The sequence below is a fragment of the Streptomyces sp. NPDC126503 genome (assembly GCF_040302405.1).
In the GTDB taxonomy this organism is placed as follows: Bacteria; Actinomycetota; Actinomycetes; order Streptomycetales; family Streptomycetaceae; genus Streptomyces; species Streptomyces gulbargensis.
Map to the genome: position 1 here is coordinate 1 of NZ_JBEORS010000028.1, position 56,872 is coordinate 56,872.

The 56,872-nt window shown below is 72.6% G+C and carries 51 protein-coding genes and 1 pseudogene (1 of these 52 cut by a window edge); 11 read left to right on the top strand and 41 right to left on the bottom strand.

The genetic code is table 11. From position 1 onward, the window contains the following. Positions 1 to 38: 38 nt before the first annotated feature. Complete coding sequence (locus ABTY40_RS26915) at positions 39 to 1,175, top strand: serine hydrolase domain-containing protein (protein WP_502990689.1); 1,137 nt, start codon at positions 39 to 41, stop codon at positions 1,173 to 1,175. Between the two features lie 62 nt (positions 1,176 to 1,237). Here the strand turns inward: ABTY40_RS26915 and ABTY40_RS26920 are convergent, their stop codons facing one another. Next, a complete protein-coding gene (locus ABTY40_RS26920) occupies positions 1,238 to 2,674 on the bottom strand; it encodes a gamma-aminobutyraldehyde dehydrogenase (RefSeq protein ID WP_352061886.1) in 1,437 nt (478 codons plus the stop codon). A 204-nt stretch (positions 2,675 to 2,878) separates the two neighbouring features. On the opposite strand from ABTY40_RS26920, the gene ABTY40_RS26925 reads away from it, so the two are divergent. The 4 genes from ABTY40_RS26925 (at position 2,879) to ABTY40_RS26940 (ending at position 6,831) form a co-directional block, all read left to right on the top strand. After that, positions 2,879 to 3,370: an Lrp/AsnC family transcriptional regulator gene (locus ABTY40_RS26925; RefSeq protein ID WP_309053624.1), complete on the top strand. Its 492-nt coding sequence runs from the start codon at positions 2,879 to 2,881 to the stop codon at positions 3,368 to 3,370. Further along, entirely contained in the window at positions 3,355 to 4,743 is a 1,389-nt protein-coding gene (locus ABTY40_RS26930) for an aspartate aminotransferase family protein (RefSeq protein WP_345286977.1), read from the top strand. Before ABTY40_RS26925 ends, ABTY40_RS26930 begins: the two co-directional genes overlap by 16 nt. A gap of 220 nt (positions 4,744 to 4,963) precedes the next feature. After that, positions 4,964 to 5,695, top strand: coding sequence for an ABC transporter ATP-binding protein (locus ABTY40_RS26935; RefSeq protein WP_352061887.1), 732 nt, complete (start codon positions 4,964 to 4,966; stop codon positions 5,693 to 5,695). Beyond that, entirely contained in the window at positions 5,677 to 6,831 is a 1,155-nt protein-coding gene (locus ABTY40_RS26940) for a hypothetical protein (RefSeq protein ID WP_352061888.1), read from the top strand. The genes ABTY40_RS26935 and ABTY40_RS26940 overlap by 19 nt, the downstream gene beginning before the upstream one ends. 10 nt (positions 6,832 to 6,841) lie before the next feature. Here ABTY40_RS26940 and ABTY40_RS26945 read toward each other — a convergent pair whose 3' ends face one another. From ABTY40_RS26945 to rpsB, 9 genes are all read right to left on the bottom strand, one after another. Then, positions 6,842 to 7,879, bottom strand: coding sequence for an ABC transporter ATP-binding protein (locus tag ABTY40_RS26945; RefSeq protein WP_352061889.1), 1,038 nt, complete (start codon positions 7,877 to 7,879; stop codon positions 6,842 to 6,844). Then, a complete protein-coding gene (locus ABTY40_RS26950) occupies positions 7,879 to 9,492 on the bottom strand; it encodes an ABC transporter permease (protein ID WP_352061890.1) in 1,614 nt (537 codons plus the stop codon). Before ABTY40_RS26950 ends, ABTY40_RS26945 begins: the two co-directional genes overlap by 1 nt. Positions 9,493 to 9,530: 38 nt before the next feature. Next, positions 9,531 to 10,625 carry a thiamine ABC transporter substrate-binding protein gene (locus ABTY40_RS26955; protein ID WP_352061891.1) on the bottom strand — a complete coding sequence of 365 codons (1,095 nt, stop codon included), beginning with the start codon at positions 10,623 to 10,625 and terminating at the stop codon, positions 9,531 to 9,533. A 221-nt stretch (positions 10,626 to 10,846) separates the two neighbouring features. Then, positions 10,847 to 11,959, bottom strand: a complete 1,113-nt coding sequence (gene rlmN / locus ABTY40_RS26960) for a dual-specificity RNA methyltransferase RlmN (protein WP_309052900.1) — start codon at positions 11,957 to 11,959, stop codon at positions 10,847 to 10,849. A 177-nt stretch (positions 11,960 to 12,136) separates the two neighbouring features. Further along, the gene (locus tag ABTY40_RS26965; protein ID WP_352061892.1) at positions 12,137 to 13,240 is read right to left on the bottom strand and encodes a phosphatidate cytidylyltransferase; all 1,104 of its coding nucleotides are present in this window, start codon (positions 13,238 to 13,240) and stop codon (positions 12,137 to 12,139) included. Further along, entirely contained in the window at positions 13,240 to 13,797 is a 558-nt protein-coding gene (gene frr, locus ABTY40_RS26970) for a ribosome recycling factor (protein WP_055641105.1), read from the bottom strand. The genes ABTY40_RS26965 and frr overlap by 1 nt, the downstream gene beginning before the upstream one ends. A gap of 94 nt (positions 13,798 to 13,891) precedes the next feature. Further along, entirely contained in the window at positions 13,892 to 14,656 is a 765-nt protein-coding gene (gene pyrH, locus ABTY40_RS26975) for a UMP kinase (protein ID WP_345286996.1), read from the bottom strand. 164 nt (positions 14,657 to 14,820) lie between these two features. Continuing rightward, entirely contained in the window at positions 14,821 to 15,657 is an 837-nt protein-coding gene (gene tsf / locus ABTY40_RS26980) for a translation elongation factor Ts (RefSeq protein ID WP_345286998.1), read from the bottom strand. Between the two features lie 111 nt (positions 15,658 to 15,768). Next, positions 15,769 to 16,674, bottom strand: coding sequence for a 30S ribosomal protein S2 (gene rpsB, locus ABTY40_RS26985; protein WP_352061893.1), 906 nt, complete (start codon positions 16,672 to 16,674; stop codon positions 15,769 to 15,771). Positions 16,675 to 16,945: 271 nt separating this feature from the next. On the opposite strand from rpsB, the gene ABTY40_RS26990 reads away from it, so the two are divergent. Then, on the top strand, positions 16,946 to 17,410 hold the full coding sequence (locus tag ABTY40_RS26990) for a peptidoglycan DD-metalloendopeptidase family protein (protein WP_352061894.1): 465 nt from the start codon (positions 16,946 to 16,948) through the stop codon (positions 17,408 to 17,410). A gap of 180 nt (positions 17,411 to 17,590) precedes the next feature. Here the strand turns inward: ABTY40_RS26990 and ABTY40_RS26995 are convergent, their stop codons facing one another. The 17 genes and pseudogenes from ABTY40_RS26995 to ABTY40_RS27075 all read right to left on the bottom strand — a co-directional run bounded on the left by ABTY40_RS26995 (position 17,591) and on the right by ABTY40_RS27075 (position 31,173). Next, entirely contained in the window at positions 17,591 to 18,208 is a 618-nt protein-coding gene (locus ABTY40_RS26995) for a TetR/AcrR family transcriptional regulator (protein WP_352061929.1), read from the bottom strand. 54 nt (positions 18,209 to 18,262) lie between these two features. Next, entirely contained in the window at positions 18,263 to 19,099 is an 837-nt protein-coding gene (whiG, locus tag ABTY40_RS27000) for an RNA polymerase sigma factor WhiG (protein WP_345287491.1), read from the bottom strand. 239 nt (positions 19,100 to 19,338) lie between these two features. Beyond that, positions 19,339 to 20,706 (bottom strand): DNA-processing protein DprA, encoded by a 1,368-nt coding sequence (gene dprA / locus ABTY40_RS27005; protein WP_352061895.1) that lies wholly within the window; start codon positions 20,704 to 20,706, stop codon positions 19,339 to 19,341. Next, on the bottom strand, positions 20,703 to 22,316 hold the full coding sequence (locus tag ABTY40_RS27010; RefSeq protein WP_352061896.1) for a YifB family Mg chelatase-like AAA ATPase: 1,614 nt from the start codon (positions 22,314 to 22,316) through the stop codon (positions 20,703 to 20,705). The genes dprA and ABTY40_RS27010 overlap by 4 nt, the downstream gene beginning before the upstream one ends. 1 nt (position 22,317) lies before the next feature. Next, positions 22,318 to 22,683, bottom strand: coding sequence for a YraN family protein (locus tag ABTY40_RS27015; protein ID WP_345287497.1), 366 nt, complete (start codon positions 22,681 to 22,683; stop codon positions 22,318 to 22,320). 125 nt (positions 22,684 to 22,808) lie between these two features. Further along, the gene (locus tag ABTY40_RS27020; RefSeq protein WP_005311352.1) at positions 22,809 to 23,117 is read right to left on the bottom strand and encodes a DUF2469 domain-containing protein; all 309 of its coding nucleotides are present in this window, start codon (positions 23,115 to 23,117) and stop codon (positions 22,809 to 22,811) included. A 55-nt stretch (positions 23,118 to 23,172) separates the two neighbouring features. After that, complete coding sequence (locus ABTY40_RS27025; RefSeq protein ID WP_352061930.1) at positions 23,173 to 23,706, bottom strand: NUDIX hydrolase; 534 nt, start codon at positions 23,704 to 23,706, stop codon at positions 23,173 to 23,175. 194 nt (positions 23,707 to 23,900) lie between these two features. After that, positions 23,901 to 24,677 (bottom strand): signal peptidase I, encoded by a 777-nt coding sequence (gene lepB / locus ABTY40_RS27030; protein ID WP_352061897.1) that lies wholly within the window; start codon positions 24,675 to 24,677, stop codon positions 23,901 to 23,903. A gap of 50 nt (positions 24,678 to 24,727) precedes the next feature. Next, complete coding sequence (gene lepB, locus ABTY40_RS27035; RefSeq protein WP_352061931.1) at positions 24,728 to 25,648, bottom strand: signal peptidase I; 921 nt, start codon at positions 25,646 to 25,648, stop codon at positions 24,728 to 24,730. Beyond that, positions 25,581 to 26,615, bottom strand: a complete 1,035-nt coding sequence (gene lepB, locus ABTY40_RS27040; RefSeq protein ID WP_352061898.1) for a signal peptidase I — start codon at positions 26,613 to 26,615, stop codon at positions 25,581 to 25,583. The genes lepB (ABTY40_RS27035) and lepB (ABTY40_RS27040) overlap by 68 nt, the downstream gene beginning before the upstream one ends. Before the next feature lie 307 nt (positions 26,616 to 26,922). After that, positions 26,923 to 27,681, bottom strand: a pseudogene (gene lepB / locus ABTY40_RS27045) (signal peptidase I); the annotation flags it as partial. A 69-nt stretch (positions 27,682 to 27,750) separates the two neighbouring features. After that, positions 27,751 to 28,101 (bottom strand): 50S ribosomal protein L19, encoded by a 351-nt coding sequence (gene rplS / locus ABTY40_RS27050; RefSeq protein WP_309051009.1) that lies wholly within the window; start codon positions 28,099 to 28,101, stop codon positions 27,751 to 27,753. A gap of 127 nt (positions 28,102 to 28,228) precedes the next feature. After that, entirely contained in the window at positions 28,229 to 29,050 is an 822-nt protein-coding gene (gene trmD / locus ABTY40_RS27055; protein WP_345287511.1) for a tRNA (guanosine(37)-N1)-methyltransferase TrmD, read from the bottom strand. After that, positions 29,047 to 29,637 (bottom strand): ribosome maturation factor RimM, encoded by a 591-nt coding sequence (gene rimM / locus ABTY40_RS27060; protein WP_352061899.1) that lies wholly within the window; start codon positions 29,635 to 29,637, stop codon positions 29,047 to 29,049. The genes trmD and rimM overlap by 4 nt, the downstream gene beginning before the upstream one ends. Positions 29,638 to 29,737: 100 nt before the next feature. Further along, positions 29,738 to 29,977 (bottom strand): RNA-binding protein, encoded by a 240-nt coding sequence (locus tag ABTY40_RS27065; protein ID WP_005311361.1) that lies wholly within the window; start codon positions 29,975 to 29,977, stop codon positions 29,738 to 29,740. A 2-nt stretch (positions 29,978 to 29,979) separates the two neighbouring features. Next, entirely contained in the window at positions 29,980 to 30,423 is a 444-nt protein-coding gene (gene rpsP, locus ABTY40_RS27070; RefSeq protein WP_309051012.1) for a 30S ribosomal protein S16, read from the bottom strand. A 156-nt stretch (positions 30,424 to 30,579) separates the two neighbouring features. After that, positions 30,580 to 31,173 carry a hypothetical protein gene (locus ABTY40_RS27075; RefSeq protein ID WP_309051013.1) on the bottom strand — a complete coding sequence of 198 codons (594 nt, stop codon included), beginning with the start codon at positions 31,171 to 31,173 and terminating at the stop codon, positions 30,580 to 30,582. A gap of 372 nt (positions 31,174 to 31,545) precedes the next feature. On the opposite strand from ABTY40_RS27075, the gene ABTY40_RS27080 reads away from it, so the two are divergent. Continuing rightward, positions 31,546 to 32,274, top strand: coding sequence for a class I SAM-dependent methyltransferase (locus tag ABTY40_RS27080; protein WP_352061900.1), 729 nt, complete (start codon positions 31,546 to 31,548; stop codon positions 32,272 to 32,274). 108 nt (positions 32,275 to 32,382) lie between these two features. Here ABTY40_RS27080 and ftsH read toward each other — a convergent pair whose 3' ends face one another. From ftsH to nsdA, 6 genes are all read right to left on the bottom strand, one after another. Continuing rightward, positions 32,383 to 34,320: an ATP-dependent zinc metalloprotease FtsH gene (ftsH, locus tag ABTY40_RS27085; RefSeq protein WP_352061901.1), complete on the bottom strand. Its 1,938-nt coding sequence runs from the start codon at positions 34,318 to 34,320 to the stop codon at positions 32,383 to 32,385. A gap of 165 nt (positions 34,321 to 34,485) precedes the next feature. Continuing rightward, complete coding sequence (gene ffh, locus ABTY40_RS27090; protein ID WP_352061902.1) at positions 34,486 to 36,042, bottom strand: signal recognition particle protein; 1,557 nt, start codon at positions 36,040 to 36,042, stop codon at positions 34,486 to 34,488. A 114-nt stretch (positions 36,043 to 36,156) separates the two neighbouring features. Beyond that, positions 36,157 to 38,643 carry a [protein-PII] uridylyltransferase gene (locus ABTY40_RS27095; RefSeq protein WP_352061903.1) on the bottom strand — a complete coding sequence of 829 codons (2,487 nt, stop codon included), beginning with the start codon at positions 38,641 to 38,643 and terminating at the stop codon, positions 36,157 to 36,159. A gap of 142 nt (positions 38,644 to 38,785) precedes the next feature. Next, positions 38,786 to 39,124 (bottom strand): P-II family nitrogen regulator, encoded by a 339-nt coding sequence (locus ABTY40_RS27100; protein ID WP_030117734.1) that lies wholly within the window; start codon positions 39,122 to 39,124, stop codon positions 38,786 to 38,788. Further along, complete coding sequence (locus tag ABTY40_RS27105; protein WP_352061904.1) at positions 39,121 to 40,479, bottom strand: ammonium transporter; 1,359 nt, start codon at positions 40,477 to 40,479, stop codon at positions 39,121 to 39,123. The genes ABTY40_RS27100 and ABTY40_RS27105 overlap by 4 nt, the downstream gene beginning before the upstream one ends. A 466-nt stretch (positions 40,480 to 40,945) precedes the next feature. Beyond that, positions 40,946 to 42,421 carry a transcriptional repressor NsdA gene (gene nsdA, locus ABTY40_RS27110; protein ID WP_352061905.1) on the bottom strand — a complete coding sequence of 492 codons (1,476 nt, stop codon included), beginning with the start codon at positions 42,419 to 42,421 and terminating at the stop codon, positions 40,946 to 40,948. Positions 42,422 to 42,847: 426 nt separating this feature from the next. Here nsdA and ABTY40_RS27115 point away from each other — a divergent pair, with 426 nt between their 5' ends. Next, complete coding sequence (locus ABTY40_RS27115; protein WP_352061906.1) at positions 42,848 to 43,501, top strand: bifunctional DNA primase/polymerase; 654 nt, start codon at positions 42,848 to 42,850, stop codon at positions 43,499 to 43,501. A 150-nt stretch (positions 43,502 to 43,651) separates the two neighbouring features. Here ABTY40_RS27115 and ftsY read toward each other — a convergent pair whose 3' ends face one another. Continuing rightward, entirely contained in the window at positions 43,652 to 44,878 is a 1,227-nt protein-coding gene (ftsY, locus tag ABTY40_RS27120) for a signal recognition particle-docking protein FtsY (RefSeq protein WP_352061932.1), read from the bottom strand. Positions 44,879 to 44,969: 91 nt separating this feature from the next. Here ftsY and ABTY40_RS27125 point away from each other — a divergent pair, with 91 nt between their 5' ends. Continuing rightward, the gene (locus ABTY40_RS27125) at positions 44,970 to 46,436 is read left to right on the top strand and encodes a cytosine permease (RefSeq protein ID WP_352061907.1); all 1,467 of its coding nucleotides are present in this window, start codon (positions 44,970 to 44,972) and stop codon (positions 46,434 to 46,436) included. 119 nt (positions 46,437 to 46,555) lie between these two features. Here the strand turns inward: ABTY40_RS27125 and ABTY40_RS27130 are convergent, their stop codons facing one another. From ABTY40_RS27130 to ABTY40_RS27145, 4 genes are all read right to left on the bottom strand, one after another. Beyond that, positions 46,556 to 47,989, bottom strand: a complete 1,434-nt coding sequence (locus ABTY40_RS27130) for a sugar porter family MFS transporter (protein ID WP_352061908.1) — start codon at positions 47,987 to 47,989, stop codon at positions 46,556 to 46,558. A gap of 188 nt (positions 47,990 to 48,177) precedes the next feature. After that, positions 48,178 to 51,744: a chromosome segregation protein SMC gene (gene smc / locus ABTY40_RS27135; protein ID WP_352061909.1), complete on the bottom strand. Its 3,567-nt coding sequence runs from the start codon at positions 51,742 to 51,744 to the stop codon at positions 48,178 to 48,180. 250 nt (positions 51,745 to 51,994) lie between these two features. Then, positions 51,995 to 52,213: a hypothetical protein gene (locus tag ABTY40_RS27140; RefSeq protein ID WP_309054621.1), complete on the bottom strand. Its 219-nt coding sequence runs from the start codon at positions 52,211 to 52,213 to the stop codon at positions 51,995 to 51,997. A gap of 398 nt (positions 52,214 to 52,611) precedes the next feature. After that, entirely contained in the window at positions 52,612 to 52,893 is a 282-nt protein-coding gene (locus ABTY40_RS27145; RefSeq protein ID WP_309054622.1) for an acylphosphatase, read from the bottom strand. Positions 52,894 to 53,094: 201 nt separating this feature from the next. On the opposite strand from ABTY40_RS27145, the gene ABTY40_RS27150 reads away from it, so the two are divergent. Continuing rightward, on the top strand, positions 53,095 to 54,096 hold the full coding sequence (locus tag ABTY40_RS27150) for a CAP domain-containing protein (protein ID WP_352061910.1): 1,002 nt from the start codon (positions 53,095 to 53,097) through the stop codon (positions 54,094 to 54,096). Between the two features lie 78 nt (positions 54,097 to 54,174). Here ABTY40_RS27150 and ABTY40_RS27155 read toward each other — a convergent pair whose 3' ends face one another. Continuing rightward, positions 54,175 to 54,759 (bottom strand): flavodoxin family protein, encoded by a 585-nt coding sequence (locus tag ABTY40_RS27155; RefSeq protein WP_352061911.1) that lies wholly within the window; start codon positions 54,757 to 54,759, stop codon positions 54,175 to 54,177. 123 nt (positions 54,760 to 54,882) lie between these two features. Here ABTY40_RS27155 and ABTY40_RS27160 point away from each other — a divergent pair, with 123 nt between their 5' ends. Next, positions 54,883 to 55,308 (top strand): winged helix-turn-helix transcriptional regulator, encoded by a 426-nt coding sequence (locus tag ABTY40_RS27160; protein ID WP_352061912.1) that lies wholly within the window; start codon positions 54,883 to 54,885, stop codon positions 55,306 to 55,308. Positions 55,309 to 55,384: 76 nt separating this feature from the next. Here the strand turns inward: ABTY40_RS27160 and mutM are convergent, their stop codons facing one another. Beyond that, positions 55,385 to 56,269, bottom strand: coding sequence for a bifunctional DNA-formamidopyrimidine glycosylase/DNA-(apurinic or apyrimidinic site) lyase (gene mutM / locus ABTY40_RS27165; RefSeq protein ID WP_352061913.1), 885 nt, complete (start codon positions 56,267 to 56,269; stop codon positions 55,385 to 55,387). Between the two features lie 129 nt (positions 56,270 to 56,398). Beyond that, a protein-coding gene (rnc, locus tag ABTY40_RS27170) for a ribonuclease III (RefSeq protein ID WP_345287561.1) crosses the window boundary here: on the bottom strand, positions 56,399 to 56,872 show its 3' portion. Its footprint extends 321 nt past the window's final position; the window shows 474 of its 795 coding nt (coding positions 322-795); its start codon lies beyond the right edge, outside the window — the gene reads right to left on this strand; the stop codon is at positions 56,399 to 56,401.

Sequence of the window (56,872 nt, forward strand, 5' to 3'; positions counted from 1 at the left end):
GGCAGTTGATCCGGCGGTACGGCAGCGGAACGGCGGCGCTGCGGCAGTCAGGCGGCAGCGGGGGCGGCGACGGCGGGGGCGGCGGAAGCGCGAGCCCGGCGAGCCCGGCGAGCCCGGCGAGCCCGGCGAGCCCGGACCTGAGCGCGGTGATCGCGGGCCTGCCGCGCGCCGACGCCACGGCCGCGCTCGTCCGGGTCGGCGGCACCGAGGGCTCCTGGCGGGGCGGCGCGGGCGTGCGCGATCTGGAGTCGATGAGCCCGGCGGTCGCGGACGGGCGGTTCCGGATCGGTTCGGTGACGAAGGTCTTCACCGCGGCGACCGTGCTCCGGCTCGCCGAGGAGGGCCGCGTCGACCTGGACCGGACGGCCCGCTCGTACCTGCCGGAGCTCATCCCCGGCCGCTACGCGACCGTGACGGTACGACAGCTGCTCGACCACACCCACGGCATCCCGGCCGCCGCCCTCCCCCGCAGGACCGTCGAGGAGGCGTACGCGCACCGCTTCGACCGGTACACGGCCGAGGAGCTGGTCCGCTCGGCGACGGCGCGGCCGCGCGAGTTCCGGCCGGGCACCCGGCAGCACTACCTCAACATCGGCTACACGGTCGCCGGCCTGATCGTGGAACGGGTCACCGGCACCTCCTACGAGCGCCAGCTGGAGCGCCTGGTGCTCGGCCCCCTCGGCCTGCGCGACACCTACGCGCCCGGTGCCTCGCCGCTGATCGCGGGGCCGTACAACCACGGCTACCAGACGATGCGGCTCGCCGACGGTACGACGGGGCCGCGCGACGTGTCGGTGTGGGGCCAGACCGACGCGTGGGCGGCGGGCGACCTCGTCTCGACCACCGCCGACCTGGAGCGCTTCACCCGGGCCCTGTTCGCGGGCCGGGTGGTGCGGGGCCCGCTCCTGGAGGAGATGTTCACCCTGCCGAAGGTCCGGGACGCGAAGACGGGCGACCCGGCCGCGTACTCCGTGGGCCTCTCCATGAAGCGGCTGGGCGGGCGGGAGGTGTGGGGCAAGACGGGGGGCCGCTGGGGGTTCAACGCTGCCGTCGCGTCGACCCGCGACGGCGCCCGCACGCTGGTGTACGCCGTGAACTCCACGGACGCCAAGGGCGAGGACATGAACCCGACGGCCCTCGGTCTGATGGTCGCCGCCTACGGCCTGCCCGAGTAACGGGGGACGCCGAACGGGCGGCCGGGACCCTCGGTCCCGGCCGCCCGTTCGGTGCTGTCCGGTCAGCCCAGGGACGTCATCACGTGCTTGATGCGCGTGTAGTCCTCGAAGCCGTACGCGGAGAGGTCCTTGCCGTAGCCGGACTTCTTGTAGCCGCCGTGGGGCATCTCGGCGACGAGCGGGATGTGGGTGTTGATCCACACGCAGCCGAAGTCGAGGGCCTTGGACATGCGCATCGCGCGCTGGTGGTCCTTGGTCCAGACGGAGGAGGCGAGGGCGTACTCGACGCCGTTGGCGAACTCCAGGGCCTGGGCCTCGTCCGTGAAGGACTGGACCGTGATGACCGGGCCGAAGACCTCGTTCTGGACGATCTCGTCGTCCTGCTTGAGGCCGGAGACGACGGTCGGGGCGTAGAAGTAGCCCTTGTCGCCGACGCGGTGGCCGCCGGCCTCGACCTTGGCGTGGGCCGGGAGGCGGTCGATGAAGCCGGAGACCTGCTTGAGCTGGTTCTCGTTGTTCAGCGGGCCGTACAGCACGTCCTCGTCGTCCGGCTGCCCCGTCTTGGTGCCGGCGGCGGCCTTCGCCAGGGCGGAGACGAACTCGTCGTGGATGGACTCGTGGACGAGGACGCGGGTGGCGGCCGTACAGTCCTGGCCGGCGTTGAAGAAGCCGGCCACCGAGATGTCCTCGACGGCCTTCTCGATGTCGGTGTCCTCGAAGACGACGACGGGTGCCTTGCCGCCCAGCTCCAGGTGGACGCGCTTGACGTCCTTGGCCGCCGACTCGGCGACCTGCATGCCGGCGCGGACCGAGCCGGTGATGGAGGCCATCGCCGGGGTCGGGTGCTCGACCATGGCCCGGCCGGTCTCGCGGTCGCCGCAGATCACGTTGAAGACGCCCTTGGGGACGATCTGCCCGATGATCTCGGCCATCAGGACGGTCGACGCGGGGGTCGTGTCCGAGGGCTTGAGGACGACGGTGTTGCCCGCGGCGAGCGCCGGGGCGAACTTCCACACGGCCATCATCATCGGGTAGTTCCACGGCGCGACCTGGGCGCAGACGCCCACGGGCTCGCGGCGGACGATCGAGGTCATGCCCTCCATGTACTCGCCGGCGGACTTGCCCTCGAGCATCCGGGCGGCACCCGCGAAGAAGCGGATCTGGTCCACCATGGGCGGGATCTCCTCGCTCGCGGTGAGAGCGACCGGCTTGCCGGTGTTCTCGACCTCGGCGGCGATGAGGTCCTCGGCCCGCTCCTCGAAGGCGTCGGCGATCTTGAGGAGTACCTTCTGGCGCTCGGCGGGCGTGGTGTCGCGCCAGGCGGGGAAGGCGGCCGCGGCGGCCTCCATGGCGGCGTCGACGTCGGCCTGGCCGGAGAGCGGGGAGGTCGCGTACACCTCACCGGTGGCCGGGTTGATCACGTCGATCGTGCGGCCGTCGGCCGCGTCCCGGAACTCCCCGTTGATGTAGTTGCGCAGCCGGCGCAGCTCGGTGGTCACTTGCCACCCCTCCTGTCACGTTCTGTCGTCGCACGTCCTTGTGCGCGTCCCGATGGGCGAGACACCTCAGGGTAGTCGCTCGGCTGACGCTTTCAACAGGCCCAGGGCCCCTCAACTTCGGAATCAGTGAGATCAAGACCCTCTCGCAACGGATTTCATCACTCCCGGCTTGCAAGACTGACAATCTCGGTGCACAGTGAAGACGTGGCCAGTCGAAGCACAGACCCGAGAACCGGAACCGGTTCGTCCCCGACGATCGATGCCGTCTCCCTGGCGATCATCGAACAGCTCCAGCAGGACGGACGCCGTCCCTACGCCGCCATCGGCAAGGCCGTCGGCCTCTCCGAAGCGGCCGTGCGACAGCGCGTCCAGAAGCTGCTCGACCAGGGCGTCATGCAGATCGTCGCCGTCACCGACCCGCTCACCGTGGGCTTCCGGCGGCAGGCGATGGTCGGCATCAACGTCGAGGGTGACCTGGATCCGGTCGCGGACGCGCTGACGGCCATGGCCGAATGCGAGTACGTGGTGATGACCGCGGGCTCCTTCGACCTGATGGTGGAGATCGTCTGCGAGGACGACGACCACCTCCTGGAAGTGATCAACCGGCGCATCCGCACTCTCCCCGGCGTGCGCTCCACCGAGAGCTTCGTCTACCTCAAGCTCAAGAAGCAGACCTACATGTGGGGAACCCGATAGCCGTGAGCAACTCCCGCAGCGATCTCTCCAAGTCCGCATACGACCACCTGTGGATGCACTTCACCCGCATGTCGTCGTACGAGAACAACCCCGTGCCGACCATCGTCCGCGGTGAAGGCACCTACATCTGGGACGACAAGGGCAGGAAGTACCTCGACGGCCTCGCCGGCCTGTTCGTGGTCCAGGCCGGACACGGCCGCGGCGAGCTTGCCCAGGTGGCCGCCAAGCAGGCCCAGGAGCTCGCCTTCTTCCCGGTGTGGTCCTACGCCCACCCGAAGGCCGTCGAGCTGGCCGAGCGCCTCGCGAACGAGGCCCCCGGCGACCTCAACAAGGTCTTCTTCACCACCGGTGGCGGCGAGGCCGTCGAGACCGCGTGGAAGCTCGCCAAGCAGTACTTCAAGCTGGTCGGCAAGCCCACCAAGTACAAGGTCATCTCGCGCGCGGTCGCCTACCACGGCACCCCGCAGGGCGCCCTGTCCATCACGGGCCTGCCGGGCCTGAAGGCCCCCTTCGAGCCGCTGGTCCCCGGCGCGCACAAGGTGCCGAACACCAACATCTACCGCGCGCCGCTGTTCGGCGACGACCCGGAGGCCTTCGGCCGCTGGGCCGCCGACCAGATCGAGCAGCAGATCCTGTTCGAGGGCCCGGACACCGTCGCCGCGGTCTTCCTGGAGCCGGTGCAGAACGCCGGCGGCTGCTTCCCGCCGCCGCCCGGGTACTTCAAGCGGGTCCGCGAGATCTGCGACCAGTACGACGTGCTGCTCGTCTCCGACGAGGTCATCTGCGCCTTCGGCCGCCTCGGCACCACCTTCGCCTGCGACAAGTTCGGCTACGTGCCGGACATGATCACCTGCGCCAAGGGCATGACCTCGGGCTACTCCCCGATCGGCGCGTGCATCATCTCCGACCGCCTGGCCGAGCCGTTCTACAAGGGTGACAACACCTTCCTGCACGGCTACACCTTCGGCGGCCACCCGGTCTCCGCGGCCGTGGGCATCGCCAACCTCGACCTGTTCGAGAAGGAGAAGCTCAACCAGCACGTGCTCGACAACGAGGGCAACTTCCTGTCGACCCTGCAGAAGCTGCACGACCTGCCGATCGTCGGCGACGTCCGCGGCAACGGCTTCTTCTACGGCATCGAGCTCGTGAAGGACAAGGCCACCAAGGAGTCCTTCAACGACGAGGAGACCGAGCGCGTCCTCTACGGCTTCCTCTCCAAGGCGCTGTTCGACAACGGCCTGTACTGCCGTGCCGACGACCGTGGCGACCCGGTCATCCAGCTGGCTCCGCCGCTGATCTCGGACCAGTCCACCTTCGACGAGATCGAGTCGATCCTCCGCGCCACCCTCACCGAGGCGTGGACGAAGCTCTGATCCTCCCGAAGCATCACGCCGCCCTCACGGCGTGACCCCGGCCCGGGCGTGCCGCCATCCGAGTGGATGGCGGCGGCCCGGGCCGCGTGCTGTCCGGACACGCGGACGCGACTCCTTACGGTGCCGAGTGACCCACTGGCCCGTCCCCTCGTTCCCCCGTACGGCGGAACACGGGGGAAACGGGGGACGACGCATCAGATCCGACATCGAGGTGTACGCGATGGTGGCCCCACCGGACAACGACGTGCTCTGGGCGCGTTCCCTGCACTGCGCCCTGGACGGCTCCGACGCCCTCAGCGGCGTCTCCCTCGGCGTCCGTGAGGGCGAGATCCTGGCCCTGACCGGCCCGCGCGGCAGCGGCAAGACGACCCTCCTGCGCTGCCTCTCCGGTCAGCTCGTCCCCCAGCAGGGCGAGGTCTGGTTCAACAGCTCCCCCGTGCACACCCTCGGCCGCGCCCAGCGCGAACGGCTCCGCCGCGACCGCTTCGGCTGGATCGGCCCCGAGCCCGGTCTGGTCCCCGAACTCACCGGCTGGGAGAACGCCGCCCTCCCCCTGCTCCTGGGCGGGGTGTCCCACCGCGCCGCGCGGACCGCCGCCGGCGAGTGGCTCGACCGGCTCGACATCGGCGACACCGCCCGGACCCGCCCGCACGCCCTCACCCTGTCGCAGCGCCAGCGGATCGCGCTCGCCCGCGCGCTCGTCACCACCCCGGCCGTCCTCTTCGCCGACGAGCCGACCGCCGCCCTGCACCGGGCCGACGGCGCCCTGGTGCTCCGCACCCTCACGGCGGCCGCCCGCTCGCACGGCATCACCGTCGTCCTCGCCACCCACGACGACGGGATCGCGGCCCTCGCCGACCGCACGGTCGCCCTGCTCGACGGACGCCGGGCCGGCGCCGTACCCCCGTCGTCCGGTGCGGAGGGCGTCACGGCGTGCTCGCTCTCCGTCTAGTCCGCGGCACCCGTCCCGTCGTCCAGCTGCGGCGGCTGCTCGTCGCCGCGGCGACCGCCGGGGTCGGCTTCCTGCTCCTGTGCACGCTCGGATACGCCGTCGGCCACCCCGACCGGTCCCCGGCCTCCGCCCTGCGGCTGCTGTGGTGCGCGCTGCCGCTGGCGGCCACCGTCCAGTTCGCCGTCGCCGTCGCCCGCACCGACCCGAGCGTCCGGCCCCGGCCCGGCCTCTCCGCCGTCGGGCTCGGCCCCGCCCGGCTCACCGCCGTCGCCGCGGCCTCCACCGCGGTCGCCTGCACGCTCGGCTCCGCGGTCGCGCTCCTCCTCTACCTGCACCTGCGCGGCGACCTCACCGGCCTGCCCTTCGACGGGGCGGCGGCCGGACTCCTCGCCGCCGACCGGCCCGTCCCCGTCGCCGCCGCCCTCACCCTGCTCGCGCTCCCGCCCGCCGCCGCCACCACGGCGGCCGGCCTGGCGCTCCGCCCGGGCCGCACCGACGCCCCCGCCCCCCGGGGCGCCGAGCGGACCCTGCCCTCCGGGCTGCCGTGGGGCGTCGCCTTGGTCGCGGTCGGCCTCGCCGCCGAGACGTACGCGGCCCGGGGCGGCGGCGGGAGCGGCCTGCCCCTGCCGGGCCGCTTCGACGGCAGCCCCACCGGCGTCCTCGCCGGCTGGGTCCTCACCGCGATCGGCCTCGCCACGGCCGGGCCGGGCATCGCCCACGGCTGCGGACGCCTCCTCCAGGCGTTCCGGCCCGGCGCGGTACGGCTCCTCGCGGGCCGGGTCCTCATGGACGAGGCCCCGCGCATCGGCCGCCCGCTCGGCGTGGTCGGCGCGGTCCTCTCGGCCCTGATCGCGGCGGCCACGGTGTACGCCTCGGGCCCCGGCACCGACGCGTTCGGGCCGCTCACCGGCCTCGGCGCGCTCCTGATCGTCGTCTGCACCACGGCGACACTGCTCACCGCGGCCCTGGAGTCCCGCCAGTACCGCGCCCGCACCACCGAGGCGCTCCTGCGGCTCGGCGCACCACCCACCGTCCTGCGCACGGCCGCCCTGATGCGGGCCGGTGTCCTCCTCGCCGTGTTCCTGCCGGTGACCTGGCTGGTCGGCACGCTGGCGGCGCTCCCCCTGACCGGCTGAGAGGGGAGGCCTACGGCCCGGTCCGGGGCTCCTCGTCGAGGACCACCACGTCCTCCGGGCGGAACGCGACGGAGATCTCGGCGTCCTCGGCGGGCACGTCGCCCAGGGGGAACGTGGCCTCCAGCGGAGGGCCGGCGGGTGGGGTGAGGGTGACCGAGACGTGCAGGCCGCGGAAGGTGCGGGCGGCGACACGGCAGGTCAGGCCGGTGCCGGGGGCGGTGAGTCGGACGCCCGCCGGGCGGACGAGGAGGGTGCGGTCGCCCTGCGGGGAGCCGGGCGGGACCGGGACGGGGCCCCACACCGTGCGCGCCTCCGTGCCGGCGACCGTGGCGGGCACCACGTTGTCGAAACCGAGGAAACGCGCCACGAACGCGGAGGCGGGCCGCTGCCACACCTCCACCGGCGTCCCCGACTGCGCGATCCGGCCCTCCCGCATCACCACGACCCGGTCGGCCAGCGCGAACGCCTCCCCCTGGTCGTGAGTGACGGCCAGGACCGTCGTCCCCAGCCGCCCGAAGAGGTGCCGCAGCTCCACCACGAGCCGCTCCCGCAGCCCCCGGTCCAGCTGCCCGAGCGGCTCGTCCAGCATGAGGAGCCGGGGCCGGGGGGCCAGCGCCCGGGCCAGCGCCACCCGCTGCTGCTCGCCACCGGACAGGGAGGCGACCGCCCGCCGCTGCGCGCCGGGCAGACCCACCAGGTCGAGCAGCTCCGCCACCCGCCCCTCCCGCTCGGCGCGGTCCACGCCCCGCATCCGCAGGCCGAACTCCACGTTCCCCGCCACGTCCCGCTGCGGGAACAGCTGGTGGTCCTGGAACATGAGCCCCACGCCCCGCCGGTGCGTCGGCACGCCCGCCTGGTCGGCGCCGCCCAGCAGCACCCGGCCCGCGTCCAGGTCCCGCAGCCCCGCCACCGCCCGCAGCAGCGTCGACTTGCCGCTGCCGCTGGGGCCCAGCACACAGACGATCTCGTGCTCGGCGACCACCAGGTCCACGCCGTCGAGCACGGCCCGCGCCCCGTACCGTACGGTCGCGCCGTCGAGTGTCAGCATCAGAACTCCCCGGTGGTCCGGTCGGTCCGCAGCCGTTCGAGCAGCAGCAGGGACACCGCGCACACCACCATCAGAATCGTCGACAGGGCCATCGCCTGCCCGTAGTTGAGCTCACCGGGCCGGCCCAGCAGCCGTGCCACCGCCACCGGCAGCGTCGGACTGTCCGGCCGGGCGATGAAGACCGTCGCGCCGAACTCGCCGAGCGAGACGGCGAAGGCGAACCCGGACGCGACGAGCAGCGCCCGCCGCACCATCGGCAGGTCCACCTCCCGCCAGGCCCGCCACGGCGAGGCGCCGAGCACGGCCGCCGCCTCCCGCAGCCGCTCGTCCACCGCCCGCAGCACCGGCAGCATCGTCCGCACCACGAACGGCACCCCGACCAGGGCCTGCGCGAGCGGCACCAGGATCCAGCTGGCCCGCAGATCGAACGGCGGCTCGTCGAGCGTGATGAGGAAACCGAAACCGACGGTCACCGCCGACACCCCGAGCGGCAGCATCAGCAGCGCGTCGAAGCCGCGCACGAGACGCCCCGCCCTCCGGGTGAGCGCCGCCGCCGCGAGGCCGCCGACCAGCACCGCGATGCCGGTCGCCGCCGCCGCGTACCGCAGCGAGTTCCCGATCGCCTCCAGCGGCGGCACCAGGAAGGTACCGGTCGCGTCCAGCGAGCCGAGCGCCCGGTAGTAGCGCAGCCCGTACCCGTCCGGCCCGGCGAAGGACCGCTCCACGAGCACGCCCAGCGGCAGCAGGATCAGCAGCGCCACCGTCAGCAGTACACCCGCGAGCAGCGCCCACTGCCCGGCGCCGCGCGGCCGGCGGGCGGTCCGCTCCGCCGCCACCAGCCGCAGCGCGGTCTCCCGCCGGCGGACCGTCCACGCGTGCACACCGAGGATCACGCCCACCGCCACGAACTGCGTCAGCGTGAGCACGGCGGCGGTCGGCAGGTCCAGCAGCCGGGCCGTCTGCCGGTAGATCTCCGCCTCCAGCGTCGTGTACGCGTCCCCGCCGAGGATCTGTACGACACCGAAGGAGGTGAAGGTGAACAGGAACACCATCAGCGCGGCCGCCGACACCGCGGGCACCAGCGCCGGCAGCGTCACCGTCCGCCAGGCCGTGAACCGGGAGGCGCCGAGGACCCGTGCCGCCTCCTCCTGCCGGGGGTCGAGCTGCGCCCACAGCCCGCCGACGGTCCGGACGACCACCGCGTAGTTGAAGAAGACATGAGCCAGGAGGATCGCCCACACCGTCGTGTCGAGCCGCACCCCCCACAGCGTGTCCGTCAGCCCGCCCCGGCCGACGACCGCGAGGAACGCCGTGCCGACGAGCACCGTCGGCAGCACGAACGGCACCGTGACGACCGCCCGCAGCACGTCCTTGCCGGGAAAGTCGAAGCGGGCAAAGACGTACGCCCCCGGCAGCGCGAGCAGCAGCGTAAGGCCGGTGGAGGCCGCCGCCTGCCCCACGGTGAAGCCGAGCACGTCCAGGATCTCCGGCCGGCCCAGCGTCTCGCCGATCCGGCCGAACCGCCACGACCCGTCGGGCCGCAGCCCCCGGTCCACGATCGACACGACCGGCCAGGCGAAGAAGACCGCGAAGAAGGCGACCGGCAGGGCCATCAGGCCCAGCCGCGCCGCGCTCCCCCCGCGACCGCGCGTCACTTCAGGACGAGCGACGACCACTGCCGGATCCACCCGTCACGCTTCTCGGCGATCTTCTCCGGCGCCATCGTCCCGGGCCGCTCGACCACCACGCCGTGCCGGGTGAACAGCTCCGGCAGGCTCGCGTCCTTCGCCACCGGGTTGACGAACATCTGCAGCGGCATGTCGTCCTGGAACGTCTTCGAGATCAGGAAGTCGATCAGCTTCTTGCCGCCCTCGGGGTTCTTCGCCCCGTTCAGCAGCCCCGCGAACTCGATCTGCCGGAAGCAGGTGCCGGTCGACACCCCGGTGGGGGCCTCCTTGGGCCGCGGCTCGCCGTAGAGGACCTCCACGGGCGGGCTGGAGGCGTACGAGACGACGAGCGGCCGGTCGCCCTTGGCCTGCCGGCCGCCGGCCGAGCCGGAGAACTCCTGGTTGTAGGCGAGCTCCCAGCTGTCGACGGTCTTCACCCCGTTGGCCTTCAGCTTCTTCCAATAGTCCTGCCAGCCCTCGTCGCCGTACGCGGCGACCGTGCCGAGCAGGAAACCGAGGCCCGGGGAGGACCGCTCGGGGTTCTCCACCACCAGCAGGTCCTTGTACTGCGGCTTCGCCAGGTCGTCGAAGGTCCGCGGCGGCGCCAGCTTCTTCTCCGCGAAGAACTTCTTGTCGTAGTTGACGCAGATGTCGCCGGAGTCGACGGGCGTGACCCGCCGCTCCTCGTCCAGCCGGTACGCGGCGGGCACCCGGTCCAGGCCCTTCGCCTCGTACGGCACGAAGATCCCGTTGTCGAGGGCGCGGGACAGCAGGGTGTTGTCGACGCCGAAGAAGACGTCGCCCTGCGGGGAGCCCTTGGTCAGGATCTCCTTGTTCACGGCCTCGCCCGCGTCCCCGGCCTTCAGGACCCGGACCGTGAGACCGGTCTCCTTGGTGAAGGCGGCCAGCACCTCCTTGGAGGCGTTGAACGAGTCGTGGCTCACGAGCGTCACGGTCTTCGGCGCCGGCCCACCGCTCTTGCCCGCGGCCTCGCGGGCGTCCTCGGTGGAGCAGGCGGCCAGGCTCGTCACACCGAGCGCCGCGACCAGCGCGACGGCGGCGTACTTCTTGGTGCTCACTGGATTCCTCCTGGGGGTGACCAGGAAGAGACGCGGCCCTGCCCGCGACCGGCGGACCGGACGCGGGCAGGGCGCAACAGCTCGAGTTAACGACCGAACTTCCTACCCAGAATGACCTGGGCGAGGTTCAGAGGGTCTGCGGTCTGACGGTCACCGCACTCTCAGCGCTGTGGCGCTCCCCTGTCGGAATATGCAGATGTGTTCGAGCACAGAGTACAAGGTCAGCGCTCGGACGCCGCGAGCTGTCCACAGGCGCCGTCGATCTCCTGGCCACGGGTGTCCCGGACGGTCACCGGAACACCGTGGGCGGCGATCGCCTCGACGAACGCCTTCTCGTCCTCGGGCCGGGACGCCGTCCACTTCGAACCCGGGGTCGGGTTCAGCGGGATCAGGTTGACGTGCACCCGCTTGCCCTTCAGCAGCCGGCCCAGCAGGTCACCCCGCCACGCCTGGTCGTTGATGTCCCGGATGAGGGCGTACTCGATGGAGATCCGGCGCCCGGACTTCTCCGCGTACTCCCACGCCGCGTCGAGGACCTCCCGCACCTTCCACCGCGTGTTCACCGGCACGAGCGTGTCGCGCAGCTCGTCGTCCGGCGCGTGCAGCGAGACCGCCAGACGGCACTTGAAGCCCTCGTCGGCGAACCGCAGCATCGCGGGCACCAGGCCGACCGTGGACACGGTGATCCCGCGCTGCGACAGGCCGAGTCCGTCCGGCTCCGGGTCGGTGAGCCGGCGGATCGCGCCGACGACCCGCTTGTAGTTCGCCAGCGGCTCGCCCATCCCCATGAACACGATGTTCGACAGCCGCGCCGGCCCGCCGGGGACCTCCCCGTCGCGCAGCGCCCGCATGCCGTCCACGATCTGGTGCACGATCTCCGCGGTCGACAGGTTCCGGTCGAGACCGGCCTGCCCGGTGGCGCAGAACGGACAGTTCATGCCGCAGCCGGCCTGCGAGGAGATGCACATCGTCACCCGGTCCGGGTAGCGCATGAGCACCGACTCGACGAGCGTGCCGTCGTGCAGCCGCCACAGCGTCTTACGGGTGGTGTCGTCGTCGCACGACACGTGCCGCACCACCGACATCAGGTCCGGCAGCAGCTCCGCCGCCAGCTTCTCCCGCGACGCGGCCGGGATGTCGGTCCACGCCGCGGGATCGTGCGCGTACCGCGCGAAGTAGTGCGTCGACAGCTGCTTGGCGCGGAACGGCTTCTCGCCGATCGCCGCGACCGCCTCCTTCCGCTCGGCGGGCGAGAGGTCGGCGAGGTGCCGCGGCGGCTGCTTGGCTCCGCGCGGGGCGACGAAAGTGAGTTCTCCGGGAAGCGGACGGGCCACGTCGGGCGTCTCCTCAAAACGACTGAGGTCCGCCCCCGCGACGGCGGGTGGCACGGCGAGCACGGCGGCAGGGCGCCGGGGCCGGGAGACCTCTGGATCACCCCCCGCAGCGGCGGGGGACTACGAAGGGCCCGCGGCGCCACGCGCCACGAGCCCTTCCAGAGTACCCGCTGTCCGTCAACCCGTTCCGACGAACAGTCCCAGCAGCAGCCACACCACCGGTGCCGTCGGCAGCAGCGAGTCCAGCCGGTCCATGATGCCGCCGTGCCCCGGCAGCAGCGTGCCCATGTCCTTGATGCCGAGGTCCCGCTTGATCATCGACTCGCCGAGGTCACCGAGCGTCGCGCTCGCCGCCACCGCCAGGCCCAGCAGCAGCCCCTGCCACCAGGTGCCGCCGTCGATCAGGAACTCCATGCACAGCGCGCCCGCCGCCATCGCGAACGTCACCGCGCCGACCAGCCCCTCCCGGGTCTTGCCGGGGCTGATCCGCGGGGCCAGCTTGTGCTTCCCGAACCGCCAGCCGATCGCGTACGCCCCCGTGTCGCTGACGACCGTCAGCAGCAGGAACGTCAGCACCCGCCACGGCCCGTCGTCCGCCGTGAGCAGCAGCGCCACGAACGTCGCCAGGAACGGCACGTAGAACGCGGCGAAGACACCGGCCGTGACGTCCTTCAGATAGCCCTCGGGGGGCTCCGTCATCCGCCACACCAGCACCGCGAGCGCGGTCAGGGCCATCGCGACCCACGCGCCCTCCGGTCCGCGCACGAAACCGGCGACGACCATCGCCGCGCCGCCGACGGCGAGCGGCACCAGCGGCGCCTTGATCTCCTTGCGCTCCTGGAGACGGGAGGTGAGCTCCCAGAGCCCGACCACCACGGCGATCGCTATGACGCCGACGAACGCCGGCGGCCAGACGAACAGCGAGGCGATGACGACGGCGCCGAGACCGACTCCGACCCCTATGGCCGCGCCCAGGTCCCGCCCCGCGCTCTTCTTCTGCCGTGGCGTCCCGGACCCGGGCGGCGGAGGGGGGGTGGGGCTGGACATGGGCTCCTGCGGGTGCTCGTGCGGTCCCCCGTCACGGAACAGGGGACCGCCCGTGTGGGCGGCCCCCCGGCCGTGTCCGTCCTGGAATCCGCCGGCGGGAACGTCGGGCACGATGGGCATGGGGCGAGTCTGCGACGCCTCCTGCCGATCGTGTGCGGGACCCGCCGGGGCAGGCCCCTGGTCGGGTCCGCCGAAGCCGGCTCCGGCCGGCGACCCCCAGGAAGAGTCGTTCATCAGACCTCGAGCAGCTCGGCTTCCTTGTGCTTGAGCAGCTCGTCCACCTGCGCGACGTACTTCGCGGTGGTGTCGTCGAGCTCCTTCTCGGCGCGGCGGCCCTCGTCCTCGCCGACCTCGCCGTCCTTCACGAGCTTGTCGATGGACTCCTTGGCCTTGCGGCGCACCGAGCGGATCGAGATCTTCGAGTCCTCGGCCTTGCCCTTGGCGACCTTGATGTACTCGCGGCGGCGCTCCTCCGTCAGCTCGGGGAACACCACCCGGATGATGTTGCCGTCGTTGCTCGGGTTGACGCCGAGGTCCGAGTCCCGGATCGCCTGCTCGATGTTGCGCAGCGCGCTCTTGTCGAACGGGGTCACCACGGCCATGCGCGGCTCCGGGACGGAGAACGACGCCAGCTGGTTGATGGGGGTGATGGCACCGTAGTAGTCCGCCACGATCTTGTTGAACATCGCCGGGTGCGCACGGCCGGTGCGGATCGCGGCGAAGTCCTCCTTGGCGACCACGACGGCCTTCTCCATCTTCTCCTCGGCCTCGAGGAGGGTCTCTTCGATCACCAGTTGCTCCTGCGTGTCGTCGCGTTGTGTCCTGCACGGTGTACGACCGGCAGGGCTGTCGTCCAGCCCCTGGCGGGGCGGTTCCCGGTTCGGGTCAGGCCCGGGTGCCCTGGTCGCTCACGAGCGTGCCGATCTTCTCACCCTTCACCGCGCGGGCGATATTGCCCTCGGTGAGCAGTTCGAAGACGAGGATCGGGAGATTGTTGTCCCGGCACAGGGTGATGGCGGTGGCGTCGGCGACCTTCAGGTCGCGGGAGAGCACCTCGCCGTACTCCAGCGCGTCGAACTTGACCGCGTCGGGGTTGGCCTTGGGGTCGGAGTCGTAGACGCCGTCCACACCGTTCTTGCCCATGAGCAGGGCCTCGGCGTCGATCTCCAGGGCACGCTGGGCGGCCGTGGTGTCCGTGGAGAAGTACGGCATGCCCATACCGGCGCCGAAGATGACGACGCGGCCCTTCTCCAGGTGGCGCACGGCGCGCAGCGGGATGTACGGCTCGGCGACCTGGCCCATGGTGATGGCGGTCTGGACGCGCGAGTCGATGCCCTCCTTCTCCAGGAAGTCCTGGAGGGCGAGGCAGTTCATCACGGTGCCGAGCATGCCCATGTAGTCGGACCGGGCCCGGTCCATGCCGCGCTGCTGGAGTTCGGCTCCGCGGAAGAAGTTTCCGCCGCCGATCACGATCGCGATCTCCGCGCCGTCGCGGACGACTGCCGCGATCTCGCGCGCGATGGCGTGCACGACGTCGGGGTCGACGCCCAGGCCGGTACCGCCGGAGAAGGCCTCCCCGGACAGCTTCAGCATGTAGCGGCCGGCCTTTTTGCCGTTGTTGTCGTCGCCCTGTACGGCGCCCTGATTCATGGAGATCTCCTCGTGCACATACGAAGAAGGCCATTGCCTGGGGTCCTCGTGGGTGTCCCGTGCGGCAATGGCCTCCTCGTCAGATCTGCGGTCGTCCTGCGCGGGCGCGGACGACTGCTTCAGACCCTACCGGGGTCCGGTGTCCGTCGCGTACGCGAGCGGACTCAGATGCCGACCTTGATGCGCGAGAAGCGCTTCAGGGTGACACCGGCCTCGTCCAGGATCTGCTGGACAGTCTTCTTGTTGTCCAGGGCGTACGGCTGGCCGAGCAGCGTCGCGTCCTTGAAGAAGCCGTTGAGGCGACCCTCGACGATCTTGGGGAGCGCGGCCTCGGGCTTGCCCTCGGCGCGGGTGGTCTCCTCGGCGACGCGGCGCTCGGTCTCGACGACCTCGGCCGGGACGTCCTCCTTGGAGAGGTACTTCGGGGCGAACGCGGCGATGTGCTGGGCGACACCCTTGGCGACCGCGGCGTCCTCCTTGTCCAGCTCCACCAGGACACCGATCTGCGGCGGCAGGTCGGGCATGGTGCGGTGCATGTACGCGGAGACGTAACCGTCGGCGTACTGCGCGAAGCGGTCCAGGACGATCTTCTCGCCGAGGTTGGCGTTGGCCTCGTCCACGAACGCCTGGACGGTCTTGCCGGGCTCGATCTCCGAGGCCAGCAGGGCGTCGATGTCGGCCGGGGAGGTGGCGGCGACGTGCGCGGCGAGCGCGTTGGCGACGGCCAGGAACTTCTCGCCCTTGGCGACGAAGTCCGTCTCGCACTTCAGCTCGACCAGGACACCGGAGGTGTTGTCGTCGGCGATGAGGGAGACCACGGCGCCGTTCTCGGCGGAGCGGCCCTCACGCTTGGCGACACCCTTCTGGCCCTTGATGCGCAGGGCCTCGACGGCCTTGTCGACGTCGCCGTCGGCCTCGTCCAGGGCCTTCTTGCAGTCCATCATGCCGGCGCCGGTGAGCTCGCGGAGCTTCTTGACGTCAGCGGCGGTGTAGTTCGCCATGAGTCTGTTTCTCTCTCGAAGTCTGAAAGATCGGGCGGGTCCACGGGTGGACGGCGGAGGCTTCGTGGGCCTCCGCCGTCGTCACCCGAAGGTCCTCAGGGACCTGAAGGGTCAGGCCTGCTCGGCGTCCGCGGCCGGAGCCTCGGTGGCCTCGGCCTCCGGGGCCTCGGCGACCTCCGCGGCCGGAGCCTCGGCAGCGGCCTCGGCCGGCTTCTCGGCGGCGGCCTCGTCGGCCTTCTTGTCGCCCTCGAGCAGGTCGCGCTCCCACTCGGCGAGCGGCTCGCCCGCGGCCTTCTCGCCCGGCTTCGAGTCACCGGTCGCGGCGCCGGAACGGGCGATGAGGCCCTCGGCGACGGCGTCGGCGATCACGCGGGTGAGCAGGGTGACGGAGCGGATCGCGTCGTCGTTGCCCGGGATCTTGTAGTCGACCTCGTCGGGGTCGCAGTTGGTGTCGAGGATCGCGACGACCGGGATGTGGAGCTTGCGCGCCTCACCGACGGCGATGTGCTCCTTCTTGGTGTCGACGATCCAGACGGCGCTCGGCACCTTCTGCATCTCGCGGATACCACCGAGGGTCTTCTCCAGCTTGGCCTTCTCGCGGGAGAGGACCAGGAGCTCCTTCTTGGTGAGGCCCGACGCGGCCACGTCCTCGAAGTCGATCTGCTCGAGCTCCTTGAGGCGCTGCAGACGCTTGTAGACGGTCGAGAAGTTGGTGAGCATGCCGCCCAGCCAGCGCTGGTTCACGTACGGCATGCCGACGCGGGTCGCCTGCTCGGCGATGGCCTCCTGGGCCTGCTTCTTCGTACCGACGAACATGATGGAGCCGCCGTGGGCGACGGTCTCCTTGACGAACTCGTAGGCGCGGTCGATGTACGACAGCGACTGGAGCAGGTCGATGATGTAGATGCCGTTGCGCTCGGTGAAGATGAAACGCTTCATCTTCGGGTTCCAGCGACGGGTCTGGTGACCGAAGTGGACGCCGCTCTCCAGCAGCTCCCGCATCGTGACGACGGCCATGGCCGTATCTCCTTGGGTTTCTCGGTTGTGTTCCTGACGCCCCGGCGCGCCATGCCCACAAGGGACCGAAAGGCGCTGCCACCCGCCGAGGAGACCGGTGGCGGGGCGTGCGAAGTCGACCCGGTGACCCGGATCGCCATAGGAAGTGTACGGGACCCCGGGAGGCCCGGTGACCCCACGGTCGGGTGACGCCGCTGTCCACAGCCGCACGGTTGTCCACAGAACCCCCGCTCCCCCGCCACGGCCCGTCCCTCCCGGGCAGCCTGACCCCATGAGCGCACTGACGATCCTCGCCCTCACGGCAGCCCTGACCTGGCCCGTGACCCCCGCACCGCCCGACATCGTCCGCGGCTGGCAGCCCCCGCCCGGCCCCTACGCCGCCGGCCACCGCGGCATCGACCTCGCCGCCCCACCGGGCACACCGGTCCTCGCCCCCACCGCCGGCACGGTCACCTTCGCCGGTCCCGTCGGCGGTCGCGGCGTCCTCACCCTCACCCTCCCCGGCACGGGCACACCCCCACTCCGCACGACTTTCTCCCCGGTCACCCCCCTCGTCCCCACCGGCACCACCGTCCCCGCCGGCACCCCCCTCGCCCACGTCACCCCCGGCGACCACTGCCCCACCAGCTGCCTCCACTGGGGCCTCCTCCGCGCCGACACCTACCTCAACCCCCTCCTCCTCACCCCCCGCACACCGTCACGCCTGCTCCCGGTCCCCCCACACCCACGGAGGTGAAGCACGCCCACGAAGAACAAGGGGGGCGGGGGGAGGGGGCGGGGGGAGGGGGGAGGCCCCCAGGGGGAGGAAAGGGGCGCGCAGGACCGCGAGGCGGCCTGACCCCGGATCGGGCCAGGCCGGGTGAGGGCGGGTCGGCTGGGAGGCGGATGGAGCTGTCCCGGGCTAGGCGGGCGTCGGTCAGGCGTCGGGGCCGGTGGTGCCGGGGTCGGGGCCGGTGGCGCCGAGGTCGGCGGGGTCGGGGCCGGTGGCGCCGTGGAGAGCCATGGAGACCGCGGCTTCGGTGATCTCGGTGGGGTCCTCGGCGGCGCCGAGTTCGATGCGGCGGACGGCGGCGTCGACGACGCCCTGGAGAAGCATGGCGCCGAGGCGGGGCCGGGGGTGGCCGAGGGCGGCGAGGGCTTCGACGATCATGGCGACGAGTCCGCCGTGGGCGGCGCGGATCTTCTCGCGGGCGCCGTCGTCGAGTTCGCTCGCGGAGATGGCGACGACGGCCCGGTGCCGGCGGTCGCCGACGAGTTCGAGCTGCTTGCGGACGTATGCCTCGACCTTGCCCTCGGGGGCTTCGGCGCGGGCCATGGCGGCCTCGACCTCGGCGGCCCAGAGGGGGAAGTCGACGGCGCACAGCTCTTCGACCACGGCGGCGCGCGAGCGGAAGTACTCGTACACGGACGAGCGGGCGAGGCCCGTGCGCTCGGCGAGGGCGGGGAAGGTCAGCGCCTCCGTACCACCCTCGGACAGCAGGGAACGCGCGGCGTCCAGCAGGGCGCCGCGCTGCATCGTCCGGTGCTCGGCCACCGAGGCCGCTCGAATCCTGGGCACGGATCCACTGTACGGCGGAGGCCGCGCGGGTCACCGTCCGACGTCGGCCAGCTTGGCGCGGAGCTGCAGGACGGATTTGGTGTGGATCTGGCTGACGCGGCTCTCGGTGACGCCGAGGACGTGGCCGATCTCGGCGAGGGTGAGGCCTTCGTAGTAGTAGAGCGTGACGACGGTCTTCTCCCGCTCGGGGAGGGTGTTGATGGCGCGGGCGAGGAGGCGTCGCAGTTCGCGGTCCTCGGCCACCTCGACGGGGTTGTCGGCGGCGGTGTCCTCCAGGGTGTCCATGAGGGAGAGGCGGTCGCCGCCTTCGCCGCCGACGTGGAGCAGCTCTTCCAGGGCGACGACGTTCGCCAGGGACAACTGGCTGAAAACCGCGTGCAGTTCTTCGAGGGGGATGCCCAGTTCCTCGGCGACCTCGCCCTCGGAGGGGGTGCGCCGGAGCTGGGCTTCGAGGGTGGCGTAGGCGCGTTCGACGTTGCGTGCCTTCTGGCGGACGGAGCGGGGGATCCAGTCGAGGGCGCGGAGTTCGTCGATCATGGCGCCGCGGATGCGCGTGATGGCGTACGTCTCGAATTTGATGGCCCGCTCGACGTCGAACTTCTCGATGGCGTCGATGAGGCCGAAGACGCCGGAGGAGACGAAGTCGGCTTGTTCCACGTTGGACGGCAGCCCCACGCTGACGCGTCCTGCGACGTACTTGACGAGGGGGGAGTAGTGCAGGATCAGCTGCTCCCGCAGGCGCTCGTCGCCGGTGTCCTTGTACGAGCGCCAGAGTTCGTCGAGTGAGGTCGGTGCGGGGGGTCGCACGGTGCCCCGGGCTGCTGGGGGCACCGCAGCGCGGTCAGACCCGGAGGTGTGCTGGGGCATGCGTTGCCTTGAGCCGTTCTGCTGTCGGGTGCGTCGGTCTGGGTGTCCTGTGGGGAATGCTGGTGAGCGTAGCGTGACTGGGCTGTCGCGGTGAGCGAAGGTCGGGCGATGGCGCCGGTCCGGGTGGACGCTGTCGGTCAGACCTTCGAACGGGGACCGCGGTGCGGGCCGGCCCCTCGGGTGGGGCCGAGAGAACTCGATTGCTCATCGGCCTCACCTTTTCACCCGAATGCTCCAGGTCAAGGACCGCCTCGCCGCGCGTTCGACCGTTGGGGGACGGTGTTCGTCAACTGCCATCCGTCCCCTTTCCGTTCGACGTGGCCGAGGGAGTGGAGTTCGTACAGCTTGGCGAGGGTCTCGTCGGGGGTGGTGCCGGCCCGGCGGGCGATGACGGTGGTGGGGGTCGGGCCGTGGGCGGGGAGGGCTTCGAGGATGTGGGCGGTGGCGGGGGCGAGGAGGTCGCGCGGGAGGACGGGGCCGCGTCGTGCGGGGGCGAGTTCGCCGATGGCGCCGACGAGTTCGATGATCTCGTCGGCGTCGGTGACGAGGGTGGCGTCGCCGCGGAGGAGTTCGTGGACGCCTGCGGAGAGGGCGCTGGTGACGGGGCCGGGGACACCCATGGTGTGGCGGCCGAGGCGGGTGGCGGCGCGGGCGGTGACGAGGGAGCCGCTGCGGTGCTGGGCTTCGATGACGACGGTGCCGCGGGTGAGGGCGGCGATGACGCGGTTGCGGAGGATGAAGCGGCTGGGGGTGGGGTGGCTGTCGGGCGGTAGTTCGCCGAGGACGAGGCCTTGTTCGGCGATGCGCTGGATGAGGCGGGTGTGTCCTCGGGGGTAGGGGGTGTCGGCGCCGCAGGCGAGGACGGCGATGGTGGCTCCGCCCGCGGCGAGGGCGCCGCGGTGGGCGGCTCCGTCGATGCCGTAGGCGGCTCCGGAGACGACGACCCAGCCGTGGCGGGCGAGGCCGGTGGCGAGGTCGGCGGCGGTGTGGGCGCCGTACGGGGTGCAGGCGCGGGCTCCGACGAGGGCGACGGAGCGGAGGGCCCAGGTGCGGAGGTCGGCGGGGCCCCGGGCCCAGAGGCCGATGGGGCGGGTGTCGCCGAGGTCGTCGAGCTGGCGGGGCCATTCGGTGTCGCCGGGGACGAGGAAGCGGCCGCCGAGTCGGTGGATGGTGTCGAGGTCCCGCTCGGGGTGGGTGTCGTGGGCGCGGCGGCGCCAGTTCTGGACGCGGGTGGCGACGGTGCCGGGGAAGGGGTCGGTGCCGGTGCCGGTGGCGAGGTCCTCGCGGAGGAGGTGGAGGAAGTGGGCGGCTCCGTAGGTACGGAGCCAGCGACCGGCGTGTTCGTCGCCCGGTTCGACGACGCGGGTGAGGGCGGCGCGGGCGATCCGTTCGTCCGTGTGCGGGTCGGCGGGCGGGTGGTGGGGGGCGCCGCCGGTGGGATCGGGGTGGTACGTGGCTTCCGTCGGGTCCTCGGGCGGGAGCGCGCGGGCGTGGTGGCCGGCGGGGTCGGGCCGCTCGGCCGGTCCGTGCCCGGGTGCGGGGCCCGGGTGGTCCGCCGGCTTGGCCGGTCGCTCCGGTCGCTCCCGGGGCGTGGGGTGCTGGTTCATCGGGTCTCCCCCGTGGTCGTGGGGACGCCGCGGGCGATGCCGGTGCGGAGTTCCAGGGCGAGGGCGATGTCGCGGCTGTCGGGCCGGTCGCGGCCGGCGAGGTCGGCGGAGGTCCAGGCGACGCGCAGGACGCGGTCGAGGCCGCGGGCGGTGAGGAGGCCGCGTTCGATGTCGCGTTCGGCGGCGGCGAGCGCTCCGGGTGCGGCGAGGTGGCGGGTGCGGAGTTCGTGACCGGGGATCTCGCTGTTGACGGTCCAGGGGGTGTCGGCGAGGCGGGCGGCGGCGCGGGCGCGGGCTTCGCGGACGCGGTCGGCGACGGTGGCGCTGGTGTCTCCCCGGCTTCCGTGTCCGAGGAGGTCGGAGCGGGTGACGGGTTCGACTTCGACGCGGAGGTCGACGCGGTCGAGGAGGGGCCCGGAGAGGCGTGCCTGGTAACGGCGGACGAGGGCGGGCGGGCATTCGCAGCCGGCGCCGTGGAGGGTGTGGCGGCCGCAGGGGCAGGGGTTGGCGGCGAGGGCGAGGAGGAAGCGGGCGGGGAGGCGGACGACGCCGGCGGCGCGGGCGATGACGACGTGTCCGGATTCGAGGGGTTGACGGAGGGCATCGAGGCTTTTCGTGGAGAATTCGGGCGCTTCGTCCAGAAAAAGGACGCCTTTGTGGGCGAGGGAGACGGCACCGGGGCGGGGGATGCCGTTTCCGCCGCCGACGAGGGACTGCATGGTGGCGGAGTGGTGGGGTGCGCAGTAGGGGGCGCGGCGGACGAGGGGTTCGCCGGGCGGGAGGATGCCGGCGACGGAGTGGACGGCGGTGACTTCGAGGGATTCCTGGCGGGTGAGGGGCGGCAGGATGCCGGGGAGCCGTTCGGCGAGCATGGTCTTTCCCGCGCCGGGCGGTCCGGAGAGCAGGAGGTGGTGGCCGCCGGCGGCGGCGATCTCGAGGGCGCGGCGCGCGCCGTGCTGTCCGGCGACGTCGGCGAGGTCGGGGCCTTCGGTGGGGCCCGCGGAGAGGCCGGTGCCGATTCCCGCGCCGGGGACGAGGAGCCCGGCGAGCATGGCGTCGGGCCGTCCTTCCTCGGTGGGGGGTTCTTCGGGGACGGGTTCGTCGGTGAGGACGGCGATGAGCTGGCGGAGGCTGCGGATGCCGAGGACGGAGACGCCGGGGACGAGAGAGGCTTCGCCCGCGGTCTGTTCGGGGACGACGACCTGCCGGTATCCGGCGTCGGCGGCGGCGAGGACGGCGGGCAGGACGCCGCGGACGGGTCGGACGCGGCCGTCGAGGCCGAGTTCGCCGATGAGGACGAGGTCGGCGACGGTACGCGGGTCGACGCGTTCGGCGGCGGCGAGGACGGCCGCGGCGATGGCGAGGTCGAAGCCGGCGCCTCCCTTGGGGACGGAGGCGGGGCTGAGGCCGACGGTGAGTTTCTTCTGGGGCCATTCGGCGCCGGCGTTGACGACGGCGGCACGGACGCGGTCGCGGCTTTCGCTGAGGCTCTTGTCGGGGAGGCCGACGAGGGTGAAGGCGGCGACGCCGGGTTCGAGGTCGGCCTGGACTTCGACGACGACGCCTTCGACGCCGATGAGGGCGACGGAGCAGGTGCGGGCGAATCCCATGTCAGGCCACCCCCCGGGCGTGGGTGAGGACGGGAGCGCCGCGGCGGGGCAGGACGATGCCGACGAGGTCGATGCGGATGCCGCCGGTGGGGGCGGGGGTGTCGTGGCGGTCGAGCCAGCAGTGGGCCAGGCGGCGGAGCCGGGCGGCTTTGCGGGGGGTGACGGCGGCCATGGGGTGTTCGTAGCCACCGTGGCGGCGGGTCTTGACCTCGCAGATGACGAGGGTGTCGCCGTCGCGGGCGACGATGTCGATCTCTCCGGTCCGTCCGCAGCGCCAGTTGCGGGCGAGGATGTGCAGGCCGGTCGCGGTGAGCCGGCGGGTCGCCAGTTCTTCTCCGTACCGTCCGAGGGCTTGGGTCGCGTTCATGCGGTACCACCTCCGTCACCGACTGTGACGGAGAGGGGCGGGGCGCATGCGGGGCTGTGGACGGGGCGGGGGCTGTGGATATCCGGCTCACTCGTGGGGGTGAGCCGGGCGGCGCGGCGGGGGTGTCAGCTGCCGGGCAGTTCGAGGTCGCTCTTGTTGAGTTCCTCGATGTTCACGTCCTTGAAGGTGAGGACGCGGACCTGCTTGACGAACCTGGCGGGCCGGTACATGTCCCAGACCCAGGCGTCGGCCATGCTGACCTCGAAGAAGACTTCGCCTTGGACCGAGTGGACCTGCATCTCATAGTCGTTGGTGAGGTAGAAGCGCCGCTCGGTCTCGATCACGTATTTGAACAGCCCGACGACATCGCGGTACTCCCGGTAGAGCTTCAGCTCCATCTCGGTCTCGTACTTCTCGAGGTCCTCGGCGCTCATGGCATGTTCCCCTTCAGCCGTGCGTCCCCCTATTGTGCGCCAGTCGTACGCACCCCTAGACGATTTCCGGGGCGAGGACCACGGGGGCACTCGGAGGTCCCTCGTCGAGCAGCGTGCGGAGCAGCTCGGCGAGCCTGGTCGGGTACACCGTCTCACGGGCCGCCGACAGTTCGGCGCAGGTCCACCATCTCAGGCCGGCGACACTGCGGGTCTCCAGCTCGGTGAGGCCTTGTGGGCCCGGTGCCTCTCCCCTGCCGGGGGTGCGGGCGAGGTAGTACCACTCGTCCTGGTCCCAGCGGCGGCCGGCGAAGGGGAAGGAGCAGTACCGCTGCCAGAGGACGGGGCCGAGCCGGACGTCGGTGATGCCGGTCTCCTCGGCGAGTTCGCGCAGGGCGGCCTGTTCGCGGGTCTCGTCGCCCTCCAGGCCGCCGCCGGGGGTGAACCACCAGGTGTCGTCGGGGTCGTCCGGTTCGTGTCCGCGCAGGAGGAGGACGCGGTCGTCGGGGTCGAGGAGGATCACCCGGGCGACCCGCCGCACGTCCGGGCCCTCCCCCGCGCCCGTACCCGGGAGACGGCCGGCGCCCGGCAGCGGTCCGGCGCCCGGCAGCGCTCCGGTGTCCGGGAGGAGTCCTGCGGCCGGGTCCCCGGACGGCTCGGCGGCCGGTCCGGGCACCTGCTCCGGAGTCGGCCCGGACGCCGGAGCTCCCGAGCCCGGCCCGGACCCCGGCCCCGGCCCCGACGCCGGAGATCCAGACCTCGTCCTCTCCCCGCCGCCTGTGCCGCTCATGCCTCCACCTTCTCGCGGGGACCGCTTCCCGCGCCCGCCGCCCGCCGGTGGTTCCTGGCCCGGAGGAGGCCGGCGACCGGCCCGTACGCGGCCCCGGCGAGGATCAGCACGGCGCCGCCCACGACGGAGGCGAGGATCGCCCCGAGGGGCCCGGGCCGCGAGACACCGCCGGGAAGGGCGGCGAAGCCCGCCGGGCGCTCCAGGCGGTCGGCGCCGGGCCAGACGACGGCGTCGACCCGGGCGACGACGGCGGAGCGGGGCACGGAGCCCTGCCCCGCGTCCTCGAGGTGGCTGCGGGAGTCGAGGGAGGTGTGGCGCTCGTCGCCGAGGAGGAAGAGGTTCCCGGCCGGGACCGTGGCGGAGAATTCCTCCCCCGAGCCGACGGTCCGGCCGTCCACGCCGGGCCGGAGGTACGGCTCGTCGACGGCGGTGCCGTTGACGGTGAGGCGCCCGGAGGGGTCGCAGCAGGCGACGGTGTCGCCGCCGACGCCGACGACCCGCTTGACCATGGGGGCGGGCCCCCAGAGCGGGTCGGTGAAGACGACGACGTCCCCGCGTCGCACGTCCCGGCCGTCGACGCGCTCGGCGAGGACGCGCGAGTTGCGTTCGATGGTCGGCTTCATGGAGTCGCTGGGGACGGTGTACGGGCGGTAGAGCAGGGCGCCGGCGACGAAGCCTCCGACGAACAGCAGACAGCCGACGGCCACGACCAGCCCCGACAGCACGCTGCCGAGGCGGCCGTGGCCGCCCTGCGTCCGTATGTTTCCGCTCATGCGCACCCCAGAGGTCGGTCGACGGTCCGGGACGGCACCCTACCCGCGGGTCACTCTCCGGCGGTACGCCCCGCGGTGGTCTTCCTGCGGCGCCACAGGACGAGCGGGAGCGCTCCGGCGAGGCCCGCGGCGCCGGGGGCGACGGTCAGGGCGGCCTGGTCGAGGCCGGGCTGGTCGAAGAGGTCCGGGACCGGGAGCGTGGCCCAGCGGGTGAGGGGCCAGGCGACGACGACGGCGCGGCCGACGACGAGGTCCTCGGCGACGGTGCCGGCGCCGGGGAGCTCCTGGTGGAAGCGGGAGTCCAGGGAGTTCTGCCGGTTGTCGCCCATGACCCAGATGCGGCCCTCGGGGACCTTGACGGGGCCGAAGGAGTCCTGGCAGGGCATGGAGCCGGGGAAGAGGTAGGCGGTCTCGTCGAGTTCCTTGCCGTTGAGGACGACCTTGCCGCCCTCCTTGCAGGACACGGTGTCGCCGCCGACGGCGATGACCCGCTTGATGAGGTCCTTCTCCTCGGCGGACGGCATGAGGCCGATGAAGCTGAGGAACTTCTGCAGCACGTTCGGCTCGGGGGTCTTCTCGCCCTCCAGCCAGCCGCCCGGGTCGTGGAAGACGACGACCTCGCCGCGCTCGGGCTCGGAGCCGAACCAGGGGGTGAGCTTGTCGACGAGGACCCGGTCGCCCTTCTGGAGGGTGTTCATCATCGATTCCGAGGGAATCGAGAAGGCCTGCACCAGGAAGGTCTTGATCAGCAGCGCGAGCAGCAGGGCGATGCCGACGAGGAGCGGCAGTTCCTTCCAGAAGGAGCGCGGCTTCTTGGGGCCCTTGCCGCGCGCGTCCTCCCCGCCGCTCCCGTCGCCGCCCCCGTGCGGAAGTTCGCCGCTGGTCATGTCGTCACCCGTCACGTCATCGCCTGAGGTCCCGTCGGCCCTTTTCTCGGGCTCGTCGTGTCCGGATCGTGCGCCGACGGCCAAATCCCCCACATCCACTCCTCACTCCGTGCAATCGCCCGTCCCGGAACAGGGACAGGCCCACCACTCCCATAACGAGCAGAAGTTCCGCAGGGGTCGGGAGCCAGGGCAATCCGTTGAGATCGCGCGGAGACACACTATGCGACAGACCGAGCGTGCTGCCGGAACCCGGACGTGCGTCCGGTACGGCGGCGAAGGTCTCGCGTTCCTCCAGGCGCCGCCAGTGGCCGACGGGCCAGGCGATGACGACGGCGCGGCCGACGACCTGGTCCTCGGCGACGGTGCCGCGGTCCTTCTCGTCGAGGTGGAAGCGGGAGTCGGCGGAGTCGGAGCGGTGGTCGCCCAGGACGAAGACGCGGCCTTCGGGGACCTCGACCTCGAAGGGGATGGTGGACGGCCGGTTGCCGGGGTGCAGGTAGGGCTCGTCCAGGGGGACGCCGTTGACGGTGATCCGCCCGTCCTTGTCGCAGCAGCGCACGGTGTCGCCGCCGACGGCGACGACGCGTTTGATGAGGTCGCGTTCGTCGGCCGAGGGGAGCAGGCCGATGAAGGTCAGCGCCTGTTTGGCCTGTTTCAGCCCCACGGGGTCGTCGGCGGCCGGGGTGGTGTCCGGTTCGAGCCAGTTGCCGGGGTCCTTGAAGACGACGACGTCGCCCCGCTGGGGGCGGGAGCCGAACCAGGGGGTGAGCTTGTCGACGAGGACCCGGTCCTGGATGCGGATCGTCTGCTCCATGGAGCCGGAGGGGATGACGAAGGCCTGGACGAGGAAGGTCTTGAGGACGAGCGCGATGAGGACGGCGACCGTGAGGAGGATGGGGATCTCCCGGATCGCGGAGCGCTGCCGGCGCCGTTTGACCTTGCGGGCGAGCTTGCGCCGCTCGGCCCGCCCGGGCCGGGGGGCGTCCTGGCCGTCACCCGCGCGGTGCCCGTGCGCGGGGCCCCCGCCGGACGGTCTGCGCCGGTTACCCATGGGCTCCCGCTCCGGCCTCCCCGCCGCGTACCGCGCCTTCCGGCGCCACGGCCGGGTGCCGGGAGTCGCGTACGGGGGCGGCGTCCGCCCCGCGCGCCGGACCGGCGTACGGTGCGGGCTCCGGCTCGGCGTACGGGGCCGTCCCGCCGTGACGTACGGGCGCGGCGTACGGCGCGGGCTCCGGCTCGCCGTACGCGGCGGCGGTCCCGCCGTGGCGTACCGGCTCGGCGCGCGGTGCCGGCGGCGGTTGGGTGGCGGCGGGACGGGCGGCGACAAAAGCGCGTACGGGGCCCGCCGCGTGGGGCGCGCCGGGGCCGGACGGGGGCGGCGGGACGCCGTCGAAGGCGTCCGTCGCCGGGACGGCGGACCAGCGGCCGACCGGCCAGGCGATCCAGTCGGCGCGGCCGATGACCTTCTCGACCGGCACCATGCCGCCGCCGGGGCTGCCGAGGTGGTCGCGGGAGTCGCTGGACTGGCTGCGGTGGTCGCCCATGACCCAGAGCCGGCCGGGCGGGACGACGATGTCGAAGGGCACGCTGGAGGGCTGGTCGCCGAACCTGACGTACGCGGTCTCCCGGACGGGCACGCCGTTGACGCCGAGCCGGCCGTCCTTGTCGCAGCAGACCACCCGGTCGCCGCCGACGCCGACGACCCGCTTGACGAAGTCGGTCTCGTCGGGCTCGGCGAGGCCGAGCGCGGCCGCCGCGTCGTGCAGCGGACCGGCGCCGGTCGCGCCGCCCGCCTCCTCGCGGACGAAGGAGCCGGTGCCGTCGAAGACGACGACGTCACCGCGGCGCGGCTCGCCGCCGAAACGGTACGCCAGCTTGTTGACCAGGATCCGGTCACCGACCTGGAGCGTGGGTTCCATGGAGCCGCTGGGGATCAGGAAGGGCTGCGCGACGAGGTGGCTGAGGAGCAGCAGGAAGATCACGCAGGCGGCGCCGACGAGGCCGGTCCTGCGCCACGAGGGCGTCCGCCGGGAGGGCCCGGGAACGCGCGCGGAGCGCGACCCCTCCTCCGGTGCGGAGGAGGGGTCGCGCTCCGTGTGCTGTGCTTCGGTGTCCATCGGTGGCAGAGCCTATCCGGCCCGCCTGTGCGTGGACCCGGAAGCGTCGCGCGGACGGTGAGCCGGAGCTCAGTTGTCGCGCTTCTCCTTGATCTTGGCGGCCTTGCCGCGCAGCTCACGCAGGTAGTAGAGCTTGGCGCGACGGACGTCACCGCGGGAGACGAGCTCGATCTTCTCGAAGATCGGGCTGTTCACCGGGAAGGTGCGCTCGACGCCGACGGAGAACGAGACCTTGCGGACCGTGAAGGTCTCGCTGACGCCCGAGCCCTGGCGGCGGATGACGACGCCCTTGAACTGCTGGATACGGGAGCGGTTGCCCTCGATGACGCGCACGTGGACGTTCACGGTGTCGCCGGGACGGAAGGCGGGGAGGTCGGAGCGGAGCGAACCCGCGTTGACCTGGTCGAGCAGGGAGGCCATGGAGGTCTCTTTCCTCGCTGATGCCACAGGTCATCAGCGGTACGTTCGTGAGGATGGGATCGCCGTCCGCGGAGGGCGGGCGTCTTCCCCCTGTGGCAGGGGCGCGCGCCGGACGGACGACAGCGGCCTATTCTTCCACGCCCTCGACCCTGCGCCAAAATCGGCCGCCGGGTTCGGGGGCCCAGCCCAGCATCGAGAGGATCTCGCGGTCCTTCTTGTCGAAGGCGGCGGGGTCGCAGCGCTCGATGAGGTCGGGCCGGTTGGCCACGGTGCGGCGGAAGGCCTCGTCGCGCCGCCAGCGGGCGATCTTGCCGTGGTGGCCGCTGAGGAGCACCTCGGGGATGGCCCGGCCGCGCCACTCGGGGGGCTTGGTGTAGACGGGGCCTTCGAGGAGGTTGGCCATGGCGCCGGGGGCGAAGGAGTCGTCGCGGTGGGACTCGGCGTTGCCGAGGACACCGGGCAGGAGGCGGGCGACGGCCTCGGTGACGACGAGGACGGCGGCCTCGCCGCCGGCGAGGACGTAGTCGCCGATGGACACCTCGTAGACGGGAACGCGGGTGGCGTACTCGTCCATGACGCGGCGGTCGATGCCCTCGTAACGGGCCGGGGTGAAGATCAGCCAGGGCCGTTCGGAGAGCTCGACGGCGAGTTCCTGGGTGAAGGGGCGTCCGCTGGGGGTGGGGACGACGAGGACGGGGCCGTGCGCGCCCGCCTCGTACCCGTCGGCGAGGGTCTGGTCGAGGGCGTCGCCCCAGGGCTCGGTCTTCATGACCATGCCGGGGCCGCCGCCGTAGGGGGTGTCGTCGACGGTGTTGTGGCGGTCGTACGTCCAGTCGCGCAGGTCGTGGACGTGGACGTCGAGCTGTCCGCGGGCGCGGGCCTTGCCGACGAGCGAGACGTTCAGCGGTTCGAGGTACTCGGGGAAGATCGTGACGACGTCGAGCCTCATGCGTCCCGCTCCTCGGTGTCCCGCTCCTCCGTGTCCGGCTCCTCCGTCTCCGCGTCGCGCGCGGAGGCGATCACGGCGCGGTCGTCGATGAGGCCGGGGGGCGGGGTGATGACGGCGCGCTGGTTCTCCAGGTCGATCTCGGAGACGATCTCGGAGACGAAGGGGATCATCAGCTCGGTGCCGTCGGGGCGCTCCACGATGAAGAGGTCCTGGGACGGCAGGTGGGAGATCTCGGTGATGACACCGACCTCGGTGCCGTCGGCGAGGACCACGTCCAGGTCGATGAGCTGGTGGTCGTAGTACTCGTCCTCCTCCTCGGGCAGCTCGGTCGGGTCGACCTCGGCGATGAGGAGGGTGTTGCGGAGGGCTTCGGCGGCGGTGCGGTCGTGGACGCCCTCGAAGCGCAGCAGCAGCCGGCCGCTGTGGACGCGGCCGGACTCGATGGTCAGCGGCCCGGTGGAGGCCGGGTCGGTGCGGAGGACGGCCCCCGGGCCGAGCCTCAGCTCGGGCTCGTCGGTACGGACCTCGACGGTGACCTCGCCCTTGATGCCGTGGGCGCGGCCGATTCGCGCGACTACCAGCTGCACGACTTACACACTCTCCTGTCGGACGACGACGGGCCGGGGCGGGCTCGAAAGCCCTCCCCGGCCCGTGCCGGCGCTTCTTAAGGTATGCGGCCGACCGTGGTCAGCGAACCTGGTCCACGTCGACGAGGTCGACGCGGATGCCGCGGCCGCCGATGGCGCCCACGACGGTGCGCAGCGCACGAGCGGTGCGGCCGTTGCGGCCGATCACCTTACCGAGGTCGTCGGGGTGGACCCGAACCTCGAGCACGCGGCCACGACGCAGGTTGCGCGAGGCGACCTGCACATCGTCGGGATTGTCGACGATGCCCTTCACGAGGTGCTCGAGAGCCTCCTCGAGCATGCTCAGGCCTCGGTCGACTCGGTCGACGCGGCCTCGGCCTCGTCAGCCTTCTTGTCGGCCTTCTTGGCCTTGGGGGTGATGGCCTCACCCTTGTCGTCGCCGCCCTCGAGGGTCTTCGCGAACTCGTCGAACGAGGCGCGCTTCGCCTCCTTGGTGGCCGGGGCCAGCAGCGGCTTCTCCGGGGCCGGCAGGCCCTTGTGCTTCTGCCAGTCGCCGGTGAGCTTCAGGATGGCGAGGACGGGCTCGGTCGGCTGGGCGCCGACGGACAGCCAGTACTGCGCACGCTCGGAGTCGACCTCGATACGCGACGGGTTGTACGTCGGGTGGTAGAGGCCGATCTCCTCGATCGCGCGACCGTCCCGGCGGGTGCGGGAGTCGGCGACGACGATGCGGTAGTGCGGCTGGCGAATCTTGCCGAGGCGCTTGAGCTTGATCTTGACTGCCACTGGAGTGGTGTCTCCTGGTCTTGACGTGGTGGGGCACCACGGGATGCCACGTGGGGTTGCGGTACCCGAATTGCCCGATGGACGCGTCAGCCGGAGGAGAGAGGGGTCCTGTTCGACTGTCGAGTACAGCTAGCCATTGTGCCACACCCGGCCGGGTCAGTTGGCGGCGCCCACCGTCTCCGGGATGCGGAAGGGCTTGCCGCAGCCGCCGCACACGATCGGGGCCTGGGCCAGCACCGAGGGCACCACGCGCACGTTGCGTCCGCAGTCGCAGACGGCCTTGACGCGGACGCCGCCGCCGGAGGAGCCGTGCCGGGCGGCCGGCCCGCGGAAGGTGCGCTTGGTGTCGGCGGCCGTGGCCACCGTGTGGGCCTTGAGGGCGCGCTGGAGCCGTTCGATGGTGGGGCGGTAGCGGCGCCTCGCCTCGGCGTTGAGCGTGACCAGGGAGAAGCCGCTGCTGGGATGTGGCTCCTCGGGATGGTCGAGGCCCATCTCCTCGGCGATCGCCAGGAATCTGCGGTTGTGGTAGCGGCCGGCCCGTGAGGTGTCGCGGACTCCTCGGGCGGCTGCGATGCCGTGGACTGCCTCGTGGAGCAGTCGCTCGAAGGAGAGCTCGGCGCCGCAGGCGGACGAGGACTCTCCGATCAGGGACTCGGGCGCGGCGAGGTCCGGCAGCTCGGGGTGGTGCCGTTGAATGTCGGCCCACGCCTGCGCCAGCTCTGCGGCGAGAACAGGTGGTGTCGTGCTCACGTCGGGTACAACGAGCCGGATCCCTTCCGGGTTCCATTACGGGGCATCCCAAATAATTTGCACGTACCAGTCAGTTGGCCATTGATGCGTCCCGACGAGGGCCAGTGCGCCGATCTGCGGAGAAGGGGCGCAGGGGGCATCAAGCCGGTGCGTAGTGGCGCATACGCCCCGGCGCATATCCACGGGGTGCGCGCCCCCCGCGGGAGTGCGGCGGGTGAAGTGTTGCGGGCACATTACCGGGTCCGCCCGCAAGGCGGCGCACCGGGCCTCCTCCGGACGAATCGGTGCGGTGCCAGGACTGGACGCGGGCGGGGAAGCGCAGTTCCCTGGCTACGGGGGGCTGTCGTTCCGTCACGGATTGGGGCGTTCTCCATGACACCTACGCTCGTCCCGCACCACCCCGCCCGCGACTGGGCCGAGATCCAGGAGCGGATGCTCGTGCCGTTGTACGAGGCGGTCTACGACCGGCTCGGTGTGGGCGCACGGTCCCGGGTGCTCGGCCTCGGCTGCGGTTCGGGCCTCGCGCTGCTGATGGCGGCGGCGCGGGGCGCCTCGGTGACCGGTGTGGACCGGGACCACGCGCGCATGGAGCTGGCCCGGGAGCGGCTGCCGGAGGGGGTGGCGGTCGGCGGGCGGGTGCCCGCGGACGCCGGCCCGTACGACGTGGTGACCGCGTTCGAGGCGACGGACGCGCTGGGTGCGGAGCTCGCCGCGATCACCCGTTCGGCGCAATCCGGTGCGGCGGTCGTGCTGGCGTCGGCGGGTCCGCCGGAGCGGTGTGCGGCGGAGCCGGTGCTGCGGGTCGGGGCGCGCCTCGCGGACCGGTCCCCGGCGGGCCGCCCGGACCTGGACGGCCTGGTGGCGCGGGCGGGGCTGCGCCCCGAGGGCTCGGGCCGGGTGGCGTGCCCGTTCGGTTACGCGGACGGGAGCAGCGCGGTGCGCGGCCTGCTGTCGACGGGGGCCTTCGACGAGGCGGTGCGGGCGACGGACCTGGCGCAGGTGGAGAAGGAGATCGAGGAGGCCCTCGCCCCGTACGTCCGCGCGGACGGCACGGTGTGGATGCCGAACGTCTTCCGGTACGTGATCGCCCGGGTGCCGTGACCGGGGGCCGGCGGGAGCGTGGTGCCCGTACGGCTCCGGGCACCGGCCTCACCGTCCGCCCCCGGGCCCTTCGCCCCTCCCCCGCACCACCCGGCGGTCCGGGGCGGCTCACTCCTCCGCGCCGAGGGCTCGCTCCGGGGTCGTGCGGGGAAGGCCCGCGGCGCGGTAGGCGTCGGCCTCCTCGAGGGTTTCGTGGGCGAGGAGGGCCTCGGCGAGGGCGTCGAGACGGTCGCGGTGTTCGCGGAGCTGTCGGACCGCGCTCTCGTAGCACTCGTCGACGATGCGGCGCATCTCCTCGTCGACGGTGTCGAGGGTGGTGGGGGCCGCGGAGAGGCCGTACGCCTGCTGGGTGTCGCCGGGGATGACGGTGAGGCGGCCGACGCGGGCGCTCATGCCCCAGCGGCCGGCCATGCCGCGGGCGATGCGGGTGACCTGTTCGAGGTCGCTCTCGGCTCCGGTGGTGACGACGCCGAAGACGACCTGTTCGGCGGCCATGCCGCCGAGGGCGCCGATGATCCGGCCGCGCAGGTACTCCTCGGTGTAGGCGTACTTGTCGGCGTCGGGGGTGGAGAGCGTGACGCCGAGGGCGCGGCCGCGCGGCACGATGGTGATCTTGCGGACGGGGTCGGCGCCGGGCTGGAGCATGCCGAGGAGGGCGTGGCCGCTCTCGTGGTAGGCGGTGCGGCGGCGTTCCTCCAGGGGCATGACGAGGGGGCGTTCGGCGCCGAGCTGGACCTTCTCCAGGGCGTCGGAGAGGTCGGTCCGGGTGACGGCCTCGCGGTCGCGTTTGACGGCGAGGAGCGCGGCCTCGTTGGCGAGGTTGGCGAGTTCGGCGCCGGTCATGCCGGGGGTGGTGCGGGCGACCTGGGCGAGGTCGACGTCCTGGGCGAGCGGGATCTCGCGGGTGTGGATGCGGAGGATGGCCTCGCGGCCGCCGCGGTCGGGCGGGTTGACGTGGACGATGCGGTCGAAGCGGCCGGGGCGGGTGAGGGCGGGGTCGAGGACGTCGGCGCGGTTGGTGGCGGCGAGGACGATGACGCCCTCGGATCCGGTGAACCCGTCCATCTCGGTGAGGATCTGGTTGAGGGTCTGTTCGCGTTCGTCGTGGCCGCCCATGCCGGCGCCGCCGCCGCGGGCGCGGCCGATGGTGTCGATCTCGTCGATGAAGATGATGGCGGGGGCGACCTTGCGGGCCTCGGCGAAGAGTTCGCGGACGCGGGAGGCGCCGACGCCGACGATCATCTCGATGAACTCGGAGGCGGAGGCGGAGAAGAAGGGCACCTGGGCCTCTCCGGCGACGGCCCGGGCGAGGAGGGTCTTGCCGGTGCCGGGTGGTCCGGCGAGGAGGACGCCGCGGGGCATCTTGGCGCCCATGGCGCGGTAGGCGTCGGGGTGTTGGAGGAAGTCGACGACGTCGTTGAGTTCGCCCTCCACCTCGTCGATGCCGGCGACGTCGGCGAAGGTGGTGCGCCGGCCGCTCTCCAGCTCGACGGGTTTCGGCGGCTGCTTGCGGCCGAGCATGCCGCCCGCGCCGCCCATGCCGGCGCTCATCCGGCGGGCGATGAAGACCCACAGGAGGACGAGGAGCAGCATCGGCGCGAGGGAGATGAGGAGGTTGGCGAGGAAGGAGCGTTCCTGGACGACCGGCCGGGCGGTGACGGTGACCTTCTGCTTCGTGAGCTGGGCCCAGAGGTCGTCGTCGGCGAAGGCGGGCCGCTGGGTGCGGAACTTCGTGTAGTCGCCCTCGCCGTCGGGGACGGGCTGTCTGTTCTTGAGGGTGCCCTGGATGGCGTCGCCCTTGGAGTAGAGGGTGGTGACGTTGCCGGCGGCGACCTGTCTGCTGAACTCGGTGTACGAGATCGTGGGGCCGTCGCCCTCGTTGAAGAACGAGAGCACCAGGTTGGTGACGAGGTAGACGGCGAGGGCGGTGAGGACGAGGCTGCCCCAGCCGCCGGGCATCTTCCGCTTGGGGGGCGGGGGCGGCGGTGCCCCTTCCGAGCGCCAGGGCTGGTCGGTCCGGTCGCGCGGGGGTACGGGGTTGGCCACGTGGCTCTCCTCGGGGCGGCTGTCGCCCCCAGTATCGACAGATCGGGGCGAAAGCGGCATCACGGGCGATCCGGAGGGACGAAAAAGGGCCCGGGCGGTCGTCTCCGTACCGCTCCGGGCCCCTGCCCTCGTGAAACGTCCGGGCCAGGGTGGCCCCCTGCCGGATCAGCCCATGAACTTCTTGAACTCGTCCGGGAGCTCGAAGTCCTGCGGGGTCTGGCCGGCGGCCGGGAGGCCGAACGCGCCGCCCTGCTGGGCGGCCTGCTCGCGGCGCTCGGCGGCGGCCTGCTCCTCGGCCTTCCGCTTCATCGGGTTGCCGCTCTTGCGCTTGCCCTTGGCCTGCTTGACCTGCTTCTTCTGGCGGCCGGGGCCGCCACCCATGCCCGGGATGCCGGGCATGCCGGGCAGGCCGCCGCCCTGGGCCATGCGGGACATCATCTTGCGGGCCTCGAAGAACCGCTCGACCAGGCCCTTCACGGCGCTGACCTCGACACCGGAGCCCTTGGCGATACGGGCCCGGCGGGAGCCGTTGATGATGGTCGGGTCCTGGCGCTCGGCCGGGGTCATCGACTTGATGATGGCGGCGGTGCGGTCGACGTCCCGCTCGTCGATGTTGTTGATCTGCTCCTTCATCTGGGCCATGCCGGGCAGCATGCCGAGGAGCTTGGAGATGGAGCCCATCTTGCGGACCTGCTCCATCTGGGCGAGGAAGTCGTCGAGGGTGAACTCCTGGCCCTTCTTCGACGCGAGCTTGGAGGCCATCTTGGCGGCCTCGTCCTCGTCGAAGGTCTGCTGGGCCTTCTCGATGAGCGAGAGCATGTCGCCCATGCCGAGGATGCGGGACGCCATGCGGTCCGGGTGGAACGCGTCGAAGTCGTCCAGCTTCTCGCCGTTGGAGGCGAACATGATCTGCTTGCCGGTGACGTGCGCGATGGAGAGCGCGGCACCACCGCGGGCGTCGCCGTCGAGCTTGGAGAGGACGACGCCGTCGAAGCCGACGCCGTCGCGGAAGGCCTCGGCGGTGTTGACCGCGTCCTGACCGATCATGGCGTCGACGACGAAGAGGATCTCGTCGGGGTTGACGGCGTCGCGGATGTCCGCGGCCTGCCGCATCAGCTCCTGGTCGATGCCGAGGCGGCCGGCGGTGTCGACGATGACGACGTCGTACAGCTTGGTCCGCGCGTACTCGACGGAGTCCTTCGCGACCTGGACCGGGTCACCGACGCCGTTGCCGGGCTGCGGGCCGTAGAAGGCGACGCCGGCGCGGTCGGCGACGACCGAGAGCTGGTTGACGGCGTTGGGGCGCTGGAGGTCGCAGGCGACGAGCAGCGGGGAGTGGCCCTGGCCCTTGAGCCAGAGGCCGAGCTTTCCGGCGAGCGTGGTCTTACCGGCGCCCTGGAGACCGGCGAGCATGATCACGGTGGGGCCGGACTTGGCGAAGCGCAGACGGCGGGTCTCGCCGCCGAGGATCCCGACCAGCTCGTCGTTGACGATCTTGATGACCTGCTGCGACGGGTTCAGGGCCTTGGAGACCTCTGCGCCGAGGGCCCGCTCCTTGACGTTCTTGATGAACGCGCGGACGACCGGGAGGGCGACGTCCGCCTCGAGGAGTGCGATACGGATTTCCCGGGCCGCGCTGTCGATGTCCTGCTCGGAAAGGCGACCCTTGCCCCGGAGGCTCTTGAAAGTCGCGCTCAGGCGGTCGGAGAGAGTATCGAACACGGCGCTCGTCGGTCCTTGAGGTCGGGGGCAGAGAATCGCCCTCCAGGGTATCCGGCCCGCCGCGTGAATCGTCCCTGCCCACCGGATCGGCCGCCCGGCGGCGCAGCCGGCGGCTCACCCCAGGGCCTTCTCCAGCGCCCGGGCGAGGTCGGCCGCCTCCCCGTCCGTGAGGAGCGTGCCGTCGGGGCGGGTCACGTACAGGGTGTCGACGGCGTTGGCGCCGAGCGTGGAGACGTGGGCGCTGCGGACCCGTACCGCCGCTCCCTCCAGGGCGCGGCCGATGCGGTGGAGGAGTCCGGGGGCGTCCTGGGCGCGGACCTCCAGGACGGTGGCGAGGCGGGATCCGGCGGGGGCGACGGTGACGCGGGGCGGCGGGGCCTGGACGCCGCGGCGCCGCGGGTAGGCGGCCTCGCGTTCGGCGAGGCGGGCGGCGATGTCGAGGGTGCCGTCGAGGGCGCGGACGAGGTCGGCGCGCAGGCGGTGGGCCTGGGGCAGGGAGCCGTACTCGGCGGCGACGCGCCAGTCGAGGACCAGGACGGAGCGGTCGCCGGACCCGGCGCCCGGCCCGTCGCCGGGTCCGGTGGCGAGCCCGTCCGGGAGGCGTACGGCCCGCAGGTCGGCGGCGCGCACGGTGAGGCGGTGCAGGGCGAGGACGCCGGCGACGGCGGGGAGCACGCCGGGCTGGTCCGGCATGGCGATGACGAGTTCGACGCCGACGGGCTCGGGTTCGTCGGGGTCGAGGGGCTGGTCCTCGCGGGTGTGCAGGGCGAGGACGGGTTCGCCGGTGCGCAGGGCCTCGACGGCGAGGCGTTCCTGCGCGGCGCTGGGGGCGGCGGCCTCGGGGTCGGGCAGGGGTTCGCCCGCGAGAACGCCGGCGACGCGTGCGACGAGGTCGTCGACGAGGAGCGCGCGCCAGGAGGACCAGGCGGCGGGTCCGGTGGCGAGGGCGTCGGCCTCGGTGAGGGCGTGCAGGAGTTCCAGCGTCCCGTAGGTGCCCACGGCGGTGGCGACGGCCCGGACGGTGGCGGGGTCGTCCAGGTCGCGGCGGGTGGCGGTGTCGACGAGGAGGAGGTGGTGGCGTACGAGGGTGGCGAGGGTGGCGGTGTCGGTGCGGTCGAAGCCGACGCGGGCGGCGAGGTCGCGGGCGATGGTCTCCCCGGCGACGGAGTGGTCGCCGGGCCAGCCCTTGCCGATGTCGTGGAGGAGGGCGGCGACGAGGAGGAGGTCGGGCCGGCCGACGCGGCGGGTGAGGGAGGCGGCGCGGACCGCGGTCTCCACGAGGTGGCGGTCGACGGTCCAGGTGTGGACGGGGTTGCGCTGGGGGCGGTGGCGGACCCGGTCCCAGTCGGGCAGGAGGCGGGTGACGAGCCCCTCCGCCTCCAGCGCCTCCCAGACCGGGACGGCGGGCGGCCCGGCGCCGAGGAGGGTGACGAGTTCCTCCCGGGCCTCGGCGGGCCAGGGCACGGGGAGGGGAGCCGCGGTGGCGGCGAGGTGGCGTACGGCGTGCGGGGAGAGCGGCAGTCCGGCCTGGGCGGCCGCGGCGGCGGCGCGCAGCGGCAGCACCGGGTCGCGTTCGGGGCGTGCGGTGCGGGCGAGGACGGCCTCGCCGTCCATCTCCACGACGCCCTCGGCGAGGGGGGTGCGTTCGGCGGGCGGTTTCCCCGCCGTGGAACGGCCGCCGAAGACGGCCCGGAGGCGGGGGCGTGCGGTGCGGGCCTTGAGGACGCGGGCGACGGCGCGCCAGGTGACGTCGGAGGCGTACGCGACGGTGCCGGCGGCTTCGTACACCTCGCGGAGCAGGGTGTCGGCGTCGAGGAGGCCGAGGGTGCGGGCGACGGCGTCCTGTTCCTGCAGGGCGAGCCGGTCGGTGGCGCGGCCGGTGGTGAGGTGGAGGGCGTCGCGGGCGTCGAGGAGGCGGCGGCGGGCGGCGTCGAGGCCGTCGCGGGGGGCGTCGGCGAGCCAGGAGGCGGCGACGGCGCGGAGGGCCTGGGTGTCGCGGAGGCCGCCGCGGGCCTCCTTGAGGTCGGGTTCGAGGAGGAAGCGGAGTTCGCCGGAGCGTTCGGCGCGTTCGCGGCAGAGCGCGGCGAGTTCGGGCAGCCGGCGGGTGGCCTGGTCGCGCCAGTCGGCGAGGACGGTGGTCCGCAGGGCGGTGACGAGCGCGGTGTCGCCGGCGAGGGGGCGCGCGTCGAGGAGGCCGAGGTGGGCCTTGAGGTCGCCGGCGGCGGTGGCGCGGGCCTCGCCGGGGGTGCGGACGGAGTGGTCGAGGGCGATGCCGAGGTCCCAGACGGGGTACCAGACGCGGTCGGCGAGGGCGGCGACGGCGGTCTTGTCGGCGGTGCCGTCGTGGAGCAGGAGGAGGTCGAGGTCGCTGCGCGGGGAGAGTTCGCCGCGGCCGTAACCGCCGACGGCGACGAGGGCGGTGCCGGGCGGCGGGGCGGCGGCGGTGAAGAGGCCGGTGAGCCAGTCGTCGGTGAGGCGGGCGAGGGCGGCGCGGCGCGGGGGGCCCGGCCGCTCCTTCTCCGCGAGGAGGAGCTGCCGGGCCGCCGCGTACCGGCCGGGTCCCGGGTCGTCGGTCTGCGTGCGCGTGTCGGGGTTCGTCACCCGGCGGCTCCCGTCCGTGTGTGCCGTGCCTGGGTCCGGTGCGGCGGTCCCGGGCGAGGTGCCCGGGCCCGTGCGGTGGCGATGCCGCGCCGCCCGCTGTCGTACGCCTCGTGTGCGCGGAGGTGCGTGCCGCGCGGCGCTGCTACAGGGCGTCGGGCCCGCGTTCGCCGGTGCGGACGCGGACGGCCGTGTCGACCGGGACGCTCCACACCTTGCCGTCGCCGATCTTGCCGGTGCGGGCGGCCTTCACGACGACCTCGATGAGCTGTTCGGCGTCCTCGTCCTCGACCAGGACCTCGATACGGATCTTGGGGACGAGGTCGACGGTGTACTCGGCGCCGCGGTAGACCTCGGTGTGGCCGCGCTGGCGTCCGTAGCCGCTGGCCTCGGTGACGGTGAGGCCGTGGACCCCGAAGGCCTGGAGGGCCTCCTTGATCTCGTCGAGCCGGTGCGGCTTGACGACCGCGGTGATGAGCTTCATGCGTCCACCTTCTTGTTCTGCGTGACGGCCGGGGCGGGTGCGGCGGTGGTGGTGGCGGTGGTACGGGGGGCGGTGCCGCCGCCGGCGCCGCTGAAGTCGTAGGCGGTCTCGGCGTGCTCGACCTGGTCGATGCCGGAGACCTCGTCGTCCTCGCTGACCCGCATGCCCATCGTCCTGTCGATGACGAGGGCGAGGACCGCGGAGACGATCAGGGAGTAGGCGAGGACGGCGAAGACGCCGACGGCCTGCTTGCCGAGTTGTTCCAGGCCGCCACCGTAGAAGAGGCCCTTGGCGTCGGACTGGACGCCGCCGGTGGCGAAGAAGCCGACGAGGAGGGAGCCGATGACGCCGCCGACGAGGTGGACGCCGATGACGTCGAGGGAGTCGTCGTAGCCGAGCTTGTACTTGAGGCCGACGGCCATGGCGCAGACGAGGCCGGCGACGGCGCCGATGGCGATCGCGCCGAGCGGGGAGCAGGAGCCGCCCGCGGGGGTGATGGCGACGAGGCCGGCGACGGCGCCGGAGGCGGCGCCGAGGGTGGTGAAGGCGCCGTGGCGGAGCTTCTCGTAGGCGAGCCAGGCGAGCATGGCGGCGGCGGTGGCCACCTGGGTGTTGACGAACATGACGGCGCCGACGCCGTCGTCGTTGCCGAGCCAGGAGCCGGCGTTGAAGCCGAACCAGCCGAACCAGAGCAGGCCGGCGCCGAGCATGACGAGCGGCAGGCTGTGCGGCCGCATCGGGTCCTTCTTGAATCCGACGCGCTTGCCGATGACGAGGATGACGCCGAGGGCGGCGGCGCCCGCGTTGATGTGGACGGCGGTGCCGCCGGCGAAGTCGATGACGCCCATCTCGAACAGCCAGCCGCCGGCGCCCCAGACCCAGTGGGCGACGGGGAAGTAGACGACGGTGGCCCAGAGGGCGACGAAGAGGGCCCAGGCGGTGAACTTGACCCGGTCGGCGAGGGCGCCGCTGATGAGCGCGGGGGTGAGGACGGCGAACATCAGCTGGAAGACGGCGAAGACGTAGACCGGGATGGTGTAGCCGTCCCAGAGTTCGGTGACGCCGATGCCGCTGAGGCCGAGGTAGTCCGGGGACCAGCCGATGACGGACCCGATGTCGGTGCCGAAGGCGAGGCCGAAGCCGTAGAGCACCCACAGGACGGTGACGATCCCGAGGCTGATGAAGCTCATCATCAGCATGTTCAGGGTGGATTTGACGCGGACCATGCCTCCGTAGAAGAAGGCGAGCGCCGGGGTCATCAGCATGACCAGGGCGGAGCAGATGAGCATGAACCCGGTGTTGGCGGCGGACAGCGCGGGGGCGTCCGCTGCCAGGGTCGTGACGGCTGGTGCCATCGGCGTCTCCTCGTCGTCGGTGCGGCCTGTGCGGGGCGGGGCCGGGGAGCGGCCGGCCGTGAGGGTGGCCGGTTATGGGCCCTGAGGTTGGCGCAGCGCGGTTTCGGCCGATGCCGCCCGATGTTTCGGAGCGGTGACGAAGGGGTGGGGCGTGTTACGCGGCCGTGAACGCCTGGGTCACGGCGAGGTCACGGGCGTACCCTGCGCGCGGCAGGCCGGTGCGGGACGTGCGGCGGGGTCGTACGGCGGCTCCCGTACAGCGGTTCTCGTACGGGAGCCGCCGTACGGGCGGGGTGGCCGGATCGGGCGGAATCGGGCTCGGGGGTCCCGCGGGCCACGCGGCCCCGCGTCCGGGACGCGGACCGGCCGCGCCCTGGTCCGTGTGTCCTGTGCGGCGGGGGAGCCGAGTCGGGCAGTACGGGACGCGGGGCGCGGCCGGGGTCGGGGGGCTCGCGGGGAGCGGGGGTCAGACCGCTTCGGCGGCCTCGGGCAGGAGCTGGGTGAGGCGGTCGGTGAGCTGGACGACCTCGGCGACGTCGCCGAAGTCGCGCGCGGCGGTGTCCACGGTCTTGCGGAGCCGGTTGTTGACCCGCTCGGAGCGGATGCTCTTGGCGACGCCGAGCGCCTTCTCCGCCAGCACGACGGACTGCTCGGGCTCGCGCTTGAGGAGGTGGACGGTGGCCATGCCGATGAGGTTGAGGGCGTAGGACCGCTGGTGGCCGGGGTCCTTCTCGAAGAGTTCGACGGCCCGCTCCATCACGGGTTCCGCGAGGGAGGCGTAGGTCGGGGAGCGCCCGGCGACGTAGGCGAGGTCGCGGTAGGAGTGGGAGTTCTCGCCGTTGAGCTCGGCCTCCGTGAAGAAGGCGATCCAGTCGGGCTCCGGTTCGCCGTCGAGGCCCACGTCGGCGAAGGTGTCCTCGGCCATGCGGACGGCCCGCTTGCACTTGGACGGCTGGCCCATGTTGGCGTAGGCGCGGGCCTCCATCGCGTACAGCATGGCCTGGGTGCGCGGGGTGGCGCAGTCGCGGCTGCCGTACTGGGCGAGGTGGATGAGTTCGAGGGCGTCGTCGGGCCGGCCGAGGTGGATCATCTGGCGGCTCATGGAGGAGAGGATGTACGAGCCGAGGGGCTTGTCGCCGGCTTCCTTGGCGGCGTGCAGGGCGAGCACGAAGTACTTCTGGGCGGTGGGCTGGAGGCCCACGTCGTAGCTCATCCAGCCGGCGAGTTCGGCGAGTTCGGCGGCGCAGCGGAAAAGGCGCCGGGCGGTGGCGGCCGGCTGGGGTTCCTGGAGGAGGTCGGTGACCTCGTGGAGCTGTCCGACGACGGCCTTGCGGCGCAGTCCGCCGCCGCACTGGGCGTCCCAGGTGCGGAACATGGCGGTGGTCGACTCGAGCAGGTCGAGTTCGATGTCGGAGAGCCGGTGGGGCCGGTGCGCGTCGGGTGCGGGCGCGGGGCGCCCGGGGTCGCCCGCCGGGGTGGGGACGAGCCAGCGCTGCATGGGCTCGATGAGGGCGGGGCCGGCGGCGAGCGAGAGCGAGGAGCCGAGGAAGCCGCGGCGGGCGAGCATGAGGTCGCTGCGGGAGAACTCGCTGAGCAGGGCGACGGTCTGCGGGCCGGCCCAGGGCAGGTCGACGCCGGAGACGGACGGGGACTGGTGGGCGGTGCGCAGACCGAGGTCCTCGACGGCGACGACCGAGCCGAAGCGTTCGGAGAAGAGTTCGGACAGGATGCGCGGGATGGGTTCGCGGGGCTGTTCGCCGTCGAGCCAGCGGCGTACGCGGGAGGTGTCGGTGGAGATGTGGTGCGCGCCCATCTGGCGGGCCCTGCGGTTGACCTGGCGCGCCAGTTCGCCCTTCGACCAGCCGCTGCGCACGAACCAGGAGCTCAGCCGCTCGTTCGGGCGCTTGCCGGCAGTCGTACCGTCTGCGCCGTTGCCGCCCACTGGAACGCCCCCATCCACCTGATCGCCTGTCGTGCGAAGCCTTACCAGAATGCCGCGTCCCACGACATCCGTCCGGCGTTCTCACTCCTTCGGGCGGGAAACCGGCTTGCCTCCGGCATACCCGCCGCGCACACGCCTTCCTGCATCCGAGTACCGAAAGTAATCCTACGATCACCCCTCCGGCGAGGCCGTGACAAGAAACGCCACCATTCGCCACCCCTTCGAATGAACTCACCGGGCGGGGAACGCGATTCACTTGACATGCGACGAACCGGAGTCGGCGGACAGGAGCGCGCCGGGGCGCGTGTCGCGGTCCGCACCACCCCGTCCGCGCCACCGCGCCGCTTTCGGCGACGGAGGGTGACGGTGCGCGACGGCGGTGCTCCGGGTCGTAACCACCGGCGCGCTGGACCCGTTGGAGGGGGCATGGGCTTCACGATCGGCGGCATTCGCGAGATGCGGTCCGGCTCGCGTCGCCGCGTACGCACCACGGAGTGCACAGCGGTGGCCGAGTACACCGGACTCTGGGGCTGGGACGTCGTTCCCGGCGCGCGGGCGGCCTCCGGCCGGTGCTCCTGCGGCGACGGGAGCTGTACGGCTCCGGGGGCGCACCCGCTGTCCTTCGCCGAGCCGGTGCCCGCGGGCGCCGCGCTGGAGGACGCGACCAGGGCGTGGTCCGCGTACCCGGGGGCGGCGCTGATGCTCCCGGTCGGGCGCGCCTTCGACGTGATCGAGGTCGCGGAGCCGGCGGGGCGGCGGGCGCTGGTGCGTCTGGAGCGCATGGGGCTGCCGCTGGGGCCGGTGTGCGTGACGCCGGCGGGACGGGCGCAGTTCTTCGTGGCGCCGGGGGCGGCGGCCGAGCTGCCGCGCCTGCTGTACCGGATGGGCTGGGACGACGCGGAGCTGGATCTGCACGGGCTGGGGCCGGGGCGGTACATCACCGCTCCCCCGTCGGACCGGGGCGGTCTCGGCCCGGTGCGCTGGCTGCGGCCGCCGACGCTGGACACGGCCGGGGCGCCGCCGCAGGCGCGGCTGCTGCTCGGCACCCTGGCGTACATCTGCCACCGCACCCACCGCTGAACGCGCCCGGCGCTCCCGGGGACGTACGCGAAAGGGCCCCCGCCACGGACGGCGGGGGCCCTTTCGCGCGGGGTCGGCGCGGGCCTTTCGGAGCGGGCCCTTCCCCGTGGCCGTCGCCCGGGGGCGCGCCCTCGGGCCGGCCCCCGGGTGTCAGTCGCCGATCAGGGCGTCGACGAAGGCGCCCGGCTCGAAGGGGGCCAGGTCGTCCGGGCCCTCGCCCAGGCCGATGAGCTTGACGGGGACGCCCAGCTCGCGCTGGACGGCGATGACGATGCCGCCCTTGGCGGTGCCGTCGAGCTTGGTCAGGACGATGCCGGTGATGTCGACGACCTCGGCGAAGACGCGGGCCTGGATGAGGCCGTTCTGGCCGGTGGTGGCGTCGAGGACGAGGAGGACCTCGTCGAGCGGGCCGTGCTTCTCGACCACGCGCTTGACCTTGCCGAGCTCGTCCATGAGACCGGTCTTGGTGTGGAGGCGGCCGGCGGTGTCGATGAGGACGACGTCGGCCTTCTCCGCGATGCCCTCCTTGACCGCGTCGTACGCGATGGAGGCCGGGTCGCCGCCCTCGGGACCGCGCACGGTACGGGCGCCGACGCGCTCGCCCCAGGTCTGGAGCTGGTCGGCCGCGGCGGCGCGGAAGGTGTCGGCGGCGCCGAGGACGACGGACCTGCCGTCGGCGACGAGGACGCGGGCCAGCTTGCCGGTGGTGGTGGTCTTGCCGGTGCCGTTGACGCCGACGACCATCACGACGCCGGGGGTGTCCGCGGCGCTCTCGGTGTGCACGGTCCGGTCGAGGTCCGGGCCGAGGAGGGTGATCAGCTCCTCGCGCAGCAGGCCGCGCAGCTCCTCGGGGGTGCGGGTGCCGAGGACCCGGACGCGCTCGCGCAGGCGCTCGACGAGTTCCTGGGTGGGGGCGACGCCGACGTCGGCGGTCAGCAGGGTCTCCTCGATCTCCTCCCAGGTGTCCTCGTCCAGGTGCTCGCGGGACAGCAGCGTGAGCAGTCCCTTGCCGAGCGAGTTCTGGGAGCGGGCGAGGCGGGCCCGGAGCCGTACGAGGCGGCCGGCGGTGGGCTCGGGGACCTCGATCTCGGGCGCCGGGGGCTCGGCGACGACGGGGTCCTCGACGGCGGTCGGCGTCTCGACGGCCTCCTCGGCGGTGGGGAGGCCGACCTCCTCGACGGTGCGGCGCGGTTCTTCCCGCGGCGTCTCCGCCTCGTCGCCGACGTGCGGCTCGGCGGGCGGAGCGGTGAGGGGCGGCGTGGTGGACGGCGGCTCGGCCGGCGGCAGCTGCTTCTTCTTGCGGCCGCTGATCACGAGCCCGCTGGTCACGGCGACCGCGACCACGGCGATGACGACGGCAAGGATGAGGATTTCGATTCCCATAACCTGTCCAGTATCGGCCACGACGGCGTCTTCGGCGGAGCACGTACGCTGGGTGGGTCCCCCCACCTCTGCACGGAGTACCCCCATGCCCCACGCCTCCGACGCCGAAGGCGCCTCCCCCGACAAGGCCCTGGAGACCCGAGGTCTCGAACCGGTCCCCGACGACGAGCGGACCGGCCGGGTCCGCGGCCTCTTCCCGACCTGGGTCGCGGCCAACATCAGTGTGCTGCTGCTCACGATGGGTGCCGGCTTGATCGTCTTCAACGGCCTGAACTTCTGGCAGGTGCTGGTCGTGGCCGCGGCCGCGCCCGTCCTGTCGTACGGGATCGTCGGTCTCATCTCGATCGCCGGCAAGCGGGGCGGAGCGCCCGGCATGGCGCTGTCGCGGGCCGTGTTCGGCCAGCGCGGAAACCTTTTTCCCGGGTCGCTGATCTGGGTGGCCCGCTGGGGCTGGGAGACGATCAACGCGGTGACCGGCGCCTACGCGGTGCTGACCGTCCTGGACCTGCTGTTCGGTGTGAAGTCGAACACCTTCCTCATCGTGGTCACCCTGCTGGCGTTCGTCACGTGCACCTTCCTCGTCTCGGGCCTGGGGATCAACGCGCTGCGGGTGTGCAGCACCTGGTCCACCTACCTCTTCGGCGCGTTCTCCGTGCTGGTCCTGGTGCACCTGGTGGCGAACACCGACTGGGCGGCGGTCTTCGACAAGCCGGCCGGTTCGACGGCGATGATGATCGCGGGCATCGGCACGATCGCGGCCGGTGGCATCAGCTGGGTGCCCTCAGGCCCCGACTTCACCCGCTACCTGCCCCGGACGGCCTCCTCGAAGGCGATGGTCGCCACGACGGTCGGCGGCGCCGGGATCGTGGTGCTGCCGATGGTGCTGATGGGCGCGGTGATGGCGGTCGCCACGCCGGACCTGGCCTCGGCGCAGGACCCGGTCTCGTTCATCGGCGAGCTGCTGCCGGCGTGGATCTCGGTGCCCTACCTGCTGATCGCCCTAATCGGCATGCTGCTGATCAACTCGATGTCGATGTACTCGGCCGGGTTCACGGCGCAGACGCTCGGCATCAAGGTGTCGCGGGCGGCGGCGGTGAGTGTGAACGCCGTGATCAGCCTCGTCTTTGGGTTCCTGCTGATGGTGGTGGCGACCAGCTTCATCGGGTCGTTCATCTCCTTCCTGACGCTGCTCGCGGTGGCCTTCTCGGCGTGGATCGGCGTCTTCGGCGTGGACATGCTGCGCCGGAGGTCGTACGACGCGGAGGCGCTGATGGACACCGGGCGCACCAGTGGCTACTGGTACCGGGGCGGTTTCGCCTGGCAGGCGATGACGGCCTGGGGCGTGGCGCTGGTGGTCGGGCTGCTCTTCACGAAGGTGGACTGGTTCTCCGGTCCGCTGGCCTCGTCGTGGATCGGTGAGAACGGTCTCGGCTGGGCGGTGACGATCCTGGTGGCCGGTGTGCTGTACGCGGTGCTGCCGCGGACGCCCGCCGTGGACGGCCGCGTCGACGGGGAGCCGGTCGCCGGGGAGCGGGCGCCCGCGTCCGTGTGATGTCCGCCCGTACGGCACCGTGAGGTCCGTACGGGAGCGCCGGTGGCAACGGCACTGCCCCGGTCCGTGGCGTGAGCCTCGGACCGGGGCAGTCGTCGTGAGGAGAGGGGCAGCGGGGTTTAGCCCATCTCCTCCAACGCCTTGCCCTTGGTCTCCTTGACGTACCGGAGCACGAAGGGGATCGAGAGCACGGCGAAGACCGTGTAGATGATGTAGGTGCCGGACAGGTTCCAGTCGGCGAGGGACGGGAAGCTGGCGGTGATGGCCCAGTTGGCGATCCACTGGGCGGAGGCGGCGACGCCGAGGGCGGCGGCGCGGATGCGGTTGGGGAACATCTCGCCGAGGAAGACCCAGACCACGACGCCCCAGGAGAGGGCGAAGAAGAGGACGAAGACGTGGGCGGCGACGAGCGCCACGACGCCCTGCGTCTCGGGCAGCTTGCCGTCGACGAGGTCGGCGGAGAAGGCCCAGGCCTCGAACGCGAGGGCGATGGCCATGCCGGCGGAGCCGACGAGGGCGAGCGGCCTGCGGCCGACCCGGTCGACGAGGACCATCGCGATCACGGTGCCGACGATGTTGATGATCGACGTGGTGAACGAGTAGAAGAACGAGCCGGACGGGTCGATGCCCACGGACTGCCAGAGGGTCGCCGAGTAGTAGAAGGCGACGTTGATGCCGACGAGCTGCTGGAAGACCGAGAGGCCGATGCCGACCCAGACGATGGGCAGCAGCTTGAACCGGGCGCCGGCGGCGAACAGGTCCCTGAAGGTGGACTTGTGCTCGCTGCGCATGGCCCGCTCGATCTCGGCGACGCGGCGGTCGAGGTCGACGCCGTGGCCCTCGACCTCGGCGAGGACCTCCTTGGCCCGGTCCTTGCGGCCGACGGAGATGAGGAAGCGCGGCGACTCGGGGATGGCGAAGGAGAGCAGCCCGTAGAGGAGGGCGGGGACGACCATCACGCCGAGCATCCACTGCCAGGCCTCCAGGCCGCCGATCTCGCCGCGCTGGTCGCCGTCGGCGAGCTGGAGGATGCCGTAGTTGACCAGCTGGGAGATGGCGATGCCGATGACGATCGCGGCCTGCTGGAAGGAGCCGAGACGGCCGCGGTAGGCGGCGGGGGCGACCTCGGCGATGTAGGCGGGGCCGATCACGGAGGCCATGCCGATGGCGAAGCCGCCGACGACCCGCCAGAAGGCGAGGTCCCAGAGGGCGAAGGGGAGCGCCGAGCCGACGGCGCTGACGGAGAAGAGGACGGCGGCGATCTGCATGCAGCGGATGCGGCCGATGCGGTCGGCGATGCGCCCGGCGGTGGCGGCGCCGATGGCACAGCCGATGAGGGCGATCGCGATGACCTGCGCGAGGGTTCCGGAGCCGATGTCGTAGCGGTCGCGGATGGCCTCGACCGCGCCGTTGATGACGGAGCTGTCGTAGCCGAAGAGGAAACCGCCCATCGCGGCCGAGGCCGTGATGAAGATGACGTGGCCGAGGTGGTCCGGATGGGCCGCCCGGCCTTCGGACGGCGGCGGCGTGGGCGCCTGCGCGGTGCTGGTCACATGGACTCCTCGGTGGGGGATAGCCCTTCCAGTGGCGCACAACTTCACGCCGCCCACCACATGAAGGTAAAAGCAACGTTGCAGAGACTATGCCTTCAAGTGTCGAAGTCAAGAGGGGATGCCTCCCCTGTTTACCGAAAGACGAACGGGGTAGGCGTTCAAGTCTTGAATAGGCGCGGCCTGAGGACTCAGCGGAGGCGCTGGCTGATGACCTTGGAGACGCCGTCGCCCTGCATGGACACGCCGTAGAGCGCGTCCGCGATCTCCATCGTCCGCTTCTGGTGGGTGATCACGATGAGCTGCGAGGACTCCTGGAGCTCCCGCATGATCCCGATCAGTCGCTGGAGGTTGGTGTCGTCGAGCGCGGCCTCGACCTCGTCCATGACGTAGAACGGGCTGGGCCGGGCCTTGAAGATCGACACGAGGAGCGCCACGGCGGTCAGCGAGCGCTCGCCGCCGGAGAGCAGCGAGAGCCGCTTGACCTTCTTGCCCGGCGGGCGGGCCTCCACGTCGACGCCGGTGGCGAGCATGTTCTCCGGGTCGGTGAGGACCAGCCGGCCCTCGCCGCCGGGGAAGAGGCGCGCGAAGACCCCCTCGAACTCGCGGGCCGTGTCCCGGTACGCCTCGGTGAACACCTGCTCGACCCGCAGGTCGACCTCCTTCACGACCTGAAGCAGATCGGCGCGGGTCTTCTTCAGGTCCTCCAACTGCTCGGAGAGGAACTGGTGCCGGGCCTCCAGGGCGGCGAACTCCTCCAGGGCCAGCGGATTGACCTTGCCGAGCTGCTGGTAGGCGCGCTCGGCGGATTTCAGCCGCTTCTCCTGCTCCGAACGGTCGAACGGCCTCGGCCGGTTGCGCGGATGGCCGGGGTCCTCGGGCAGGGTCTCGCCGTCGGCGGGCGGGGACGGCGGGACGGGCTGGTCGGGGCCGTACTCGGCGGCCAGGTCCGTCGCCTCGACCCCGAAATCCTCCAGGGCCTTCGCCTCCAGCTGCTCGATCCGCAGGCGCTTCTCGGCCCCGAGGACCTCGCCCCGGTGGACGGAGTCGGTGAGCTTGTCGAGCGCGGCCTTCAGTTCGCGGCCCCGGGCGCGGGCGGTGGTGAGCTCCCGCTCGCGCTCGGCGCGTGCGGCGCGGGCCGCCTCGCGCTCCCGCTCCGCCCGGTCCAGCGAGGCCTCGGTGTGGGCGAGCAGGGTACGGGCTCCGGCGGCGACGGCGCCCGCGACGCGGGCCTCGTGGCGCAGCCGGGCCCGGCGCCGCTCGGCGCGGGCGCGGGTCTCCCGTTCGGCGCGGGCGGCGCGGTCGAGGGAGTCGGCGCGCCCGGCGAGGGCCTTCACCCGCTCCTCGTGGGTACGGACCTGGAGCCGGGCCTCCATCTCGGCCTGGCGGGCCTGGGAGCCGTCGGCGGCGAGCCGGTCGCGCTCGGAGGTGTCGGGCTCCTCCTCGACGGGGGTCTCCTCGGCGACGAGGAGCCGTTCGGCCAGTTCTTCGGCCTCGGCGGTGGCCCGGTCCAGGGATTCCTGGGCGCGGGCGACGGCGGCGGCGGTCCGCTCGGCCTCCCCGGCGGCGGCGCGGGCCTGCCCGGCGAGCCGGCCGAGGGCCTGGGCGACGGAGGACTTCTCCCGTTCGGCGGTACGGCGGCGGGTGTCGAGTTCCTCGACGAGCGTCGCGGCGGTCCGGCGGCGCTCCTCGGCCTCACGCGCGGCGGTCGCCGACTCCTCGCAGCGGGCGGTGAGTTCGGCGAGTTCGGCGGCGGCCTCGTCGACGGCGGCCCGCACTTCGAGGAGGCTGGGCGCGCCGGCGGAACCGCCCTGGGCGTAGTGGGCGCCGAGCAGGTCGCCCTCCGCGGTGACGGCGGTCATGTCGGGGTGGGTGCGGACGAGTTCGACGGCCTCGTCGAGGGAGTCCACGACGACGGTCCGGTCGAGCAGCCGCCGCAGGGCGCCGAGGAGGTCGTCGGGGCCGGTGACGAGCCGGTCGGCGGGGACGGCGTGGCCGGGGAGCGCGGGCGCGGCCGACTCGGCGGCGGGGGCGGGCCGTTCGGAGGGGGCGGCGAGGAGCAGGGTCGCCCGGCCGGCGTCCTGTTTGCGGAGCAGGCGGAGGGCCTCGGCGGCGGAGGCGGTGCCGTCGGCGGCGAGGGCGTCGGCGGCGGCACCGAGGGCGGCGGCGACCGGGATCTCGTAACCGGGGGTGACCGTGAGGAGTTCGGCGGCGGGGCCGAGGAGCCCGGAGAGACCGGCGGAGAGCAGGGCCTCCGTGCCGTCCTTGCGGCGCAGGCCGAGGGCGAGCGTGTCGTGGCGGGCCCGGGTGGCGGCGCGGCGGCGCTCCGCCTCTCCCGAGTCCTCCCGTGCGGCGCTCAGGGCGGCCTCGGCGTCGGCGAGTTCGCGGCGGGCCGCCTCGTACCGCTCGGTGTGCTCGGTGTCCTCGGCCTCCAGACCGTCGACCTCGGCGCGCAGCCGCTCGTACTCCTCCTGGGCGGTGACGGCCCGCTCGGCCGCCTCGTCGCGGGCGGCGGCGAGGCGGTCGATCTCGGCCTGGGCGGCGGCGGCGCGCGAGCGGGCGGCGCCGGCCTGGCCGTGGAGCCGGGCGAGTCCTTCGCGGCGGTCCGCGACGGCCCGGGTGACGTCCCTCAGGCGGCGCTCCTCGGCGGCGAGGTCCCCCTCCAGGCCGGCGCGGTGGGCGACGGCGTCCTCCAGGGCGCGTTCGGCGGCTTCCAGGGCGGCGGTCAGCTCGGCCTCCTGGGCGCGGACGCGGGCGGCCTCGCGCTCCAGGTCCTCGGGGTCGCGGCCACGCCGCTCGTCCTCGGGCGGGGCGGTGGCGCTGCGGACGCGGGCGTCGGCGAGGGAGACGGTGCCGCGGACCCGTTCGGCGAGCTGGGAGAGGGCGTACCAGGTCTGCTCGGCGCGTTCGAGGCGGGGCGCGAGGGCGCTGACCTCCGCCTCCAGGCCGGCCTCCCGGGCGAGGGCCTCGCGCAGCTCGGCGGCGGTGGCCTCCTTGCGGGCGAGGAGCGCGGCCTCGTCGGCGAGCTCGGCGCGCAGCGCCTCCCGGAGCCGTACCAGGTCGTCGGCGAGGAGCCGCAGGCGGGCGTCGCGCAGGTCGGCCTGGATGACGGCGGCTCGGCGTGCGACGGCGGCCTGCCGGCCGAGCGGCTTGAGCCGGCGGCGCAGTTCGTCGGTGAGGTCCTGGACGCGGGCGAGGTTGGCCTGCATCGCGTCCAGCTTCCGCAGCGCCTTCTCCTTGCGCTTGCGGTGCTTGAGGACGCCCGCGGCCTCCTCGATGAAGGCGCGGCGGCCCATCGGGTCGGCGTGCAGCACGGAGTCGAGCTGCCCCTGGCCGACGATCACGTGCATCTCGCGGCCGATGCCGGAGTCGGACAGCAGGTCCTGGATGTCGAGGAGCCGGCAGGTGTCGCCGTTGATCTGGTACTCGCTGCTGCCGCCCCGGAACATGATCCGGGTGATCGTGACCTCGGCGTAGTCGATGGGCAGGGCGCCGTCGGAGTTGTCGATGGTCAGGGAGACCTCGGCGCGGCCGAGCGGCGGGCGGCCGGTCGTGCCGGCGAAGATGACGTCCTCCATCTTGCCGCCGCGCAGCGACTTGGCGCCCTGCTCGCCCATGACCCAGGAGAGGGCGTCCACGACATTGGACTTGCCCGAGCCGTTGGGGCCCACGACACAGGTGATTCCGGGCTCGAACCGCAGGGTGGTCGCCGAGGCGAACGATTTGAATCCGCGGAGCGTCAGGGCCTTGAGGTGCACCCCCTTGACTCTACCGGGGCGCGGGCGTTTCACCCGTGAAGGCCGGGGGCAGATCCCCGGGGAGGAAGAGGGGGCGCGGAAGCCCCGGGGGAGGGAAGCCAGGAAAGCCGGAGGGCCCAAGAAAGAAGGGACGCCGAAGCGTCCCTTGCATATCCAGTTGTCGCACGCCCGGTGTTCGAGCTACCGGACGTACGGCCTCCGGCTGTGCCGGTGTGCGTTGTTTCCCACCTGGCCCCTCGGGGCTGGGTTGTCAGGTGAGCGCAGGCTCCGCCTGGGGTACGTCGAGGTCGATGCCGTCAAGCAGCGACTCGCCCTTGTGATGTGCGGCGGCAGCGGACAGCGCGTCGTTCTCGGACTGGATCCGTACCAGCTCGGACTCGAGGTCCTGAACACGCTGCTGAAGCCGTCGCATCTCGGCGAGGAGTCGCGGGTCGGAGCCGCCGACGTAACCGAGAAGCGCCTTTGCCATGATGGATGGTCCTCCACACTGAGTGACCGACCGATTGCGGTGTGGGTCGTGAGGGAATCGCACCCGCGGTGCTCGGCAGTGCGTGTCGTGCCGGTTCCGACTGCCCAACAGCTCAGGTGCGCGGGGCTTCCAGAGTCTCACCAAAATGTTTGACGGTCAACACGATCACGCCCCTGTGGGCGGGGCAACCGGGGGCCTCGGCCGCTCGTCGGGGCGGCGGAGCCTCACACGCGGTGCCTCGGGGCACGGGGATCATCCGTTCTTCCCGCAGCCTGGCACGAGTGGCGGCGCATTCGCAACCACCTGGTGGTTTTCCCTTCACGCCGCCGTCGGGCGGAGGCCGCCCGGCGGTCGTGCCGGCCGGGCGGCGAGGGGTGGGCGGAGGTCCGCGCCGGGTGTCAGCGGATGGCGAAGCCGTCGTAACCGCCGCGCGGCGTGTCCCAGATCTCAGTGACGCCGTCCACGCGGCCGGGTGTGTCGTCGGAGCGCAGCCAGTCGAGGAGACGGTGGCAATTCTCACGGGGCCCCTCGGCCACGACCTGGACCCGGCCGTCGTCGAGGTTGAGGGCGAAGCCCACGAGTCCGCCGATCTCCAGGGCGTTTGCCCTGGTGAACCAGCGGAAGCCCACTCCCTGTACCCGGCCGCGTACCCAGGCGGTCATCCGTACGTCGTCGTTCATGGCTGCACGCTAGCGGGCGGATCATGCGATGAGCACATCGCCCGGGCGCCTCATGGCGTACAGTCCCGACGAACGCGCCTCGCCCGTCCGGGTGCGGGCCGTTCGAGGGCCGGTCGCCGACGCGTCACCGGCGCGATACCGAGAGCAAACTCCGGCAAAGATCAGCAAAGATCCAGCGAAGACAGCAGGAAGGCAGAGCAGATGGGACGCCACCGTCGCTCCGGCGCCGCGCCCGCCGCAGAAGAGTACGCGGCCGACGCGGACGGCCGGCACCGGGGTACCCGCCGCAAGCGGCGGGGCGCCCCCGTCCGCACGGGACTGCTCGGTGTCTCCGCCGCCGTGGCGGCCGGCGCCATGGCCGTCGCCTCGGGTCTGCTGCCCGGCGGCGACACCTTCACCACGGGCGGCACCGCGACGAGCGAGCGGCAGGTGGAGTCCCGGCGGACGCCGGAGCTGACGACCCAGGGCGGCGCGGCGCGCACCTCGGCGGCCACGACGGACGGCACGGCCGGCGGCTCGGACTCCGGTACGGGCCCGGGCAGCGGCCGGGCCGCGTCGCCGTCGGCGGCTCCGTCCACGAAGGCGTCCCCGACGCCCACTCCCCCGCGTACGCCGTCCTCCACGCCCTCCGCCGCGCCGGCGCGGAAGCCCACCCCGGCCGTCACAGAGCGGAGCACTCCCCCGGCGCCCCCCAGGGCACCGAAGACGCCACGGGCACCCCGCACGCCGACCGCCGCGCCCACCACGCAGGACGCGCCGAAGCCGGCCGTCACCACCCCGGCGCCACTGAGGACCACCCCGTCCGCCCCCTCGACGGCGAACCGCGCGGCCGCCGCCGAGGCGGAGGTCGTACGGCTGGTGAACGTGGAGCGCGCCAAGGTGGGCTGCACCCCGGTCCGCCAGGACGCGGAGCTCGCCTCCCTCGCCGGCGCCTTCAGCGCCGACATGGCGGCCCGCGGCTTCTTCGACCACACGGACCCGGACGGCGACACCCCGTGGACCCGCGCGCAGCGGGCCGGCGTCTCGGGCATGGGCGGCGAGAACATCGCCCGCGGCCAGGTCGACGCGGCAGCCGTCATGGCCTCCTGGATGGCGAGCGACGGCCACCGCGCCAACATCCTGAACTGCGACTTCACCGCCCTGGGTGTCGGCGTCCACTTCGGCGACGGCGGCCCGTGGTGGACGCAGAACTTCGGGTACTGAGCCGGCACGTCACGCGCGGACGCCGAAGGGCCCCGTCACCGGTCGGTGGCGGGGCTCTTCCGTGTGTGCCGGGTCGGGTCAGGCCGCGGCCTTGCCCGCCAGGAAGACGCGGGCGGTCGTGGCGACACGGCGGCCGAGGTGCTCGGCCGTCGCGATGTCGGCCTTGTGGACGGCTTCCGGTCCGAGGTCGCTGGGGCTCTGGGCGCCGGCGCCGGAGAAGAAGCCGAGGCGGTTGAGGTCGTTCTCGGAGCCGACGCTGCTGTTCCAGCCGGGCTTCAGGCCCAGGTTGATCCAGGTCATGCCGTGCTGGGCGGCGAGGGTCTGGAAGAACTGGAGGGTGTGCAGCTTGTCGCCGCTCTTGGAGCCGGAGTTGGTGAAGCCGGCGGCGAGCTTGTCGAGCCAGGCGTCACCGAACCAGCGCTTCGAGGTGGCCTCGGCGAACTGGTGGAAGGCGCCGGAGGCGGTGCCCATGTAGGTGGGCGAGCCGAAGACGATCGCGTCGGAGGCGTCGAGCAGCTCCCACTCGGCGTCGGTGATCCCGTCGACCTTGATCAGGTGGACGGTCGCGCCCGCCTCGGCGGCGCCGTCACGGACGGCCTCGGCCAGGACGGCGGTGTGGCCGTAGCCGGAGTGGTAGGCGATGGAGACGACAGGGCTGGTCACAGGGGACTCCTCGGAAAGGGCTGCGCGGGGACGACCAGAAGTAGAGCACTAACTTTTAGAAAGCGCAAGCCTCCAGTTAGCGCCCAGTGAGCGCGCAGCGCTGTGCGGAGTACGGTGGAAGACATGACTGACGACCGTGCCTACGACGTGTTCGCACGCGCCTGCCCCTCGCGCGCCACGCTGGAGCACGTGACGGGCCGCTGGGGCAGCCTCACCCTCGGCGCCCTCCACCACGGGACCTTCCGCTTCAACGAGCTGCGGCGCCGCGTCGACGGGGTGAGCGAGAAGATGCTCTCCCAGACCCTGCACGCCCTGGAGCGCGACGGCCTGGTGCACCGCGAGGCCCAGCCCACCAATCCCCCGCGCGTCGACTACACCCTCACCCCGCTCGGCCGCGAGGTCGCCGAACGGCTGGTGGGCCTCATCGAGCTGGTGGAGGGCCGGATGCCCCAGGTCGTCACGGCGCGGGAACGGTACGACGCCGAGCGCGGGGCGAGCGGGACGGGAACCGGGGACCCGGCGCGCGCCGCGAGCACGGCCGGAGCGTAAGACTCCGCCCGGCCCCCGGAGACCGGCCCGAGCGGCCCCGGGCCCGAGCCGCGGACGTCGGGCGCACCCCCGCGCGTCAGCGCCCCGGGCCCAGCACCGTCACGCGCGCCGGGCGCGGGGGGCGCTGGCAGCGGGGGCAGAAGTAGCTGGACCGGTTCATCCACGGGCGGCGGCGCATCGGCGTACCGCAGCGGTGGCAGGGCTCGTTCTCGCGCCCGTACGCGTCGAGCGAGCGGTCGAAGTAGCCGGACTCGCCGTTGACGTTCACGTACAGGCTGTCGAAGCTGGTGCCGCCGGCCGCGAGCGCCGCGTTCATCACGTCCCGGACGTGTCCGAGGAGTTCCGCCGAGCGCGGCCGGGTCAGGGTGGCGGTGGGCCGGTCGTAGTGCAGCCGGGAGCGCCAGAGCGCCTCGTCGGCGTAGATGTTGCCGACGCCGCTGATGAGCGACTGGTCGAGCAGGGCCCGCTTGACCGTCGTACGGCGCAGGCGCAGCGCCCGGTGGAAGGCGGCGTCGTCGAAGGCCGGGTCCAGCGGGTCGCGGGCGATGTGGGCGATGACGTCCGGGAGCCCTTCCGGGGTCTGCTCGTGGAGCGAGAGCCCGCCGAAGGTGCGCTGGTCGACGAACCGGAGTTCGGTGCCGGCGGAGTCGCCGAAGCGGACCCGGACGCGCAGGTGCTTCTCGTCCGGGGCGTCCTCCGGCTGGACGAGGAGCTGCCCGCTCATGCCGAGGTGGCCGAGGACGGCGGTACCGGTGCCGGACAGCGGCAGCCACAGGTACTTGCCGCGCCGCCGCGCCCCCTCGACGCGCTGTCCGGTCAGCCGGGCCGCGAAGTCCGCGCCGCCCGCCACGTGACGGCGTACGGCCCGGGGGTGCAGCACCTCGACACCGGCCACGGTCCGGCCGGCGATCCAGCGCTCCAGACCACGGCGGACGACCTCGACCTCGGGCAGCTCGGGCACGGGACGGCTCTCCTCGGGACGCGCGGGGGACGGTCTTCACCCTACCGGGGCGGAAACGGGCGAGAACCCCGCCCCTGGGAGGGGCGGGGTTCTCGGGAAGCGGTGGCGGGGAGGACGGGGAGACGGCCGTCAGGCCGACGCCCGGTCCGCGGACGGAGAGGTGTCGGCGGCCTCTCCCGTACCCGCCTCGGCCGCGGCCTTCGCCGCCGCCGCACGCGCGTCCGCGTCCGCGCGGATCGCGCGCCAGGCGGACTCCGCCGCCTGCTGCTCCGCTTCCTTCTTGCTGCGGCCGGTGCCGGTGCCGTACGAGACACCACCGACGCGGGCGGCAGCAGTGAAGGTCTTCTCGTGGTCCGGACCCTCCTCGGAGACGAGGTACTCCGGCACACCGAGACCCTCGGCCGCGGTGAGCTCCTGGAGGCTGGTCTTCCAGTCCAGGCCGGCACCGAGGTTGGAGGACTTCTCGATCAGCGGGTCGAAGAGCCGGTGCACCAGCTCGGACGCCGCTTCGAGGCCCTGGTCGAGATAGACCGCGCCGATCACCGCTTCGAGGGTGTCGGCGAGGATGGACGCCTTGTCCCGGCCGCCCGTGCCTTCCTCGCC

What these genes read in the sequence shown, in the direction of transcription:
- ABTY40_RS26935 (WP_352061887.1), top strand. Translation starts at nt 4,964, where the DNA reads ATGGTGGCCCCACCGGACAACGACGTGCTCTGGGCGCGTTCCCTGCAC.
- ABTY40_RS26945 (WP_352061889.1), bottom strand. Translation starts at nt 7,879, where the DNA reads ATGCTGACACTCGACGGCGCGACCGTACGGTACGGGGCGCGGGCCGTG.
- ABTY40_RS26950 (WP_352061890.1), bottom strand. Translation starts at nt 9,492, where the DNA reads ATGGCCCTGCCGGTCGCCTTCTTCGCGGTCTTCTTCGCCTGGCCGGTC.
- ABTY40_RS26965 (WP_352061892.1), bottom strand. Translation starts at nt 13,240, where the DNA reads ATGAACGACTCTTCCTGGGGGTCGCCGGCCGGAGCCGGCTTCGGCGGA.
- pyrH (WP_345286996.1), bottom strand. Translation starts at nt 14,656, where the DNA reads ATGAATCAGGGCGCCGTACAGGGCGACGACAACAACGGCAAAAAGGCC.
- tsf (WP_345286998.1), bottom strand. Translation starts at nt 15,657, where the DNA reads ATGGCGAACTACACCGCCGCTGACGTCAAGAAGCTCCGCGAGCTCACC.
- rpsB (WP_352061893.1), bottom strand. Translation starts at nt 16,674, where the DNA reads ATGGCCGTCGTCACGATGCGGGAGCTGCTGGAGAGCGGCGTCCACTTC.
- ABTY40_RS26990 (WP_352061894.1), top strand. Translation starts at nt 16,946, where the DNA reads ATGAGCGCACTGACGATCCTCGCCCTCACGGCAGCCCTGACCTGGCCC.
- whiG (WP_345287491.1), bottom strand. Translation starts at nt 19,099, where the DNA reads ATGCCCCAGCACACCTCCGGGTCTGACCGCGCTGCGGTGCCCCCAGCA.
- dprA (WP_352061895.1), bottom strand. Translation starts at nt 20,706, where the DNA reads ATGAACCAGCACCCCACGCCCCGGGAGCGACCGGAGCGACCGGCCAAG.
- ABTY40_RS27010 (WP_352061896.1), bottom strand. Translation starts at nt 22,316, where the DNA reads ATGGGATTCGCCCGCACCTGCTCCGTCGCCCTCATCGGCGTCGAAGGC.
- ABTY40_RS27015 (WP_345287497.1), bottom strand. Translation starts at nt 22,683, where the DNA reads ATGAACGCGACCCAAGCCCTCGGACGGTACGGAGAAGAACTGGCGACC.
- ABTY40_RS27020 (WP_005311352.1), bottom strand. Translation starts at nt 23,117, where the DNA reads ATGAGCGCCGAGGACCTCGAGAAGTACGAGACCGAGATGGAGCTGAAG.
- lepB (WP_352061897.1), bottom strand. Translation starts at nt 24,677, where the DNA reads ATGAGCGGAAACATACGGACGCAGGGCGGCCACGGCCGCCTCGGCAGC.
- lepB (WP_352061898.1), bottom strand. Translation starts at nt 26,615, where the DNA reads ATGGGTAACCGGCGCAGACCGTCCGGCGGGGGCCCCGCGCACGGGCAC.
- rplS (WP_309051009.1), bottom strand. Translation starts at nt 28,101, where the DNA reads ATGGCCTCCCTGCTCGACCAGGTCAACGCGGGTTCGCTCCGCTCCGAC.
- trmD (WP_345287511.1), bottom strand. Translation starts at nt 29,050, where the DNA reads ATGAGGCTCGACGTCGTCACGATCTTCCCCGAGTACCTCGAACCGCTG.
- ABTY40_RS27065 (WP_005311361.1), bottom strand. Translation starts at nt 29,977, where the DNA reads ATGCTCGAGGAGGCTCTCGAGCACCTCGTGAAGGGCATCGTCGACAAT.
- ABTY40_RS27080 (WP_352061900.1), top strand. Translation starts at nt 31,546, where the DNA reads ATGACACCTACGCTCGTCCCGCACCACCCCGCCCGCGACTGGGCCGAG.
- ABTY40_RS27100 (WP_030117734.1), bottom strand. Translation starts at nt 39,124, where the DNA reads ATGAAGCTCATCACCGCGGTCGTCAAGCCGCACCGGCTCGACGAGATC.
- ABTY40_RS27105 (WP_352061904.1), bottom strand. Translation starts at nt 40,479, where the DNA reads ATGGCACCAGCCGTCACGACCCTGGCAGCGGACGCCCCCGCGCTGTCC.
- ABTY40_RS27115 (WP_352061906.1), top strand. Translation starts at nt 42,848, where the DNA reads ATGGGCTTCACGATCGGCGGCATTCGCGAGATGCGGTCCGGCTCGCGT.
- ABTY40_RS27125 (WP_352061907.1), top strand. Translation starts at nt 44,970, where the DNA reads ATGCCCCACGCCTCCGACGCCGAAGGCGCCTCCCCCGACAAGGCCCTG.
- ABTY40_RS27140 (WP_309054621.1), bottom strand. Translation starts at nt 52,213, where the DNA reads ATGGCAAAGGCGCTTCTCGGTTACGTCGGCGGCTCCGACCCGCGACTC.
- ABTY40_RS27145 (WP_309054622.1), bottom strand. Translation starts at nt 52,893, where the DNA reads ATGAACGACGACGTACGGATGACCGCCTGGGTACGCGGCCGGGTACAG.
- ABTY40_RS27150 (WP_352061910.1), top strand. Translation starts at nt 53,095, where the DNA reads ATGGGACGCCACCGTCGCTCCGGCGCCGCGCCCGCCGCAGAAGAGTAC.
- ABTY40_RS27160 (WP_352061912.1), top strand. Translation starts at nt 54,883, where the DNA reads ATGACTGACGACCGTGCCTACGACGTGTTCGCACGCGCCTGCCCCTCG.